This is a genomic window from Synechococcus sp. H70.2, assembly GCF_047462275.1.
Classification (GTDB): Bacteria; Cyanobacteriota; Cyanobacteriia; order Thermostichales; family Thermostichaceae; genus Thermostichus.
Genome location: NZ_JANSIU010000013.1, coordinates 1 through 55,741 on the forward strand (window position 1 = coordinate 1; position 55,741 = coordinate 55,741).

54 protein-coding genes, 1 pseudogene and 1 CRISPR repeat array (1 of these 56 cut by a window edge) are annotated in these 55,741 nt (G+C 60.2%); of the genes and pseudogenes, 35 read left to right on the top strand and 20 right to left on the bottom strand.

Going from position 1 to position 55,741, the window contains the following annotated elements:
• Positions 1-177: 177 nt before the first annotated feature.
• Positions 178-903, bottom strand: coding sequence for a hypothetical protein (locus NW822_RS10635; protein WP_414404413.1), 726 nt, complete (start codon positions 901-903; stop codon positions 178-180).
• Positions 904-953: 50 nt separating this feature from the next.
• On the bottom strand, positions 954-1,490 hold the full coding sequence (locus NW822_RS10640; protein ID WP_414404414.1) for a DUF3110 domain-containing protein: 537 nt from the start codon (positions 1,488-1,490) through the stop codon (positions 954-956).
• An 845-nt stretch (positions 1,491-2,335) separates the two neighbouring features.
• On the opposite strand from NW822_RS10640, the gene NW822_RS10645 reads away from it, so the two are divergent.
• On the top strand, positions 2,336-3,457 hold the full coding sequence (locus tag NW822_RS10645) for a methyl-accepting chemotaxis protein (RefSeq protein ID WP_414404415.1): 1,122 nt from the start codon (positions 2,336-2,338) through the stop codon (positions 3,455-3,457).
• Here the strand turns inward: NW822_RS10645 and NW822_RS10650 are convergent.
• Positions 3,454-3,843, bottom strand: coding sequence for a DUF4359 domain-containing protein (locus tag NW822_RS10650; RefSeq protein WP_414404416.1), 390 nt, complete (start codon positions 3,841-3,843; stop codon positions 3,454-3,456). The genes NW822_RS10645 and NW822_RS10650 overlap by 4 nt on opposite strands.
• A 143-nt stretch (positions 3,844-3,986) precedes the next feature.
• Between NW822_RS10650 and prfB the strand changes: the two genes are divergently transcribed.
• A protein-coding gene (prfB, locus tag NW822_RS10655; RefSeq protein ID WP_414361813.1) for a peptide chain release factor 2 occupies positions 3,987-5,118 on the top strand; the annotation gives its coding sequence in 2 pieces (ribosomal slippage) (positions 3,987-4,058 and positions 4,060-5,118; 1,131 coding nt in all).
• Here the strand turns inward: prfB and NW822_RS10660 are convergent.
• Complete coding sequence (locus tag NW822_RS10660) at positions 5,115-6,122, bottom strand: o-succinylbenzoate synthase (protein ID WP_414404417.1); 1,008 nt, start codon at positions 6,120-6,122, stop codon at positions 5,115-5,117. The two genes, prfB and NW822_RS10660, sit on opposite strands and share 4 nt — an antisense overlap.
• A gap of 107 nt (positions 6,123-6,229) precedes the next feature.
• Between NW822_RS10660 and trmH the strand changes: the two genes are divergently transcribed.
• From trmH to NW822_RS10685, 5 genes are all read left to right on the top strand, one after another.
• On the top strand, positions 6,230-6,814 hold the full coding sequence (gene trmH, locus NW822_RS10665; RefSeq protein WP_414361654.1) for a tRNA (guanosine(18)-2'-O)-methyltransferase TrmH: 585 nt from the start codon (positions 6,230-6,232) through the stop codon (positions 6,812-6,814).
• Between the two features lie 179 nt (positions 6,815-6,993).
• On the top strand, positions 6,994-7,971 hold the full coding sequence (locus NW822_RS10670) for an alpha-ketoacid dehydrogenase subunit beta (protein ID WP_414361652.1): 978 nt from the start codon (positions 6,994-6,996) through the stop codon (positions 7,969-7,971).
• Between the two features lie 53 nt (positions 7,972-8,024).
• Positions 8,025-9,404, top strand: a complete 1,380-nt coding sequence (locus tag NW822_RS10675; protein WP_414404418.1) for a DUF3084 domain-containing protein — start codon at positions 8,025-8,027, stop codon at positions 9,402-9,404.
• 12 nt (positions 9,405-9,416) lie between these two features.
• A complete protein-coding gene (locus NW822_RS10680) occupies positions 9,417-9,842 on the top strand; it encodes a resolvase (RefSeq protein WP_414404419.1) in 426 nt (141 codons plus the stop codon).
• Positions 9,814-10,935 carry an extracellular solute-binding protein gene (locus NW822_RS10685; RefSeq protein ID WP_414404420.1) on the top strand — a complete coding sequence of 374 codons (1,122 nt, stop codon included), beginning with the start codon at positions 9,814-9,816 and terminating at the stop codon, positions 10,933-10,935. Before NW822_RS10680 ends, NW822_RS10685 begins: the two co-directional genes overlap by 29 nt.
• Positions 10,936-10,969: 34 nt before the next feature.
• Here NW822_RS10685 and tig read toward each other — a convergent pair whose 3' ends face one another.
• The 3 genes from tig to ccsB form a co-directional block, all read right to left on the bottom strand.
• The gene (gene tig / locus NW822_RS10690; protein ID WP_414404421.1) at positions 10,970-12,571 is read right to left on the bottom strand and encodes a trigger factor; all 1,602 of its coding nucleotides are present in this window, start codon (positions 12,569-12,571) and stop codon (positions 10,970-10,972) included.
• 51 nt (positions 12,572-12,622) lie between these two features.
• Positions 12,623-13,006 carry a LapA family protein gene (locus NW822_RS10695; RefSeq protein ID WP_414361642.1) on the bottom strand — a complete coding sequence of 128 codons (384 nt, stop codon included), beginning with the start codon at positions 13,004-13,006 and terminating at the stop codon, positions 12,623-12,625.
• 80 nt (positions 13,007-13,086) lie between these two features.
• A complete protein-coding gene (ccsB, locus tag NW822_RS10700; RefSeq protein ID WP_414361812.1) occupies positions 13,087-14,091 on the bottom strand; it encodes a c-type cytochrome biogenesis protein CcsB in 1,005 nt (334 codons plus the stop codon).
• Positions 14,092-14,275: 184 nt separating this feature from the next.
• Here ccsB and NW822_RS10705 point away from each other — a divergent pair, with 184 nt between their 5' ends.
• The gene (locus tag NW822_RS10705; protein ID WP_414404422.1) at positions 14,276-15,472 is read left to right on the top strand and encodes a hypothetical protein; all 1,197 of its coding nucleotides are present in this window, start codon (positions 14,276-14,278) and stop codon (positions 15,470-15,472) included.
• Between the two features lie 594 nt (positions 15,473-16,066).
• Positions 16,067-17,023 (top strand): sigma-70 family RNA polymerase sigma factor, encoded by a 957-nt coding sequence (locus tag NW822_RS10710; RefSeq protein WP_414361638.1) that lies wholly within the window; start codon positions 16,067-16,069, stop codon positions 17,021-17,023.
• Here NW822_RS10710 and gcvT read toward each other — a convergent pair.
• Both gcvT and NW822_RS10720 read right to left on the bottom strand, forming a co-directional pair.
• On the bottom strand, positions 17,020-18,144 hold the full coding sequence (gcvT, locus tag NW822_RS10715) for a glycine cleavage system aminomethyltransferase GcvT (protein WP_414361636.1): 1,125 nt from the start codon (positions 18,142-18,144) through the stop codon (positions 17,020-17,022). The two genes, NW822_RS10710 and gcvT, sit on opposite strands and share 4 nt — an antisense overlap.
• Before the next feature lie 110 nt (positions 18,145-18,254).
• Positions 18,255-19,391 carry an energy transducer TonB gene (locus tag NW822_RS10720; protein WP_414404423.1) on the bottom strand — a complete coding sequence of 379 codons (1,137 nt, stop codon included), beginning with the start codon at positions 19,389-19,391 and terminating at the stop codon, positions 18,255-18,257.
• Between the two features lie 298 nt (positions 19,392-19,689).
• Here NW822_RS10720 and NW822_RS10725 point away from each other — a divergent pair, with 298 nt between their 5' ends.
• The gene (locus NW822_RS10725) at positions 19,690-20,169 is read left to right on the top strand and encodes a VOC family protein (RefSeq protein WP_414404424.1); all 480 of its coding nucleotides are present in this window, start codon (positions 19,690-19,692) and stop codon (positions 20,167-20,169) included.
• 17 nt (positions 20,170-20,186) lie between these two features.
• A complete protein-coding gene (locus NW822_RS10730) occupies positions 20,187-21,044 on the top strand; it encodes a Tab2 family RNA-binding protein (RefSeq protein WP_414361630.1) in 858 nt (285 codons plus the stop codon).
• A 246-nt stretch (positions 21,045-21,290) separates the two neighbouring features.
• A CRISPR array of direct repeats spans positions 21,291-22,308; the repeat unit is 36 nt; unit sequence GTTCCCCCTTCGGGGGGATCCCTAGAAATTGGAAAC.
• A 10-nt stretch (positions 22,309-22,318) separates the two neighbouring features.
• On the opposite strand, the gene NW822_RS10735 is transcribed toward NW822_RS10730, so the two are convergent.
• Positions 22,319-23,671, bottom strand: coding sequence for an FGGY-family carbohydrate kinase (locus NW822_RS10735; RefSeq protein WP_414404425.1), 1,353 nt, complete (start codon positions 23,669-23,671; stop codon positions 22,319-22,321).
• A gap of 48 nt (positions 23,672-23,719) precedes the next feature.
• A complete protein-coding gene (locus tag NW822_RS10740; RefSeq protein ID WP_414404426.1) occupies positions 23,720-24,205 on the bottom strand; it encodes a 2Fe-2S iron-sulfur cluster-binding protein in 486 nt (161 codons plus the stop codon).
• A gap of 191 nt (positions 24,206-24,396) precedes the next feature.
• On the opposite strand from NW822_RS10740, the gene ylqF reads away from it, so the two are divergent.
• The 7 genes from ylqF (at position 24,397) to NW822_RS10775 (ending at position 32,103) form a co-directional block, all read left to right on the top strand.
• Positions 24,397-25,248 (top strand): ribosome biogenesis GTPase YlqF, encoded by an 852-nt coding sequence (gene ylqF, locus NW822_RS10745; protein WP_414404427.1) that lies wholly within the window; start codon positions 24,397-24,399, stop codon positions 25,246-25,248.
• A gap of 267 nt (positions 25,249-25,515) precedes the next feature.
• On the top strand, positions 25,516-27,876 hold the full coding sequence (locus tag NW822_RS10750) for a RelA/SpoT family protein (protein WP_414404428.1): 2,361 nt from the start codon (positions 25,516-25,518) through the stop codon (positions 27,874-27,876).
• A gap of 164 nt (positions 27,877-28,040) precedes the next feature.
• A complete protein-coding gene (gene psbP / locus NW822_RS10755; RefSeq protein WP_414361622.1) occupies positions 28,041-28,625 on the top strand; it encodes a photosystem II reaction center PsbP in 585 nt (194 codons plus the stop codon).
• A 105-nt stretch (positions 28,626-28,730) separates the two neighbouring features.
• Positions 28,731-29,525: a 3',5'-cyclic-AMP phosphodiesterase gene (cpdA, locus tag NW822_RS10760; RefSeq protein WP_414404429.1), complete on the top strand. Its 795-nt coding sequence runs from the start codon at positions 28,731-28,733 to the stop codon at positions 29,523-29,525.
• Between the two features lie 74 nt (positions 29,526-29,599).
• On the top strand, positions 29,600-30,754 hold the full coding sequence (locus tag NW822_RS10765) for a homocysteine biosynthesis protein (RefSeq protein ID WP_414361618.1): 1,155 nt from the start codon (positions 29,600-29,602) through the stop codon (positions 30,752-30,754).
• 101 nt (positions 30,755-30,855) lie between these two features.
• On the top strand, positions 30,856-31,392 hold the full coding sequence (locus NW822_RS10770) for a thermonuclease family protein (RefSeq protein WP_414404430.1): 537 nt from the start codon (positions 30,856-30,858) through the stop codon (positions 31,390-31,392).
• Positions 31,393-31,494: 102 nt separating this feature from the next.
• Positions 31,495-32,103, top strand: coding sequence for a cofactor assembly of complex C subunit B (locus tag NW822_RS10775; RefSeq protein ID WP_414404431.1), 609 nt, complete (start codon positions 31,495-31,497; stop codon positions 32,101-32,103).
• A gap of 41 nt (positions 32,104-32,144) precedes the next feature.
• On the opposite strand, the gene bchI is transcribed toward NW822_RS10775, so the two are convergent.
• A complete protein-coding gene (bchI, locus tag NW822_RS10780; protein WP_414361612.1) occupies positions 32,145-33,203 on the bottom strand; it encodes a magnesium chelatase ATPase subunit I in 1,059 nt (352 codons plus the stop codon).
• Positions 33,204-33,452: 249 nt separating this feature from the next.
• Between bchI and NW822_RS10785 the strand changes: the two genes are divergently transcribed.
• Both NW822_RS10785 and NW822_RS10790 read left to right on the top strand, forming a co-directional pair.
• Positions 33,453-33,854 carry a DUF4168 domain-containing protein gene (locus NW822_RS10785; RefSeq protein ID WP_414361610.1) on the top strand — a complete coding sequence of 134 codons (402 nt, stop codon included), beginning with the start codon at positions 33,453-33,455 and terminating at the stop codon, positions 33,852-33,854.
• Positions 33,855-33,993: 139 nt separating this feature from the next.
• Positions 33,994-34,488: a DUF3611 family protein gene (locus NW822_RS10790; RefSeq protein ID WP_414361609.1), complete on the top strand. Its 495-nt coding sequence runs from the start codon at positions 33,994-33,996 to the stop codon at positions 34,486-34,488.
• A 97-nt stretch (positions 34,489-34,585) separates the two neighbouring features.
• On the opposite strand, the gene NW822_RS10795 is transcribed toward NW822_RS10790, so the two are convergent.
• Complete coding sequence (locus NW822_RS10795) at positions 34,586-34,717, bottom strand: photosystem II reaction center protein K (RefSeq protein ID WP_414404446.1); 132 nt, start codon at positions 34,715-34,717, stop codon at positions 34,586-34,588.
• A gap of 132 nt (positions 34,718-34,849) precedes the next feature.
• Entirely contained in the window at positions 34,850-35,095 is a 246-nt protein-coding gene (gene psaK / locus NW822_RS10800; protein WP_414361607.1) for a photosystem I reaction center subunit PsaK, read from the bottom strand.
• A 329-nt stretch (positions 35,096-35,424) separates the two neighbouring features.
• Here psaK and NW822_RS10805 point away from each other — a divergent pair, with 329 nt between their 5' ends.
• The 4 genes and pseudogenes from NW822_RS10805 (at position 35,425) to NW822_RS10820 (ending at position 38,034) form a co-directional block, all read left to right on the top strand.
• On the top strand, positions 35,425-36,396 hold the full coding sequence (locus NW822_RS10805; protein WP_414404432.1) for a fatty acid desaturase: 972 nt from the start codon (positions 35,425-35,427) through the stop codon (positions 36,394-36,396).
• A gap of 1 nt (position 36,397) precedes the next feature.
• Positions 36,398-37,288 (top strand): hypothetical protein, encoded by an 891-nt coding sequence (locus NW822_RS10810; RefSeq protein ID WP_414404433.1) that lies wholly within the window; start codon positions 36,398-36,400, stop codon positions 37,286-37,288.
• A gap of 111 nt (positions 37,289-37,399) precedes the next feature.
• Positions 37,400-37,545 (top strand): annotated as a pseudogene (locus NW822_RS10815) (SDH family Clp fold serine proteinase); the annotation flags it as partial.
• A gap of 12 nt (positions 37,546-37,557) precedes the next feature.
• Complete coding sequence (locus tag NW822_RS10820) at positions 37,558-38,034, top strand: SDH family Clp fold serine proteinase (protein ID WP_414404447.1); 477 nt, start codon at positions 37,558-37,560, stop codon at positions 38,032-38,034.
• Here the strand turns inward: NW822_RS10820 and NW822_RS10825 are convergent.
• Entirely contained in the window at positions 38,026-38,706 is a 681-nt protein-coding gene (locus tag NW822_RS10825) for a DnaJ domain-containing protein (RefSeq protein ID WP_414404434.1), read from the bottom strand. The two genes, NW822_RS10820 and NW822_RS10825, sit on opposite strands and share 9 nt — an antisense overlap.
• A 74-nt stretch (positions 38,707-38,780) precedes the next feature.
• On the opposite strand from NW822_RS10825, the gene NW822_RS10830 reads away from it, so the two are divergent.
• On the top strand, positions 38,781-39,077 hold the full coding sequence (locus NW822_RS10830; RefSeq protein WP_414404435.1) for a DUF3082 domain-containing protein: 297 nt from the start codon (positions 38,781-38,783) through the stop codon (positions 39,075-39,077).
• A gap of 19 nt (positions 39,078-39,096) precedes the next feature.
• Here the strand turns inward: NW822_RS10830 and NW822_RS10835 are convergent, their stop codons facing one another.
• Both NW822_RS10835 and NW822_RS10840 read right to left on the bottom strand, forming a co-directional pair.
• On the bottom strand, positions 39,097-41,175 hold the full coding sequence (locus tag NW822_RS10835; protein WP_414404436.1) for a transglycosylase SLT domain-containing protein: 2,079 nt from the start codon (positions 41,173-41,175) through the stop codon (positions 39,097-39,099).
• 59 nt (positions 41,176-41,234) lie between these two features.
• Complete coding sequence (locus NW822_RS10840; protein ID WP_414404437.1) at positions 41,235-43,196, bottom strand: S9 family peptidase; 1,962 nt, start codon at positions 43,194-43,196, stop codon at positions 41,235-41,237.
• A gap of 154 nt (positions 43,197-43,350) precedes the next feature.
• Here NW822_RS10840 and mnmH point away from each other — a divergent pair, with 154 nt between their 5' ends.
• The 5 genes from mnmH to NW822_RS10865 all read left to right on the top strand — a co-directional run bounded on the left by mnmH (position 43,351) and on the right by NW822_RS10865 (position 47,796).
• The gene (gene mnmH, locus NW822_RS10845; RefSeq protein ID WP_414361596.1) at positions 43,351-44,418 is read left to right on the top strand and encodes a tRNA 2-selenouridine(34) synthase MnmH; all 1,068 of its coding nucleotides are present in this window, start codon (positions 43,351-43,353) and stop codon (positions 44,416-44,418) included.
• 460 nt (positions 44,419-44,878) lie between these two features.
• Complete coding sequence (locus tag NW822_RS10850) at positions 44,879-45,166, top strand: hypothetical protein (RefSeq protein ID WP_414404438.1); 288 nt, start codon at positions 44,879-44,881, stop codon at positions 45,164-45,166.
• A gap of 25 nt (positions 45,167-45,191) precedes the next feature.
• Positions 45,192-46,028 (top strand): SpoIID/LytB domain-containing protein, encoded by an 837-nt coding sequence (locus tag NW822_RS10855; RefSeq protein WP_414361593.1) that lies wholly within the window; start codon positions 45,192-45,194, stop codon positions 46,026-46,028.
• A 101-nt stretch (positions 46,029-46,129) separates the two neighbouring features.
• Positions 46,130-47,221 (top strand): chlorophyll synthase ChlG, encoded by a 1,092-nt coding sequence (gene chlG, locus NW822_RS10860; RefSeq protein WP_414404439.1) that lies wholly within the window; start codon positions 46,130-46,132, stop codon positions 47,219-47,221.
• A 134-nt stretch (positions 47,222-47,355) separates the two neighbouring features.
• Positions 47,356-47,796 carry a hypothetical protein gene (locus tag NW822_RS10865; RefSeq protein WP_414404440.1) on the top strand — a complete coding sequence of 147 codons (441 nt, stop codon included), beginning with the start codon at positions 47,356-47,358 and terminating at the stop codon, positions 47,794-47,796.
• On the opposite strand, the gene NW822_RS10870 is transcribed toward NW822_RS10865, so the two are convergent.
• The 3 genes from NW822_RS10870 to NW822_RS10880 form a co-directional block, all read right to left on the bottom strand.
• The gene (locus tag NW822_RS10870) at positions 47,789-49,174 is read right to left on the bottom strand and encodes an MFS transporter (RefSeq protein ID WP_414404441.1); all 1,386 of its coding nucleotides are present in this window, start codon (positions 49,172-49,174) and stop codon (positions 47,789-47,791) included. The two genes, NW822_RS10865 and NW822_RS10870, sit on opposite strands and share 8 nt — an antisense overlap.
• Positions 49,175-49,240: 66 nt before the next feature.
• The gene (locus NW822_RS10875; protein WP_414404442.1) at positions 49,241-50,644 is read right to left on the bottom strand and encodes an aspartate ammonia-lyase; all 1,404 of its coding nucleotides are present in this window, start codon (positions 50,642-50,644) and stop codon (positions 49,241-49,243) included.
• A gap of 15 nt (positions 50,645-50,659) precedes the next feature.
• Positions 50,660-50,899, bottom strand: a complete 240-nt coding sequence (locus tag NW822_RS10880; protein ID WP_414396133.1) for a hypothetical protein — start codon at positions 50,897-50,899, stop codon at positions 50,660-50,662.
• A 280-nt stretch (positions 50,900-51,179) separates the two neighbouring features.
• Here NW822_RS10880 and infC point away from each other — a divergent pair, with 280 nt between their 5' ends.
• The 5 genes from infC to NW822_RS10905 form a co-directional block, all read left to right on the top strand.
• Positions 51,180-51,737: a translation initiation factor IF-3 gene (gene infC, locus NW822_RS10885; protein WP_414361583.1), complete on the top strand. Its 558-nt coding sequence runs from the start codon at positions 51,180-51,182 to the stop codon at positions 51,735-51,737.
• A 14-nt stretch (positions 51,738-51,751) separates the two neighbouring features.
• Positions 51,752-52,216 (top strand): thioredoxin-dependent thiol peroxidase, encoded by a 465-nt coding sequence (gene bcp, locus NW822_RS10890; protein ID WP_414361581.1) that lies wholly within the window; start codon positions 51,752-51,754, stop codon positions 52,214-52,216.
• Positions 52,217-52,262: 46 nt separating this feature from the next.
• Positions 52,263-54,155: a serine/threonine-protein kinase gene (locus NW822_RS10895; protein ID WP_414404443.1), complete on the top strand. Its 1,893-nt coding sequence runs from the start codon at positions 52,263-52,265 to the stop codon at positions 54,153-54,155.
• 122 nt (positions 54,156-54,277) lie between these two features.
• Entirely contained in the window at positions 54,278-55,369 is a 1,092-nt protein-coding gene (raf1, locus tag NW822_RS10900) for a RuBisCO accumulation factor 1 (RefSeq protein WP_414404444.1), read from the top strand.
• Positions 55,370-55,644: 275 nt separating this feature from the next.
• On the top strand, positions 55,645-55,741 hold part of the coding region annotated (locus NW822_RS10905) for an RNA-guided endonuclease InsQ/TnpB family protein (protein ID WP_414404445.1) (this coding region is incomplete at its 3' end). 605 nt of the annotated region lie beyond the right edge of the window; 97 of 702 annotated nt are visible.

Genomic DNA, 55,741 nt, shown 5'->3' on the forward strand with positions numbered 1-55,741 from the left:
CCCCCCCCCGCCCCCGCCCGCCGTCCACCCGCCACCGCCCGGGGGCCCCGCCCCCGGAAAGCCTCGGGGGGAGGTTGGGTTAGCGGCACATTGGGATCCCCGCATCCCAGCAGGCCCAGTCCGCTAGCTAGCAGGACGATGAGGGTTCTCTTCACCAAGGGCTTGAGCATAGCCAAACTAGCGGAAGGCCAGGGCACTGATCCGAGTTTGCAGATCTGCTTCCAGCGCCGAGAGTTGGCGGGCTATTGCGGCGTAGCGGTTAGCGGTCAAGTTTTTGGCAATAAATTGCTCGAGTAACTGCTGATCCCGGGAAACCACTTGACGAAAATACTGCTCCACGGAGGCCCCTGGGTTTTCCATCAAGGCTCTGCACATCTGCAAGGCCGTGATCAACTGAGCTCGTACCTGCAAAAGCAGCGACTGGATGTACTGCTTTTCTGCCTCGCTGAGTTGGCGAAAGTCTTGCCAATAACGGCCCTCCTCCAAAGACTGTTGCAGCTCCTGAACCCAGCGGTTGTATTCCTTAACCTTGCAGGCTAGGTCACTGGCAAACTCCATGATCTTGGCAGGGCTATTTAGGAGATGGGCCTCTTTCCAGCGCTGACGAATGCGCTGCAGGTTTTGCCGCAACTCCAGGAGAGCCCAGAGCAACCCCAGGAAAACTACTCCCAGCAACAAGACTGCCACTGCATAGAGCAGCCAATAGCCGGGATCGCGGGTTCCCAAGAGGATCACCAGAGCAATCACCAACAGGCAGAGGGCCAGCATGACCCAGAAACGCAGTTGTTGCTGTTGCAGACGCAAGTACTCCGCCCTCAAGCCAAAGGCCTCACAGCAAGCCTCCAGATCCGCCGCCAGGATCTGGTGAAACTCCTCTGCAGAGATCGGCTCAGCAGTGATCATTGAAGACCCTCCTGACCGAGGTGAGTGGACTCCAGTTCAGCTCCTCAGGATTAGTCTTGCCAATTGCGCGCCGCTTCCGTACTCTCTGGCAGGGGCTCCAGCACCTCGTTGGCCGGAACCACCATCAACCCATAGCCCCCCTCACGGCAAAAATCAACGATCTCCCGCGTGTCAAAGCGCTCGGTCACAGGTTTGGGCAACCCCTGCTGGGCCAACCTCTGGGCGTACTTTTTCGCCCCAAAGATGCTCTCAAAGGCAATGACAATGTCCTTGCCCCCAATTTGGCGGGTGCAGATCCCTTCCTGGCCATTGGCTCGGTACAGCAGCACAATCACCTGTGGGGGCAGGTCTTCTGCACTCGTCCAAGGCGAGACCGTCTCGGTCTGGGATCCGCCGCCCAACAGTACATCCCGGGCCTCATTTAGCCGTGCCAGTTGCGCCTCCAGCAGGGGCCTTTGGCGTTCGTCGTCCAGCTCAAGAAGAGCGCCAGTGAGAGCTTGGTATTCCCGGAACCATTTCCTCCGGATCTCCTGTTCGCTGGCATCTGGCGGCAGATTGAGCACTTGGAGGGCCTCAGTAGTGTCCATTGACCAGCTCTGCTCCCCTCGACTGTTCCCTATCATCGTCTAGACTAACCGCTCTGAGAAGCTGGGGAGAGGAACATGCTTGGCCCGCCCTGGCGCCGACAAAGCCCACCAAGACCGCCAGCCAAGGGTTTTCCAGCTAAAATCCACAGAAGCCCTGCCCTGTAAGCGCCAGCTCCAAAATTGGCTGGGCAGGGGTTGAGCTCAGAAGTGGCCATCCCTCTGCCCTCGGCTCGTAACCTGGCGCACTGACGGGTAGCAGCTGCCGCCAAGGCGGCCAAGCGGAATAACCCCACAGTCAAGCCATTGCTACCTCTGCTGCAAGGACTCCCCTCTGCCCGCCTCTTCTTGCAGACTCCCGCTGTCGGCCGGAAGCGCTTTGCAGGCTGCTTGGTAACCAGGCCCTACCCCCAAGTCCGCAACCCTAGTCAAGCGGCAAGGCGGAAAACGGCAGCAACGGCTGTCCAAGCGGGGGTGAGCCTTTGCATTGCCAAAGCTGTTGGGCGAAGAAACCTCTGGGGGAGGAGGAAGCATCTCCAGCCACACAGTAAGCTTGAAGCGGTGGGCCTTCTCTCAACGGAGGCAGCTTCTCCACTCCCACGGCAAAGATTGGCCACAAATGCCTACCTATCCACCCGGATCCCGGTCGGGTCCCTTGCCTGCCCACCAATCAAGGGCCTCTTTTCGCAAAGTCCCCTGGAGAGTTGTAGCTAGTAGGATCACGAGGCAAACTGAAGATGACTGGCTCGCTCTGCCCCTAGTCCCTTGGAAAGCCGAGTGGAGTCATGTTCCTGCTTATACATACATAGCCACCTGTCTCTGCCCAAGCCGCTCTGAGGATCCCTGGGATGGCCATTCTGACCAATCCGCCCACTCCCACCCTCTCGATCAACACCAAGCTGCGCGATCTGGCCCTGGTGGACTTTCAGGTGAACGAGTCCACCCCCTGCGAGAATGTGGTGCGCCGCCTGGAAGATGACCCCAGCCTTTCGGGGGTAGTCGTGTTGGATGAGCAATCGCAGGTAAGGGGGATGTTGACCCGCCGCGCCATTTTGGAGTGGATGCTGAGCAAGCCCTATGGCCTAGACGTGTTTTTGAAGCGGCCCATCAGCTCCTTGGTGGAGTTCCACGGGCAGGGCTTTTTGCTGCTCCCCGGCGACTGCGATGTCCTCGCGGCGGCCAGCCAGGCTTTCCAGCGGCCCCAGGAGACCATCTACGACCCGGTGGTGGTACAAGTTGGTCCCCAGGACTACCGCCTTTTGGACGTGCCGGTGCTGTTGGTGGCCCAGTCGCAGGTGCATCTGGCCACGCAGCAGAAGCTGCGGGAACAGCAGGAGGAGATGAAGCGGATCCTGGCCGAGCTGGAGCAAGAGAAAAACCGCAGCCTTCAGTATGCCCGCGATCTGGAGCGGCAGAAAGCCGAGATTCTCCGCCAAAACCTGGCTTTGGATCAGGAACGTCGGCAAGCGCAACAGCGCTCCGAGGAGCTGGCCCGCCTCAACGCCCGCATCATCGAGATCAGCTCGGTGCTCTCGGAGAAGGGCAAATCCACCTTTGCCGCCACCTTTGCCGGAGTAGAGGCCGTGCGCCGCCTATTTCAGGAAATTGCCGACAGCAACCAGGAGCTCTCCCGCGAGCTCAAAGAAATCAACACCATCGTTGACTTGATCGTAGAGGTGGCGGGCTATATTCGCCTGCTCTCCTTTAACGCGGCTGTGGAGGCCAACCGCAGGGGTGGGGGCGGCGGTTTTGGTGCCATTGCCCAGGAGATTCGCAAATTAGCGGGGCGCACCACCGAAGCCAGCAACCGCATTCGCAGCTTGGCAGAGCGCATCCAACGCCAGAGTCAATCCACCCTGCAATCAGCCCAGGCCAGCGCCGAGATGGTGCAATCCCTTTACCAGCAGGCCCAGTCGGCCCAGGCGGCTCTGGAGGAGTTGCAAGCCCTCTTGGAGCGGGCCCAGGTTTAGTCCTTTTTGGGAGTGGTCTGGCCCTCGCGGATCTCGTAGGTGTAAAACTGCCCTGCTACCGTCAGAGTTTGGAAGTGGTAGGTGGGCAAGGAGATCCCCAGCGGGCCAAAGTTAAGCAACGACAAATCGGTGCTGTAGAGGCTGAAGAGGATGAAGTTTTGCCGGCGGGTCTGGCGCAGGAACAGCTCTGCCAACTCCGGTTGCAGCTCTTGGACAAGGGCGTGACATTCCTCAATGAGGGTGGGCAAAAAAGCCGCGAGCTGGGCGCAGTACTCCCGTGTAGCATAGGCAGCCAATTGTTCCCCTGCGTAGGCCCCGTACGCTTCCGGGGTGGGATTGGAGATGGCCAGAGCCAGTCCGGACAGCAAGCCCAGAACCTTCGCCATGGCAGCCTCCAAAACAAGATCCCGATCTTCCTCTGGGCTCAGATCCCTCCAGCCATTTCCCCAATCTAGATGCGCCCGTCAGCGGGCTAGGAAGTTAAGATGGGATCCCAGACCCGATGACTTCAGATAGCCTCTACAAACCCATGGAACTGGCCGATCTAAGACGCAGCCTAGAATCGCTCACCGCGCGCCTGAGCAGTGCTCAGGACTATCTTTGACCTGCCCCGCCTAGAGCAACAGATCGCCATTTTGGAGCAAGAGGCGGCGCAGCCGCAGTTTTGGAACGATACCGAGGCAGCCCGCCGCCATCTGCGGCAGCTCAACAGGCTCAAGGCCTCCTGGGATCAAGTTCACCGCTGGAAGGATTGCCTGGAAGATGCCGCCAGCGCCCTGGAGCTGCTGCAAGAGGATCCCGACCCGGAGCTGTTGGCGGAAGTGTCCGGATCCCTGGCGGCGGTGGAGCGGGAGCTCAGCCAATGGGAGCTGCAGCAACTGCTTTCCGGCCCCTACGACAAAAACGGGGCCATCCTCACCATCACCGCCGGCGCCGGAGGAACCGATGCCCAGGATTGGGCGGCAATGCTTCTAAGAATGTATACCCGCTGGGCGGAGAACCAGGGCTACAAGGTTACCCTTTCGGAGTACTCGGAAGGGGCAGAGGCTGGCATCAAGTCAGCCACTTTGCTGATTGAAGGGCCCTATGCCTACGGGTATCTTTCCGCTGAGAAGGGCAACCATCGCATGGAACGCATTAGCCCTTTCAACGCCAATGGCAAGCGCCAGACCAGCTTTGCTGGCGTGGAGGTCATGCCCATCCTGGAGGAAGAGAACGAGTTTGAGCTGCGGATGGAGGATCTGGAGTTCGAGACCTGCCGTTCGGGCGGGGCAGGGGGCCAGAACGTGAACAAGGTGGAAACGGCAGTGCGGGTTATCCACAAGCCCACTGGTATTGCCGTGCGCTGCAGCGAAGAGCGCTCCCAACTGCAAAACAAGGAGCGGGCCATCCAGATCCTGAAGGCGAAGCTAATTGAATTGGAAGAGGAGAAGCGCCGGCAAAAGCTAGCCGAGATCCGCGGCGAGATAGTGACCCAGGGCTTTGGGGGCCGGATTCGCACCTACACTTTTGATCCCTACAAATTAATCAAAGACCACCGCACCAACGCCGAAACCTACAATGTCGAGGCGTTTATGAATGGCGAGCCGGAGGAGCTGATGCGCTTTATCCAGGCCTACTTGCGGCAAGAGCATGCTAAACAGCAGCTTGCTGCCGTCTAGGACTGGCTGTAGCGCTCCCACACTGCCTGCATTAGAGCGGCCCGCTCCTGGGCGGAGAGCTTGACCAGGGCAAGGGGATCCCCTTCCTGGAAAAGCTCCCCCACTCCCCATCCTACGGCCCTAGGGTAGGCGCTTTTGGCTTGCAGGGATCCCGCCCAGGCTAGCCCATGCCAAGCGCCGATGGGGGTTTCCAGGGCCGAGGAGAACACTAGATCCAGCCCCGGGTGTTGGCTGAGGTAGTCCCTGAGGGCAAGACCCGACCCAATTAAAGAGGGTTTGACCACCAGGATCCCTTGCCAGCCGGAGCGGTGGACAGCTTGCAACTGCTCTAGGCTGGCCACCGACTCATCTAGGGCAATGGGGGTTTGAAACTCGCGGCTCAGTTGGATTAAGTCAGCGTACTGCTCTGGCGGCAAAGGCTGCTCGAAAAACTCAATCTTGCCCGGGTACTCCCGATTGAGCCGGTCGCAGGCAGCCAGCCACTGCCGCGCCTCTGCTAGGGTCAAGCCGCCATTGGCATCCAGACGCAGCCGGGCTCCCGCCGGCAACTGCTCCAGCCAGCTTTCCAGCTTTTTCCACTCCGTTGCGAAGGGATCCACTCCTACCTTGCCCTTGTAGACTGGGTAGGAACCTGGGGGGGGAGCCTTCCCCAAAAAACCACAAAAGGAAAGGCCGGAGAGATCCCTAGCCAGCCAGCTGGGATCCCGACAGGCCAACCAGGCGCATTCCAGCCCAAAGCGAGTGGCGGCCAGCGTTGCCGGGATCTCCTTAATCTGCGCCTCTGAGAGCTTGGCCGGCAACTGGCGACAGAAGGCCAGAGCCTGCTCAAAGGTCTCACTGCCAAACCAAGGAATAGGGGCTATCTCCCCGTAGCCCTGCTGACCTGTCTCCAGATCCGTCAGGCGGACGAGGATTCCTTTGCGCACTGACCACCAGCCATAACGGGTGCGCAAGGGCTGCTGGAAAGGTCGCCAATAGCAGCAAACTTCAAGGCGGGCCAGCAAGCGATCCTCCCCCAAAGGTAACCGAGAGCCAGCTTACGGGTAGCAGAGCTGGGGTAGTTCACCGCCAGGCCTTTAAGCTAAAGCGAAGGTTTCTCCAGGTACCACCCATGAAGGAGCGCACTCCAGAGAGGCGAAGACGCTTGGAGGAGGTTCTAAGGCGCAGGCAGCCGGACCTCACGGTGCTTTTAGAAAACGTCCACAAACCCCATAATCTTTCTGCCATCCTGCGCACCTGCGATGCTGTAGGGGTGCTAGGGGTCCACGCCGTGAACCCCACGGAGGGGGTGCCCACTTTCAACGAGACCAGCAGCGGCAGCCACAAGTGGGTCTATTTAAAGATTCACCCCTCCACGGAGGAGGCCTTCCAGCACCTTCGAGAAAAAGGCTTCCAAATCTACGCCACTGCCCTAAAGGAGGGGGCCCGCAACTACCGCGAGGTGGACTACACCAACCCCACCGCCATCGTCTTTGGAGCCGAGAAGTGGGGGGTTTCCGAGCGGGCCTTGGCCCTAGCTGATGCGCTTATCCATATCCCCATGCTGGGCATGGTGCAGAGCCTAAACGTCTCGGTGGCAGCAGCAGTGATTCTCTTTGAGGCTCAAAGACAAAGGCTCCAAGCAGGGCTTTACGATACACCGCGCCTGGATCCCGAACTGTACCAGCAGATTTTGGAGGACTGGCTTATGAAGTAGTTTTCTAGAGCGAAACCCAAGCAGGGCAAGGCAGGCCAGACCCATCTGCAGCAGGTCAGGCGAGAGAGGCGCTGACCAAGGGTGTGGCTACCGCTTTGGCGGGCAAACACGGTCAGGATGGGGAGGTTGGTGGTTTAATGTTAAAGACTAGCCCCATTTTCCAGCAACAGTTGCCCCCTATGCCTGAGACCTTCCTCTACAACGCTTTGCGTGCCGCCCTTGACGAAGAAATGGCCCGGGATCCCAACGTCTTTGTTTTGGGAGAGGATGTGGGCCACTATGGCGGCTCCTACAAAGTCACCAAAGACCTATACCGCAAGTACGGGGAGATGCGCCTGCTGGACACCCCCATTTGTGAAAACAGCTTCACCGGCCTAGCCATTGGGGCGGCAATGACCGGCTTGCGCCCCGTGGTGGAAGGGATGAACATGGGCTTTCTGCTGCTGGCTTTTAACCAAATTGCCAACAATGCCGGCATGCTGCGCTACACTTCCGGCGGTAACTTCAAGATTCCAATTGTCATCCGCGGGCCGGGCGGCGTGGGCCGGCAGTTGGGGGCTGAGCACTCGCAGCGGCTGGAGGCCTACTTTCAGGCGGTGCCGGGGCTAAAGATCGTTGCCTGTTCCACTCCCTACAACGCCAAGGGTCTGCTCAAGTCGGCCATCCGCGACGACAATCCCGTTCTCTTTTTTGAGCATGTTCTTCTCTACAACGTGAAGGGGGAGGTGCCAGAGGAGGAGTACCTTTTGCCCCTGGATAAAGCAGAAGTTGTCCGTCCTGGATCCGACGTTACCCTCCTTACCTACTCGCGCATGCGCTACCACGTGCTCAAAGCCGTGGAGACCTTGGTGGAGCAGGAGATCGATCCTGAGGTGATTGATTTGATCTCCCTCAAGCCGTTGGATATGGAGACCATTGCAGCTTCGGTGCGCAAAACGCACCGAGTGGTCATTGTGGAGGAAGATGTGAAAACTGGTGGCATCGGAGCAGAGGTAACTGCTCGCATTATGGAAGAACTCTTTGACGAGTTGGATGCGCCGGTGGTGCGCCTGGCTTCCCAAGACATTCCCACTCCCTACAACGGCACTTTGGAAGCAGCCACCATTGTGCAGCCAGAAGACATTGTGGCAGCCGTGGAGCGGCTGCTCTACGCTTAAAACCCTGGCCAAATAGCGCCTTGCTAAGATTTCCATGGCAGGGATCCCGGTCTATGCAAGGCGTACTACTGATCCTCTACATGCTGTTTATCAGCGGCCTGATTGCCGTAGTTGGGGATCGGGTAGGGCATCGCATTGGCAAAAAGCGCCTCACCTGGTTTAACCTGCGCCCTCGCCACACGGCCGTCTTGGTAGCTGTGATTACGGGGGTAAGCATCTCAGCCCTAACCTTGGGCACGCTGCTGCTTTTCAACCGCTCCCTTTCCGAAGCCCTTTTTAGCTATACCAACCAAATTGCTCGGGCTAGGCAGGAGCTGCAGGCCCTCAATCGCCAAAAAGCTTGGCTGGAGACCGAGAATGCTGCCCTTAGAGCCGAGCGGGATCGCCTCAGGCTAGATCTTGAGCAATTTCGCAGCCAGCAGTCGGCAGCCCAAACCCGCCTGAGTGCAGTTCGGGAGCAACTGGCTGCAGCGCTGCAAGCGCGCCAAGAGGCCGAGGCCAAGTTGGCGGCAGCCCAAGAGCAACTGGCCCAGGTGCAGCCCAGGCTGGAGCGGGCCCAGGCAGAGCTGGCGGCAGTCAAGAAAGAGGTGGAACTGGCGCGGCAAACCATCGCCACCCTGGAGTCGCAAAAGCGGACTTTGCAACTGGATCGGGATCAACTGGAGCGCTCCCTGGAGGCGGCCCAGGCAGCCCTAAACCAACTGGAGACCCAGAAAAACCAGCTTGAGCGCGAAATTGCCCAGCTCAACCAGTTGGCAGTGCGACTGCGGCGGGGGGAGCTAGCCATCTTGGCTGGCGAAGTCTTAGCTACAGGGGTAGTCCAGACTCCTGTAGGGGCAAAGCCAGAGGCCATCCGGCAGCAGTTTGAGCAACTGTTGGCCCAGGCGGAACAGCGGGCCCTGGCGCTGGGATCCCAGCCGGTGCCCCCTCTGGAAAACGCCATCCTCCTCCGCCGCGAGGATGCAGAGCGAGCTTTGGAAAAGCTGCAAGAACCCGGCAGCTGGGCAGTGCGCATCCTCTCTCTTACCAACCGGCTCAAGGGTGAGCCTGTGCCCGTGCTGGTGCAGATTTACCCCAACCAGCGCCTTTTTGCCAAGGGATCCGTGCTGGCCCAAGGAGTGATCCAGCCGGGCTTGAGCGAAAATGAAATCCAGCAGCGGCTGCTGGAGCTGCTAAACGAGGCCAATCAGCGCTCCCAAGAAAAAGGTCTCCTTGCTGATCCCATCACCGGCACCGTTGGGGAGTTCTCCCAGGTCAGGTTCTTGGAGGTGGTGCAGCAGCTGCGCCAAAGCACCACCCCTTTGGATGTAAAGCTAGTGGCCGACGCCGACATCTACACGGCAGGACCGCTGCGGGTGAGTTTTCTCATGGCGCAGGCCTCCAGCCAACACGGCCCCGCTCCAGCTCAGCTAAGAGGGCGCAGGGAGGGATAGGGGATCAAGGCTATGGAGCGGGTGCTAGTGGGTTTTGACCCAGGGCGGGACAAATGCGGCCTTGCGGTTGTGCAAACCCAGCCAGCCTGGCAAGTTTTGCATCGGGAGGTGGTTCCTGCCGGGGAGGCCCTGCCCAGGTTGGGGGCTCTTTGGCAGCAGTTTGGAGCCGAGCGGCTGATCCTCGGCAATCAGACAACGGCGCGGCAGTGGAAGGCTCAACTGGAGTCGCTCCTCCTACCGCAGCAGATCGTTGTTGTGGACGAACGCCACAGCTCAGAAGAAGCCCGGCGGCGCTACTGGGAGGTTTACCAGCCGCGGGGGTGGCAGCGCCTGCTGCCCAAGGGGCTGCGGGTGCCGGACAAGGCCTACGATGATCTAGTGGCCTTGATTCTGGTGGAGCGGTACTGGCGTGGGCAAGCAGCAGCTAAGCCGACGTGAATTCCTCTACCTGGCTGCTCTGGCAGTGGCCGGCTGTGGCGGGCCTGGCGTCCCTTTGCCCCTCATCCTCGCCCTCAAGCAGGGGATCCCTCTCAGCTTAGTCAACGAATTCCGCCGCCGCACCCAGGTCCGCTTTCGCTTGCAGCTGGTGGATGAGCGAAGCCAGTTGTTGGCTTACCTGCGCCAAAGCCTCCAGGCGTCCCAGCCGTCCTGGTGGCGGCTCGGCCAACGACTGCCAGTACCAGCTCTTAGCCTGCTGGGGGCCGACGCTTTGGATTGGGCTCTGGCTGCCGGCTGGCTGGATCCCTTGCCGCCCAGCCTCTTGGGGGGGCGCTGGCAGCAGTTGGATCCCCGTTGGCAGGCGGCAGCCCTGCGGGAGGGGCAGGTCTGGGGTGTGCCCTGGCGCTGGGGGGTGACGGCCATCGCCTACCGCCGCGACCGCGTCAGCAAGCCCATTGAGGATTGGGCTGACCTATGGCGGCCTGACTTAGCTGGCAAGATTACGCTGCCGGATCACCCGCGGGAGGTGATTGGGCTGACCCTGAAAAAGATGGGCCGCTCCTACAACGATCCCCTTGACCCGGAAGAGGCGGAGCTGCGACGGGAGCTGGGCTCCTTGCACCGCCAAGTTTTGGCCTATACCTCCGCTGACTACTTGCCCATGTTGCGCCTGGCCGATAGCTGGGTAGCGGTGGGCTGGTCGCAAGATCTCTACGCTACCCAGGCCAGCTACCCCGAGTTGGAGGTGGTGATCCCGGCTTCGGGATCCGCCGTCTGGTGGGATGTCTGGGTGCAGCCCCGCGCTGCCGAGCCCCTCCTCCTGCCCCTAGAGAAGCAGAGGGAGCTGGAATCCCTGCGGGCCAAGTGGATTGACTTTGTCCTCAATCCCGAGTTCGCCCCTCGCCTTGTCAATTTGAGCGGGATCCCTTCGGTTTTGCCTCTGGATTGGGATCAACTTTCCTGGCGGCTGCGCCGCCGGCCTGACTTTCACCCCTCCACCTGGGAACAGGCCGAGATCTGGCGGCCCCTAAGCTTAGCTGAAGCCGAGTCCTACCTCCGCCTTTGGGATCAGATGCGGCGCGGTCTCCTGTAGGAATTGGGAGAGCTTCCCCGAGGGAGGAAGGAGTCTACTTGCCCTTTTTGCTCTTTTTGTCCGACTTGGGCTTGGCCTGGTCTGGCTGTTTCAGCTGCAAGCTGGCAGATTCAGCTTCCAGATCCAACCTCTCCTCGGCAGTAGAGGCCGCCTCTGGCGCGGTTTTGGCTTCAGCTGCCCTAGAAGAGGGCGCTGCCGTTTCTCCAGAGGCCTCCAGGAGCCCAGAGCCCTTTGCTGTCTCCAGCTCGGCCTCTGCCACCGACCCAGATCCAGCCCTGAGGGGTAGAGCGGGTGCCTCGGTGGGATGGCCCTCGCTATCGACCCAGTTAACGGTGGTGTGCGACTTCAACCAGGCCATCACCTTGCGGGTGAGCAGATTTTCGTAGACGACTTGGCGTACCCCCTCCCGATCCAACTTTTGGCCCTGCTGGGCATAGGCCTTCATTACCTCTTCTACTTCTACTTCCAATTCGGTGGGGCCGACGGCAATTTGCTCTTGCCGAGCAATAGCGCTGAGGGCAAGGGCACGGCGCAGTCGGTCGATGGCCGCGGGCCGGTGGCGTTCCCTCAGTTGGTTGAGAGTTTCAGGCGGCAGTTGGGCCAGGAACTTGCGCATTTCTCCCGGTTTAGCCCCTGCCTGCTGCTGTAGGGACTGCAGGTCTTGGGCTAGCAGTTGCGTGGTTTCTTGCTCAACAAGGCTCTCGGGCAGATCCACCTCGGTAGCTGCCAAAATGGCCTTGAGGATGGCCGCCTCGAGGTTTTCTTCAGATTGTCTTAGGGCATCTTGCTCAAGGCGCTTTTGCAGGTGTTCCCGCAGCTCGGCTACTGTCTGGAAATTGCTGACCTCCTGTACAAAAGCATCGTCTAACTCTGGCAGCTCTTTGGTTTTAATCTCCTTGAGGCAGACAGTAAAGGTAACCGTTTTCCCAGCCAGCTCTGCTCTAAAGTAATCCTCGGGCAGGGTGGCAGTGATCTCCTTAGTCTCGTCGAGCTGCATGCCAACAACGCCTGCCACAAAACCAGGAATGAAGTTTTCCTCCTGCAGCTCCAGCTGCAAGTCTTGAGCGGCAATTTCCTTGAGGGGATTGCCCTCAGCGTCACGGGCTTGGAAATCAATCACCACCACATCTCCCAACTGGGCAGGCCGATCCTCCACAGGCAAGAGAGTAGCCCGTTGATCCCGCAACTGGTCGATAAGCCGGTCAACTTCCTCAGGCTTGATGTCAACCCGGGTTGCCGTGACGGTTAGCCCTTTGTACTGCCCAAGACGAACCTCAGGGTACACTTCCACATACCCCGAGAAGCTGAAGTCGGCTTCTGGGTTGAAGCGATCCAGAAGTTGCTTCACCTCTTCATCCAGCTCAAACTGGCCGATGGGGTTGACTTGAGCCTCCTGGAGGGCCTCCTGGATAGCTTCGTGGATGAGGTTATCGATAGCACTGGCAATAATCCGCTCGCGGCCCACCTGGCGCACTACCAGGTTGCGCGGAGCCTTGCCCTTGCGAAACCCTGGAATTTGAATGTTCCGCTCCAGCTGGCGCAGAGTTTTTTCGTAGGAGCGCTTAACCCGGTCAGCTTCCACCACAATCTTGAAGCCAACCCGGCTACCAGGGCGTTTTTCTTGGGTAACCTGCATAGGTGCTAGTGAGAAAGGCAAGCAGAAGCTTAATTGTACCGCATGGGCGGCCTAGGCAGGGGATCCCTCGGTGGTAACTTCCTTAACGTCCTGCAGGTCTTCCTGGGGCTCAGCCCGCTTACTGGGGGGCAGTTGCTTAACTTTGGCTTCCAGCTCCACCACCATTTCCTTGAGCTCGCTAATGGTGACTTCCTTCTCTTGCAGTTGCCGATTTTTCTCGCGGGCTTCGAGGCTAAATTGCAGCCGCATCCAAAGGCTATAGACCCAGGCCAAAGCAGCCCCGATCCCGGCAGAAGCCAAAAGCTCAATCACCAACGGGCTCTCGATGCTAACGCCGGGGGCAAAGGTAATCACTACCGGGCTAGCGTTTTGCATGGCAAAGAAGGCAACACCCAGGAGGGCCAAGAAGAAGACGATGTAGTTAAACAGACGCATCCTTTTCTCCTCGGGAGGTATCCACAACGGCTTGCCAGCATCAGAATACCCGTAAAGGGGGGTGCCAGAGGTGACCTACTTCAAAAGAACCAACCGTAGCTGTGTAAGCCTTTGCCCAAAAAGTTCACTCCTAGGTAACACACCCAAACCACCCCAAAGCCCAAGCTGGCCAGGAGGGCGGGACGCTTGCCCTGCCAGCCCTTGCTGATGCGGGCGTGCAAGTAGGCAGCAAAAACCAACCAGGTAATCAAGGCCCAGGTTTCTTTGGGATCCCAGCTCCAGTAGGTGCCCCAGGCCTCGTTGGCCCAAACAGCGCCGGCAATGATGCCAATGGTAAGTAGCGGAAACCCCAATCCAATGAAGCGGTAGCTAGTGTTGTCCAAGATCTCAGCCAGACTCAATTGTTGGGGAGGGATCCCTTCGGGGGTCGGCGAGGGAGGAAGTTTAGCGGCGGACAGAGAAGAGCGGCTCCCGGCAAGTTCCCAGCTGGAGGAAGAAACAGCGGCTTCCGTGAGCTCTGGCTGACTTGCAGGTCGGGGCGGTCGAAATTGTAGGCCGAGGGAGTTGCCCTTGAGCTGCACCTCCTGTCCACGCGTGAGGATGAGAAAAGCCATGGCCAACAGGGATCCCACCAAGAGGGCTGCGTAGGCCAGGAGCATGACGGTAACATGCATCATCAGCCAGTTGGACTGCAGAGCCGGCACTAGCGGCTGAGCTGCCTGCATATCCTCCGGCAGGGCCAAGGCGGCAAAGGCGACAATACCCGTTGCTAGTGGGGCAGTCATCACCCCCACCCAGCGGCGGCGGGTCCAATGGAGAGCCAGCAAGTGCAAGGCAGTGATCCCCCAGGCCAAGAAAAACAAAGACTCGTACAAATTGCTCAAAGGGAAGTAGCCGGCGTCGATCCAGCGAGCCGTTAGCAGAGCGGCTATTGTCAAGTTGGTCCCCACCATCCCTGCTAAGCCCAGTTCGGCCAAAAGTGGCACTTGGGGAAATGCCGCTCCACCCCAGTAAAAGAGCATGGCTCCCAAACAAATGGCAAAGGCGAGGTTGTTGAGGAGAGCTTGCCACTGAGTGAGATCCAGGCCCGCGAGGGCTATTGTCGCTGCCACTGGCGTCATAGATGACCTCAAAGCTTTTCCTGACAGGAGCAAACCTGCCGATCCCATTCTAGGGCGGCGGGGGAGGGGATCCTCCCCAAAGGACACATCCTGGTAATGTTGTGAGGATGGCTTGTCTGCGGCTTGGCAAGTGTGGGATGTGAAGCTCATGCAAGGACGCGCGGGAAATGCCAGCTTGAAAGCACGGGGAGTGGGATGGTGGATGGCGCTGTTGACAGCTTTGCTGCTGGTTGCCTGTGGGAGATCTGCGCCTAAACAACCCCAGGAACCCCAGCTACCTCAGGTTGAGCAAGTGCCGGCGCCACCAGAAATTGCCAAGCTGGATGCCTACTTGCAGCACTATCGTCCGCAGGTGCAGATCCTTAGCCCCCAACCTGGCGAGATCTTGCCGGAGCGCCAGGTTACGGTTCGCTTGGCGGTACGGGGGTACCCAATTTTCAAAGATCCGCAGCTGGGTCTTGGTCCCCACTTGCATGTGGTTCTGGACAATCGCCCCTACATTTCCCACTACGATGCGGAGGCTCCCCTTGTTTTCAAGGACTTGGAGCCGGGATCCCATACTCTGCGAGTGTTTGCCGTCAAGCCCTGGCACGAGAGCTTTAAAAACTCCGAGGCCTACGCCCAAGTCAGCTTCCATGTGCTAGCGCCTACGCCGGAGTACGTGCCGCAGCCGCAGTTGCCACTACTCACCTACAGCTCTCCCAGCGGCAGCTACGGAGCTGAGCCGATTCTGGTCGATTTTTGGCTGGCCAATGCCCCGGTGCGGGAGAGCTTGCTGGCCGACCTCCCCCGTGACTGGCGCATCCGCTACACCCTCAACGGTCAGTCCGGCCTGCTGGATCGCTGGGAGGCTTTTTACCTGAAGGGTTGGAAGCCTGGCCGCAACGTGATAGTAGTTGAGCTGGTCGATAGCAAAGGGGATCCCATCCGCAATGTGTTTAACAGTGCCGCCCGCGAAATCACCTACAGCCCCGGCGGCCAAGATACCCTCTCCCAGCTGGTTCGGGGAGAGTTGAAAGCAGAAGAAGCCCTAGCTATCCTGCAGCCTCAGCCCACCCCTACGCCGACTCCAACGCCTACGCCTACACCCACGCCAACGCCTACACCCACCCCTGCACCGACTCCTACGCCAACGCCTACACCGACTCCTACACCCACCCCTACGTCGACTCCTACGCCGACCCCAACGCCTAGTCCCCCCGAGGCCACTCCTTTGCCGCGGCTTACACCCATTCCTTGGCCGGAGCGGCGGGTGCGTCCACAGGGACTGCGACTTTTCCCACCTGGGCTGCGCAGCCCCTACTCAGGCAACGAGTTGCTGCAGGAGCTCAGCTCTAGGATTTGACCCCATATATAGGGTCAAATGTCCTGGTATACTCTAAACTTGGGATAGCCGCCGTTATGGCTTTTCCTAGGGTTGGCCTTGGCTGGTTTTGGGCTAAGGCAAGTTGAAAGCTCAAAGCAACTGCTCACCGTTTTCAAGATCTTGCTGAGCAAGCCTCTGAGGCTGGCTAACCGCGGGGCGAGGGGGTGGGTTTCTGCAATCAAACCACCTATCCTTAAGTATTTCTCCAGGCTTTTTGTCTCAATTCAAGAGGTTATGTACCTCGAAAAAATATCGATAGAGGCAATTTTTTCTCTGTTTGTTTCTATTAGTTTTCATTTTGGGCAGCAAAGCTGTTTATTTTTCGCAACATCCACAGGTAGCGTAAAAGGCTCAAGGTAATGGTTAAAAAACACTGTGGGCGGAGTCAGGCAGGACAGCCTCAGTAGATCCGGCGAGCCAAGTGTTTACCAAGAGCCAAGGTTCTAGGGCGACAAAACCTTTACAAAATGGTTTTCCCTCTGGTATGAATGAGGTGCTGTTAACCTCTGGTGTTAGAGGCAACAGGAGGAGCGAAAACTCAGACAGGGCGTGGCTTAGGGTGTGAGGTGGGATATGTCGGAAAGTCTTGACCTGCAAGATGCAGTAGGCCGTTTCTTGAAAACAATTGGGCGCTACTCGTTGCTCACCCCCGAAGAGGAACTTCGCCTGGCCCACCAGGTGCAGCGGATGATGGCCCTCCTGCAACAGCGGCGGCAGCACGAGTCCCTGGAGGACTGGAGCCGACGGGTAGGGATCCCCTTAGAGGAGCTGCAGCAAATCCTGAGACAGGGGGAAGCAGCCAAAAAGCGCATGGTGGAGTGCAACCTGCGCCTGGTGGTATCGATTGCCAAGCGCTACCGCAACCGCGGCTTGCCGTTCCTGGATCTCATCCAAGAAGGCACCATCGGCCTCACGCGGGCTGTGGAAAAGTTTGATCCAACCCTGGGGTACAAGTTCTCCACCTACGCCACCTGGTGGATCCGGCAGAGCGTGAACCGGGGCATCCAAAACAAGGGACGCCTCATCCGGCTGCCCGCTCATATGTACGAGAAGGTCTCCCAAGTGAAGCGGCGCTACCGCGAGCTATCCGTTGAGCGGGGATCCCGGCCTGCTGCAGAAGAAGTTTTCGATTCGCTAGATATCAGCAACAACTACCGCGAGCTAATCACCCGCCACATGGCCGAGATCTGTTCTCTCAACGTGAGCGTGGGCGATGAGGACGGCACTGAGCTGCAGCACTTTATCCCCGACGAGGACAACGATCCGGTCGAGCATCTCAATCGGGTTGCTCATTGGGAGGAAGTCCGCGCTCTTGTGAAGCAACTGAGCGAACGCGAGCAGCAGGTAATCGTAGCCCGTTATGGCCTGGATGGATCAAAGGGGATGACGCTGCGGGAGATTGGGGAACACATTGGCCTTTCACGGGAGCGGGTGCGGCAAATTGAGCGGCGGGCCCTACGGAAATTGCGGCGGCTGCAGCAGGAATATGCTACCCCCAAGATGGGCAAACGGCTCGACCCCTCTAGCTAAGCCAGGGCCTGCGAGCGATAGAAGGGCCTTTTCACCACCTCGGCCAGCCGGCGCTGGCCCCGAATCTCAATCTCCAGCCGGGATCCCACCTCGGCCCAGGTTGAATCCACATACCCCAGGCCAATGCCGTAGCCCAGGGTAGGAGAATGGCTGCCGCTGGTTACCCGCCCGATCGGCTCAGGGGAGTTGGGAGCGTAGATGGCACAGCCGCTGCGGGGAATGGCTCGCTCCAACAGGCGAAACCCCACCAGCCGACGCGGGATCCCTTGCTCGCGTTGACGTTCGAGGGCCAGCTTGCCAATGTAGTCCCCTGGATTGTTCACCAGCCAGCCCAAGCCGGCTTCCAGGGGGGTGGTGCTCTCGTCCATGTCCTGGCCGTAGAGGCAAAAAGCAGCTTCTAGGCGCAGGGTATCGCGGCAGCCGAAGCCACAGGGCTGTACTCCTGCCTGCACCAGTTGCTCCCAGAGCCAGCAGCCCTCTGGGGGGCTAAGCAAGATCTCAAAGCCGTCTTCTCCGGTGTAGCCGGTGCGGGCCACAAAGACCCTTGCCCCTGAGGATCCCCCTTTTTGAGGAGCAAACTGTCCGTGTTGAAAGCGGCGCAAAGCCTTCAGGGATCCCGCCAAAAAAGGCTGAAGAACCTCTTCTGCTGCCGGCCCCTGCACCGCCAGCAACACTTGCGACTCAGTGTGATCCTGCAGTTCCAGTCCAGGGATCCCCTGCTGCTGCAGCCACTCCCTATCTTTGTGGCGGGTGGCCGCGTTGACGATCAGGCTCCAGTGCTCCAGCTCTCCTTCCGGTGGATGCCGGTAGAAGATGACATCGTCCACAATGCCCCCCAGCGGATTGAGCAAAACCGTGTAGCGAGCGGATCCTACTGGCAAAGCGGCCAGATCGCTGGGCACCAGCCGGCTAAGGTGGGATCCCAGCTCCGGCCCCCAGAGCTCGAACTTGCCCATGTGGGAGATGTCGAATACCCCCACCCGCTCCCGCACTGCCCGATGCTCGGCCACCACGCCCCGATACTGCAGGGGCATTTCCCAGCCAGCAAAGGAGACAAACCGCGCCCCCAGGGCTTGATGGAAGGGAAACAGGGGGGTGCGCTGCAGGGAAGTTGTGCCCATCAACGGATCTCTGAAGGTTAAGGACTAGGATAAACGCACCGTCGCCGATTCCCAGAGCTTGTCCAGGGTCTTCTGTCCCCGTTTTGGGAGGCAGCACCGTGAAGCCGTTGTCAGTTAGCCGACCCACCTACAGTTAATTGTCCCAACACATTGATGTCGAAGGTGAAGTTAATCGTCACCGAGTTGCCCTCGTAGGCCTCAGGCAGGGGCAAAAACGGAGCTGCTCTCTGGATGGCTGTCAGTGCCGCGTCGTCGGTTTGCTGACTGCCGGAAGTGCGGGCCAGGCGGATGCTCTGCAGCTCTCCCCCCCGCCCCACCGTGAAGATCACCACCGTGCGGCGGGAAGTGCCAGTCTGCCCTGGGATCCAATTTTGTTCCACCTTGCGCTGCAAAGCCGCCAGCCAAGGGCCCCAGTCCACATTGGCCCGCGCCGCCACATTGGGGGGGTTGGGAGCCGACTGGGTGGGGTTGGCCAAGCCGCTGGCTCCCTGGCCCTGGATCCCGGCCCCTTCACTGGCAGCAGAAGCGCTCAGGGGCGGCCCCAACTGGGAAGCATCGGAGGGCCGCTCGGCGAGGAGAACCTCCGGTTGGGGAGCCGGCGCAGCCGGCTGCAGTTGGCTGAGATCTGAGGCCCGCTCGCTAGGCCGCATAGCTAGAGGCTCGGCAGTGGGGGGAGGCGTAGGAGCTGGCGGAGCAGGGGAAGCAGCCGCCACAGGCGGCGGGGTCTGGGTGGGAGTGGATCTGGGGGCTGGGGTGGGCGGAGGTGGGGCTGCAGTTGGCGTTGCCGCAGGCCGAGGAGGAGCCGGAGGCGCAGTTGGCGTAGGGGGTGGAGTAGGTCTAGGAGTGGCCAGGGCAACTTCCGCCGGGGCAGGGGGTGGCACAGGGGCAGGCGGCTGCGGCCGTGGCGGCTGGGGTTGGGGCGGAGGCGGTGGGGGAGCTTTCTGTTGGGGGGCAGCCTGGGATTGGGGTGGGCTGCCCTGGGAAGGGGGTGCTTCTACCCGCTTGCCCCCATCGCGGGAATCCACTTCTGAAACCAGCTCTGCTTCTTCCGGCGGCTCGAGATCTTCTGGCTCCAGCAAGATAAACTCAATGGCTTCCTGTTCCTGCTGGCGAAGCAGCCAAAGCCGACTCCAGGAGAGCAAGGCCAGCAGCGCCAGCCCATGCAGTAGCAAGGACAGCGCCACCATCCAAAAAAAATGGCGCGCTTCCTCCTCACGGCGGCGCTGCTCAACCCAGATGCTGCTCATGGCCAAGATTGACCCACCCAGCGAGTTCTCTTGCTGCAAACTCAGCCAAAGGGATCTGCCCCACTGACGCGAGCAGACTACATGCTAGGTTATAGCATCCGAGCGGTTGGGCTTCCTGCGCAAAGGCGTACCTTCGGCTGGGGAAGGGATCCCAGCTTGCAGCAGTTCTGAAATTCGTGCCATACCCCCGCACTCATCCTGTTCGCTAACTTGGATAAAGAGCAGGGATCCTGAGCGGGGGGGCGGTGCCGTTTTCGGCCAGGCCAGGCTGCTTTCTACTTTGCTTTTAGGAGAACTCATGGAACCCATCCGCTTTCATCTGGCCTTTCCCGTTGCCGATATTGCCTTGGCCAAGACCTACTACGGCGAGGGCTTGGGTTGCCAAATTGGTCGGGAAACCCCTGTTTCAGTTATTTTGAACCTCTATGGCCATCAACTGGTGGCCCACCTCACCCAGGAAGAGCTGACGCCGCAGCGGGGTATCTACCCCCGCCACTTTGGCCTGATCTTCCCTACCCAAGCAGATTGGCAGGCGCTGGCGGAGCGGGCCCAGGCACGGGAATTGCTCTTCTATCAGGAGCCGCGCTGGCGCTTTGTCGGCACCCCGCTGGAGCACGGCACGTTCTTTTTGCAGGATCCCTTCTACAACCTGCTGGAGTTTAAGTACTACCGCTACCCTGCCGCCATTTTTGGGGAGCGGGAATGGGCCCTGGTCGGGGATACTGCTTCCTACGGCCCAGGCCAACAGTTGCCGAACCCCTCTCCCAGGAGCGCGTAGCAAACGGGAGGAACACCTTGGCCACTCAACCCCCTCGTTCTGGCCCTAGGCGCGGCCCCATCTGGCAGATGGATTTCAACGCCGTCCCGCTGCGGGATGCCCAGGAGCGGCGGGTTTGGGAGCTGCTGGTGTGCGATCCCACGGGTCAGTTTCGCCAGGCCAAGTACTGCAGCAACCAAGAGGTCAATAGCACCTGGGTGGCCCAACAGCTGCGCAGCTATTTGGAAATGGCCCCCCAGCCCCCTTCGGCCATTCGCGTCTTCCGCGCCCGCATGAGCTCCATTTTGCAACGGGCCTGTAATGCCGTTGGGATCCCGATGCTGCCCAGCCGCCGGGTCTATGCCCTCCGGGCCTGGATGCGGGAACGGGCAGAGCAGGTTTACCCTCAGGAAACCCAATTTACCTATAGCCCCGAGCCGCCATTGGAGCCGGATCCGCCGGATCCCATTCCCCTGCCGGACAAGTTGCAGGGAGAGCGCTGGGCGTTCGTTACCCTGCGGGCCAGGGATCTGCGGGATGCCGAGACCTGGCCAATGGAATTTGGTGAGCTGTTCCCGCTAAACTGGGAAACCTTGGCGCCCGACACCATCATTCCTGGCTTGGTGATTGCCTCGCGGCGGGCGCTGCCCATAGCAGCTTGGCTAAGCGGTATGGAGCCTGCCTACTTGACGGTGGCGGAGGGACGGCTGCTGTTCGAGGCTGGCCTCAGCGATTGCTACCTGTTTGCGCAACTAAAAGATGAAAAGCTGCAAGCGGAGGCAGAAGGCTTTGCCCAACGCCAACGCCAAGCCCAAGGGATCCACTTCCTCGCCATCCAAAGCGATTTCCGGGCCCAGTCCTTCGCCGGCTTTTGGCTAATGCAGCATCCTTTTTAAAACCGTTGTCGGCCCCTTACGTAGCTGTGTTCGTAAAGCAACACAAAAACGGTAGCAGCAGCTCTGCGAGCGCCTCGCCAAATCCCGCAAAGGCCGATTCTTTCGTTGACCCGCTCGATGCCTTGCCCCACAAGGCTTTCAGGCCTCTTGCCCCCCCTCTTTCAGGCCCTTTTTTGCCGTCTTCGACCGACCCCCTCGCAAATGGGTCTTGCATTCCTTGCCCCGCTTGGGTTTAATAAGGGTAGAGTTCCCCCTTCGGGGGGATCCCTAGAAATTGGAAACCTCCAAGGGCTCGTCAGTGCCCTCGAACAACTCGTGGTTCCCCTTCGGGGGGATCCCTAGAAATTGGAAACAATGTAACCCCCTAGCGTCGGGCCGCATTCTTCGACTGTGATTGTTCCCCCTTCGGGGGGAGCCCTAGAAATTGGAAACAGGGGCACAAGTTTCGGGTCCAGCAGGGCCACGTTGGTGGCGGTTCCCCTTCGGGGGGATCCCTAGAAATTGGAAACTGCAGAAATCTGCACTTTTTAGCAGAGAAAAGATCTCCGGGTTCCCCTTCGGGGGGATCCCTAGAAATTGGAAATACAGTTAGACACAATTACTGCTAGCCTTTTGGCGGCGGGTTCCCCCTTCGGGGGGATCCCTAGAAATTGGAAACCACGGGGAAGGACCGGGTTGCCCTCAAGTAGCCGTTTTGTTCCCCCTTCGGGGGGATCCCTAGAAATTGGAAACACTTCAATGGAGACCTCGTCCAAGGCCTCCAAAGGCACAAGTTCCCCCTTCGGGGGGATTCCTAGAAATTGGAAACACCACCCGGGAGATTATCCCCGAGGGTGGGAGAAATAGGGTTCCCCTTCGGGGGGATCCCTAGAAATTGGAAACGGTGACAGGAATCGGCTCACCATACATCCAGTCCTCCTCAGGGTTCCCCTTCGGGGGGATCCCTAGAAATTGGAAACACTATGAAAGTCCCCTCGATGCAGGGGCTTTGGAATTCAAGTTCCCCCTTCGGGGGGATCCCTAGAAATTGGAAACGATAATGGTGATAAGCTCAACGCTGCAATCCAACACTTGTTCCCCCTTCGGGGGGATCCCTAGAAATTGGAAACGGATTTAGCCTCTCTACCGTGTCATATCCTATGGCCTTGCAGGTTCCCCCTTCGGGGGGATCCCTAGAAATTGGAAACTGATGCCCGGACAAATTTAGACGGACAATCGTCATTTTCTCGTTCCCCCTTCGGGGGGATCCCTAGAAATTGGAAACAGGGGGATCCCTAGAAAGAAGAAAAGCGGCTACGGAACTCCGAGTAGATCTCGGCATAAGCCTTGACCCACTCGGAATCCGGCTGGATGAGGCGTTCCACCTGTACCAAGCGATCGGCAGCCTGCTGCACCAAACAGCACCAATAGGCTGAGGCGGCCAGGATGGCTGCCCCTACCGCCGGCTCCGGGTGCCTGACCACTGCCAGGGGGCGGGCGAGGATGCTGGCGCGCAGGCGCAGCCAGAGGGGGCTTTTGCAGCCGCCGCCAGTGGTTAACAGCGGCTCTTGCACCGGGATCCCGTGGGCCGCCAAGGTCTCCAGCCCTAGCCGCTCCACCATCGCCACCCCTTCCAAAAGAGCTGCATAAAAGCGAAGGGATCCCACTTCCGCCTGGGGCAAGAAGCCGGCAAATTCGCTATCCAGGATGGGAAAACGCTCGCCGGGCCGGCAGAGAGGATAGCTGACTAGGCCCGTGGGCAGATGGGCCTCCGCCTGCTGATCCAAGGCAGCAAAGTCGCCGCCGGGAAAGAAGTGGGGCAGGACGCCGCCGCCGCAGAAGGAGGCTGCCCCCGGCCACCAACCGCTTCGGTCGGGGTGCAGATGAGAATAGATACTCGGCGTCTGCACAGGGTCAGAGCTGTTGGCCTTGAAGATAAGAGTTGTGCCCAGGCTGGTGGAAACCTGCCCCAAGCGAGTAGCCCCTGCAGCCAATTGCCCAGCACAGCCATCGGTGATCCCGGCAGCAATCAGCACCTCTGATCCCAGCTCCCACTCAGGCCGCACCGTTCCCAGAACTGTTCCTGGCGCCACCACCTCAGGAAAGCGCTTGGGATCAAGGCCCTGTTGGGAGAGCCACTCCCGCGGCCAGGTGTAGGTTTCTAGGTCAAAGCCACTTTTCAGGGCATGGGTGTGATCAGTTACCCGCTGGCGGCCCCCCAGTTGGCTTAGGAGAAAGTCCGCCGGATGGGCCAGGTAGCTTTCTCGGTATTGGTCGGGATGGGCTTCTGCCCACCACAGCCAGCGGCTAAGCCCCCAACTGGCAGGGATCCCCAAGCGCTGAGCCTGGGCCTGGCCCCGCCGGTCGGAATAGAGCCAGGCCTGATCCAGCGGCATGCCCCGTCCGTCCACCGGCAGCACTGTACCCGAGGTGCTGCAGGCACTGAGGGCAACAATGGCGTAGCGATCCCCCAGTTGAGCTTTGAGGTGGCCCAGCAGCGCCTTCAGGGTGCGCAGCCAGCGGCCTGGATTGGTTTCTGGGGGATCCCAGGAGCGCTCGCTTTTGCCCACTATCTCCCCTGCTTCTGAGAGAGCTACCAGCCGCATCCCCGAAGTGCCCAGGTCGATCCCAAGAAACACAGGGGCCATAGAGCCTTCCTCGAAATTGGCTAAGCTGGCCTTAAACGCGGTAAAACCCTAAAAATCTCGGCTGCTGCGGGCCAAAGCCTCTTGGATATTGAGATCCAAATCCTTCACCGACTCCAGCACCGAGCGCGTAATCAGCTTGCCCGCTTGCACCAAAACGGCGCCAGTTATCGGGTGCAAAAGGGGCTGCTCCGCCCGCCGCCCAATCAACACCTCGATATCCTTAAAGGCATTGATGTACATCCCCACCGGCAATTCCACCACCACCCCTTCCCCCAGAACTCGCGCCTGGCAGGCTAGGCGAGAATTGGGCTGGCGGCTGGTGATCACCTCCAGGGTACGCTGCTCCCGCTTGGTCATTGGCGAGAGGGATTCCATCCCCTCTTTCACATACACATGGCAGGTGGCGCAGAGACCGCGCCCGCCGCACTCTTTCAACACATTCAGCTCTTCCTGCAGCAGCACCGAGAGCAAGTTGCTGTTGGTGGCCACTTCCGACACTTGGGCAATGGGATCCAACCGCACGCGCTTAACCATAGTCCCTCCTCCGTTACATCCCTTAACGCTAGCTTGCCTACAAGTAGGAAGGGGCTGCCATCTGCCTCTTGCCTGTATCCTTTTCTACTTCTGTTGGCCAGTCGAGCCGAGGAGGAGCAAGCTGGACAGGCTAGAGTGGATCCTGCCCCTGGCTTAGAGTCTTCTGGGGTTCGATCCCAGGTTCTGCTGGCATGAGTTCTCCAATCATCCAGTGGTATCCCGGCCACGTGGCCAAGGCCATTGGCCAATTGCGGGAACAACTGCAGCGGGTGGATGTGGTCATTGAGGTTTTGGACGCGCGGATCCCGCTGGCCAGTCGCCATCCCGATCTAGACAAGTGGCTGGGGCACAAGCCGCGCCTTTTGGCGCTTAACCGAGCCGATGCCATCGAGGCCAGGGATCTCAGAGCTTGGCAGGAGTATTTTTCCCAGCAAGGGATCCCTGTCTATCCCACCAATGGCCAATCGGGAGAGGGGGTGCCTCGCCTCAAGCAAGCCATCTTACAGCTGGGGCAGTCGGTGAATGAGCGGCGCCAGCAGCGGGGCATGCGGCCGCGGGCCATCCGGGCAGTGGTGGTGGGCTTTCCCAATGTGGGCAAGTCTGCCCTCCTGAATCGACTGTTGGGACGGCGAGTTGTTGAGAGCGCTGCCCGCCCTGGGGTAACCCGGCAACTGCAGTGGGTGCGGCTGGGAGGGGAGCTGGATTTGCTGGACTCACCGGGCATCCTCCCGCCTTCGCTGCCAGATCAACAGGCAGCCACGCTGCTGGCCATCTGCGATGACATCGGCGCAGCCGCCTACGACCCTGAGGGCGTGGCGGCCTACTTCGTGGAACAACTGCTGCAGGTGCAGCCCCAGGCCCAAGTCCTCCTGCAACGGCGCTACGGCTGGCCCGACCCGATCCCTCCTGGCAGCGTAGCCATCCAGGAGCTGGCCCAACGGCGCTACCGAGGCGATACCGAGCGAGCAGCAAGGCAAATTCTCAACGACTATCGCAAGGGTTGGCTAGGGCCTCTGGCTTTGCAACTCCCTCCCACCTCCTAGCACTCTGGCAGGAGGCTAGCTCCACCAGATGTATATCTTGCTACGGAATGCTGTAGGGTAAGTGATAGGATGGGTGTAGAACGTTAACTCCAATTAGCTTTTTCCCCACACTTAGGGGCGGGCTTAGCATCAACGGCCCGTCTTTGCTGCATTTTTTCGCAGCTTTTTCCCTTAACCTGCCTGCAGCCAGGTCGAGGATAAGCTGTAAGGAACTTCGGTGATCGATACTATAGGTAGCAGTTAAACCATCCTTCTTGTCAGGTTCCCATGGGTCAGCCTGCTGTGGCCACCAGTTTAGAAGGAGGCTTTGACCTAAGTAGCCTTGATTTTGAGGTGCCGGGATGGCTGCGGGCTTTGCTTTCTGGCGCTGAAGATCTCGGCGATGGGCTGCGATCCTACACGGCCGAAGAGGCAGATTTGCTGCGCCGGGCCTTCGAGTTTGCCTACTGCTTGCACAAGGGCCAAAAGCGGAAATCGGGGGATCCCTACATCACCCACCCAGTGGCCGTGGCCAGCCTGCTGCGGGAGCTGGGGGGCGATGCCGTTACTGTAGCTGCTGGCCTTCTGCACGATGTTGTGGAAGATACAGGCGTTACCCTGGAGGCCCTAGAGGCCGAATTTGGCCCTGAGGTTCGCCTGCTGGTGGAGGGGGTAACCAAGCTTTCTAAGTTTAATTTCTCCAGCAAAACCGAGCAGCAAGCGGAAAACTTCCGCCGCATGTTTGTGGCCATGGCCAAAGACATTCGGGTCATCGTAGTCAAGCTGGCGGACCGCTTGCACAACATGCGCACGCTGCAATATCTGCCCCCCCACAAGCAAAAGCAGATTGCAGCTGAAACCATGGAGATCTTTGCGCCTCTAGCCAACCGGCTGGGGATCTGGCACTTTAAGTGGGAACTGGAAGACCTGGCCTTTAAGTATCTAGACTACGAAGCCTATCGCCATATCCAAGAATTGGTTAACGCCAAGCGCAGCGAGCGGGAAGCAGAGATCCAAGCGTTTATTGAAGAGCTGCGCAAGCACCTCATTCAAGCGGGGCTAGAGCACTTTGAGATTAGTGGGCGGCCCAAGCATCTGTATGGCATCTATCGCAAGATGCAGCAGCAGCGCAAGGAATTCCACGAAATCTACGATCTCCTGGCGGTGCGGGTCATTGTGCAGACTGTAAGCGAGTGCTACCGGGTGCTGGCGGTTGTCCACAACTGCTTCCGTCCCATTCCCGGCCGCTTTAAGGACTATATCGGCCTGCCCAAACCCAACCGCTATCAATCTTTGCACACGACCGTGATTGGTCTGCAAGGGCGACCGGTGGAGGTGCAGATCCGTACTGAAGAAATGCACCGCGTGGCCGAGTACGGCATTGCCGCCCACTGGAAGTACAAGGAAGCTGGCAGCACCCCCGTAAAGCCTGAGGAGGAGCGCTTTACCTGGCTGCGGCAACTCTTGGAGTGGCAAAACGACCTCAAAGATGACAAAGAATACCTGGAGACTATTCGCGAGAACCTGTTTGAGAGCGAGGTTTACGTCTTCACTCCTAAGGGGGATTTGCTGGCCTTACCCCAGGGATCCTGCCCGATAGATTTTGCCTATCGCATTCACTCCGAAATTGGGGATCACTGCGCCGGAGCGCGGGTAAACAACAAGATCGTGCCGCTGGATACCCGCCTGCGCAATGGCGACATCGTGCAGATTATCACCCACAAGAATGCCCACCCTAGCCTAGACTGGATTAATTTTGTAGCTACCAGCTCGGCTCGCAATCGCATTCGCCAATGGTTTAAGCGCTCCAATCGCGAGCAGAATATTGCCCGCGGTCGACAGTTGCTGGAGCGGGAGCTGGGCAAAACAGGGTTCGAGGCCCTGCTTAAATCGGAGCGGATGCAAAAGGTTGCCGAGAAGCTCAACTACAGCAGCGTGGAGGATTTGCTGGCGGCGCTGGGCTATGGAGAGGTAACCCCCACGCAGGTAATCCATCGGCTGCAGGAGGCAAGCAAGCCAGCTACTTCCCCCCCACCCGAGGAGGGATCTTTGGCAGACGCCAAGCTGCTGCTGCCGCGGGGCAATGGAGCTGGAGCTTCCCGCCGATCCCAATCCCTTATCCTAGGGGTAGAGGGCCTGAAACATCAATTAGCCAAATGCTGCAACCCGCTCCCAGGGGATCCCATCCTGGGCGTGGTTACCCGCTTCAAGGGCATCACCATTCATCATCGCGATTGCCCGCGGGTGGCTCAGGTTCCGGGTGAGCGGCTGGTGCCGGTGCGCTGGAACGAGGAGCGATTGCGGCAGAGTACCCAGACTTACCCTGTAGAGCTGCGCCTGGAGGTCATCGACCGGGTTGGCGTACTGCGGGATATTCTCTCCCGCCTTTCCGATCAAGGCATCAATGTGCGCAATGCCAAGGTGCAAACCTTTGCCAATCGCACTGCCTCCATTGACCTCTGCATTGATGTCCGCGACGCCCAGCAGCTTGCCCAGGTTCAAAATCAGCTGCGCCAGCTTTCCGATGTGCTGGTACTGCGCTCCCGCCACTACCAAAACGGATCCCGCCAAATGGCTGCTGCTTTCCCAGATAACGGTAGGGAAGGGGGTCAGGATCGGGATGCAGACACCCCCACAAAGATGGGGTAGAGTGGTCTTGACTGTATAGGACCCGTGGGGCATGCTGTGGCGGCTTGGGGAGGGACTATTCCCAGAGCGTGGCGTAAGCCATTGCAGCCTGCACCCTATGCGCTAGCAGGTGCAACAGCATGTCACGATGATGGAGGTGGCTAACACAAGCGGAGGATCTCGGCATGGCAGCAGCGAAAGAGGGGCATTTGACCCTAGTGGGCCGGCAGCTTTCCAAGGTGGTGTTGCTGCTGGGGCTTTGCCTTAGCTTGATAATGGGTGCCTGCTCAGCAAGCCCCAACCTGCGAGTCTACCGGGATCCCAGCGGAGCTTTTGCCTTTGCCTACCCCAATGGCATGGTGAGCGTGAAGCTCAGCCCTGGGAAAGGGCTGGCAGTGCTCCTGCGCGACCTGGTATACGAGACCGAAAACATCAGCCTAATGATTGCTCCCTTTGACAAGGGAGAGACGATTGCGGAGCTGGGGGGCCCAGAGGAGGTGGGGCAGTTGGTGGCGGAGAAGATCATTGCCCCTGAGGGATCGGGTCGCTCAACCCAGCTCTTGGCAGCCGAGGCCTTTGAGCGGCAAGGGCAGCCCTACTACCTGTTTGAGTACCAAACCAATATCGGATCCCAGCTTCGCCACGAGGTAGTGACGGTAACTGTGCGCCACCACCGCCTCTACACGCTAACGGCCTCCACCCAAGAATCCCGCTGGCCGCAGGTGCAAGCTGCCTTTAGGAAGGTGGGCCATTCTCTGACTGTTTCCTAAAGTTGAACAGAGGGGCTTTGGGTAGGCTAGAGCTAGATTTTTAGCCCGCCAAGAATCTGGTGCTAGAACGGTCAAAGGGGATCCCGACTCTCTTCAGCTGCTCCCATGACGGTTTACGTGGTTCAGATTAGCGACCTACATCTATTTGCCAAACCACATCGGCAGCTGCTGGGGGTGGACACAGAGAGCTCTTTTCTAGAGGTGCAGAAGGCAATTGCCGCCTTGGATCCCTTGCCCGATCTGCTGCTGCTTACCGGGGATCTTGCCCAAGATGGCAGCGCCGCCGCCTACGCCCGTTTGCGAGAGCATCTCCAGGCTCTTCCCATTGATACCTACTGGCTGGCGGGGAACCACGATCGCCTACACACCATGAACCTAGAGCTCCAGGGCGGGCGGCTCCACGCCGAGAAAAGCTTCAGTCGCGAGAACTGGAGCTTCATTTTACTGAACTCGCTGGTGCCAGGCAAAGATAGCGGCTACCTGACAGATCGCACCTTGCTTTGGCTCCGACAAGAGCTACAGCGCAGCCGCGCCAATCACTACCATGTGCTCCTAGCCCTGCACCACCCCCCTTTTTCGGTAGGTTCCGATTGGCTGGATCAGAGTGCGCTCCAGCAGCCGGAGCGGTTGTTTGAGGTCTTGGACGAGTTCGACCACATCCGCCTGGTGATCTTTGGCCACATTCATCAAGAGCTGCACTGCCGCCGCCAGGGGGTTGATTACTTTGCCTGCCCCTCCACCTGTGTGCAATTTCTCCCCAAGAGCGCTCAGTTTGCTCTGGAGGTGATCCCTCCAGCCCTGCGACAGATATGGCTGGAGCCGGATGGCAGCTTCAAAACCCAGGTGCAGCGAGTAGAAGCCGCCTTGCAAACGCCCAACCTAGCCCTGAAGGGGTACTGAGGGGTCCAAGCTACCCTAGCTTCTCAGCTGGCAGGAGTCTACCCGGACTATTGGTCGCCATTTTTTGGGAGGCAATGGAGAGAACGCTGGCGGAAATTAATCGGCGCATTGTCCAAGGGCAGGTGCGGGTGTGGACGGCTCTGGAAGCGAAAGCCAAGCTGACCACCCTTAGCCTTGAGGAGGCCTTTGAGCAGGTGGATGTGGTAACCACCGGTACCTTTGAGCCAATGGAGTCGTCGGGGGCAATCCTCAACCTGGGCCATACGGATCCGCCCATTAAGATTCGCCAGGCCTGGTTAAACGGGGTGCCAGCCTATGCCGGCTTTGGGGCTGTCGATCTCTACATTGGGGCGGCCCAGCCCAGTGAGCAAGCCGAGCACCCCTATGGGGGCGGCCACGTCATCGCCGATCTGGTGGCCGGCAAGCGGGTGCACCTGCGGGCCATCGGCCAGGTAACCGACTGCTATCCCCGCGCCGACTACGAGACCACTCTGACACGGGATCAGCTCAACCAGTTCTACCTGTTCAACCCCCGCAACGCCTACCAAAACTTCATTGTTGGCGTCAACGGTGGCGATCGGCCCCTGTACACCTATTTGGGCCTGTTGGAACCCAACCTGGGCAATGCCGTCTATTCCAATCCTGGTGAGCTTTGCCCCCTGCTCAATGATCCCCTCTTGCGCCGGGTGGGGATTGGCAGCCGCATCTTCCTAGGAGGGGGCATCGGCTATGTAGCTTGGGAAGGCACCCAACACTTCCCGCTGCAAAAACGGCTGCCCAACCAAACCCCCATCGGCCCTGCAGCCACCTTGGCCCTCATTGGCGACGCCAAACAGATGCAAGCCGAGTGGGTGCGGGGCTGCTACTTCCGCAACTACGGCCCCAGCTTGATGTTAGGGGTGGGGATCCCCATCCCCATCCTTTCCCCCCGCGATCTGGAGCCCATTGCTATCCGGGATGAGGAACTAGTAGCGCCGGTGATTGACTTTTCTATCCCCCGGCGAGTGCGGCCTACCTTTGGCCTGGTGAGCTATGCCCAGCTTAAATCTGGCTACATTGTCCTCAATGGCCGCAAGGTGCGCACTGCTCCCCTGGCCAGCCTGCGCCGCTCAATGCAAGTTGCCGAGATCCTTAAACAGTGGATTGTCAGCGGCCAGTTTACTCTCACCCAGCCGGTTGCCCCTCTGCCCTTGGATCGGGAGTTGCTCGCCCAGAACCCTCGTTCATAATCTCCAAAACTGGCCCTTGGAGCCCTTGCAAGGGGTTGTCTTCCAGGGAGTTGCCGCTACCATTACGCCCTAGGGGAGAAGGGGATCCCTAGGGGGAGAAGATGAGGTTCCGGCGTATTGCTTTTGGCTCGGCGGTGTTGGGATGGCTCCTGGCCCTGCCCATCCTTCCTGGCCACGGATTGGGGGAGCGGCGAGTGGTGCCTGATACCCCCTTCTACTTCGACAACCACTATTTCGATCGCTACCCCGCGGCAGTGGTGGTGAGGGTGGTGAATGGCCACACGCTGGTGGTGCAAATCGAGGGGGAGCAAAAACTGCGCCTGGTCCGCTTGGCCGGGATCCAGGGCCTCAGCCCGGAGGAGGATCCCTTTTACCAGCAGGCTATTGAGCTGATGCGCGAGCGCATCCTCCGCCGCACGGTCAAGCTGGAGGGGGATAAGCTGCTGCGCAACGTCGATGCCACCGGCCCGGTGGAGGCCTACGTCTGGCTGGAGGGCCAGCAGATGAACGCTCTACTCGTACGCAATGGCCTAGCCCGCATCCTCCCCTACAGTCCCAACATCAAATATGACAGCTACTTCCGCGGCTTGGAAAAGAAAGCTCGCCAAGAGCGCCTTGGCATCTGGAGCCGCCTCTAATGCCTTGGGTTGCTCTAGACTGGAGTTAGCGCTCAAATACCCCTGCCTGCTTTGAGGGTTAAATCGAGGCAAGATCCCAACCGCTGGCTGAGGCGGCTGCCGTTGCTAGCAGGCCTTTTGGGCAGCACCCTTCTGGTCATTAACCGGCTGGCGTTTACACCGGAGCTCCTGGCCAGCCAGGCTCGCTCCGATGCCTTGGGGATCCTCCTCAGCGCTATTTTGATCCTAACTGGCCTTTTGTGGCAGCAGATCCAGCCCCGTCCTCCGCAAGCAGCCCCCCTGCAGGGAAGTCCAGGCTGCGACTGGGATCCGGCTCTTTCCGAGAGGGAAAAACTGGAGCTGGCCTGGGCCTCCCACACCCTCCTTAGCACCACGGCTGCCCGCACAGTAGTGATCTGGGTGGGGGGGCGCACCCTATTGCAGCGGGGGATTCTGGCTAACCCTGGCCAGTTGCCTGCCATCCGCCCCCAAGGCACCCTGCAGCAGGTATTGGAGACGGGGCAGCCGGTCTATTTGGGGGATCTGAGATTTTTCCCAGCCCGGGCCGAGTTCGAAGGCCTGTTGCCTCCCGGCTCCCAGGCAGTTCTCTGCCAGCCCATTGGCCAAAAGGGATGTCTCCTCTTGGGCAGCGACACCCCTCGCAGCTTTAGCCGCCAGGAGCGGGCCTGGGTTGCCGCCATTGCCGACAAACTAGAAACTCTGTTTGCCTAACTTCCCTCTCCCTCAGGGAGAGGGGCTGGGAGTGGTTTCAGCTAGGCGGCGCTTTCCAGGCTTACCTGAAACACCTCGCTAAAGGCCTTCTCAACCTTGTAGCCGGAGTCGATGGTTTCCAGAGGATCCTTACGCAGGCGGTGGCGCAGACACAAGGTGATGACCCGGCGAATATCGGCAACAGTCACTTCAGTACGCCCTTCCAGAGCTGCCAGAGCCTTGGCCGCCCGGTTGGTAACGATATCTCCCCGCAGCCCGTCTATTTCCAGCGCCGCACACACCCCGGAAATCTTCAGGCGCAATTCAGGATCAAGCACCACCTGCGGCAAGAGGTGTTGGGCATTTTCAAGGCGCTGCCGCAGGCGCTGCTGGGCGTCGGCGTATTTGGCTAGGAAGGCCTGGGGATCGGCGTCGAACTGGCTGCGCTCTTCGACAATCTGTACCCGCAGGGCCGGATCCCGCACCGTCTCGATGCGGACAAACATGCCGAAGCGATCCAAAAGTTGGGGGCGCAGCTCCCCTTCCTCGGGGTTGCCGGATCCCACCAGCACAAAGCGGGCCGGGTGGCGAATGGAAATGCCTTCCCGCTCAACTGTGTTCCAGCCAGAGGCCGCTGCATCCAGCAGCACGTCCACCAGGTGGTCGTCTAAGAGATTCACCTCGTCCACGTAGAGGATGCCCCGGTTGGCCTTAGCCAACAGCCCCGGCTCAAAGGCCTTCACCCCCTGGGAGAGGGCTCGCTCGATATCTAGCGTGCCGCAGACCCGGTCTTCCGTGGCCCCCAAGGGCAGATCCACCATCGGCACCTGGATCCAGGTGGTTTCTAGGGTTTCTCCCGCCTGCAGGCGCTCCCACACCTGATCACTCATGAGGTCCCGCTGCCGCGGGTGGCTGTTGAAGGGATCCCCCTTGACGACCTCAATCTGGGGCAGGAGATCGGCCAAGGCGCGGATGGTGGTGGATTTGCCCGTGCCCCGATCCCCCATGATCAGCACGCCGCCGATGCGGGGATCGATGACATTGAGGAGCAGGGCCAGCTTCATTTCTTCCTGACCAACGATGGCCGTGAAAGGGAAAACCGGGCGACGTTCCAAGTTCATAAAGGCAACCACCAGCAATCTACCCCCATTATCCCAGAGGCCAACCCTTTCTGGGCTGTTCAAGGCTGGAGCAGGAACCTCAAGGCCACTTTTGGGTCAAAGGGAGTAGGTGCCGGGGTGGCTTGAAGCAGGGCGCAAGCAAAAGCTACATAGGAGAAGGTCCCAGAGACACCGGCAACAGGGGAATTGGGTGGGGAGTCAGTAGCAGTGGTTGATCCAGCAGGTCGGAGAGAGTGGACGGCGTTCTCGATGTCAAGCGTGGCTCAAAAAGGGCTGGTGGGCTTGATCTGGGCTTGTACCTGGATCCCGCTGGTGGGGGTTTCCCTTGCTCTAGCCCAAACCCCTGCCCCCTCCCTAGCTCTGACCGATGACCAGGTTACCAAGTATGCCCGCATTGTCCTAGAGATGGAGCCCCACCGGCAGGAGGCCCAGCAGCGCTCTCGGGTTACCGACGATCCAGCCACCAAGGATCAAATCCGGCGGGAGTTCATTCGCACCGCCACCGAGATCATCACCCGCCATGGCATGAGCGTGTCGGAGTACAACCGCATCACCTTGTGGATTCGCTCTGAGGAAGGAAAAGAGCTCAAACAGCGCATCGAGGCGGAAATTCTGCGTCTGCAAAGTGAGGATCCCAGCCCCAAGCCCTAGCCTTGGAGCCCTGCAGATGTGACGGCGGACAGAGGATGGGGGTAGGCTGGAAGCGAAGATCGGTGTTTGGCCTTAGAGAGCGGAGTTAAAAGGAATGAACGAGCCCAGGTCGCCGCTAGGAGGGGCAACAGTTGAGCGCATGCGGTCTCGCTTGCGCTTGACGCGCCGCTTTGGGTTTTGGTTTCAGGCCATTTTGGGAGCGACAGCCCTGCTGCTGTGGCTAGGTTTTTTAATCGGCCAAAATACCGTCTATCGAGATGACTCGCTGGGGGCCATTATTGCCTTCTGGTTTACTCTGCTTACCCTGCTTACCTTAGCGGCCGGTCTCTTCTTTAACTGGCGCTACTTACTGCACGCAGAGCGCCGTTCGGCTTCTGCTGATGCCCTGGGCCAATTGAATCTGCCCCAGCAATTGCAGTTGGTTACCTACATCAGCCTAATTGGCGCTTTCCTAGCTTTGATTGGCATGGAGGCCCAGGTAGGCGAGCTGTTGGCACGCATTTTTTCCCGCACCCAGGCCAACCAGGTAACGGGTGTACTACTGCTAGCTGCCAATATCAACGTTACTTTTGCCCACTTCGTCTGCTTAGCAGGAGTGCTCTGGATTACCGGTGTCCTTGACCGCGATCTCTAGCCCCCTTGAAGGCCCATTAAGCCCCCCTGCCAGCGCAAGAGGGGCAAGCAACAGCATTGGAGCAGCCGAGAATTACCGATCCCAGATAACCAGGGCTTTACTTAAAGCCCACCGCCGCCTGCCAGACAAAGGCCAGCAGGAAAAACAAAACTGGGATAATCGGCAAAATATCAATCAGTGGGTCGAACAACTCATATCCTTCTGGCAAAGCAGCCAGGAGGAGCACCATCGCAGGCATGACACCAACCCTCAGCAAGTAAGGAAGTGGGGCGAGAGAAACTAAGTTTGCTCAGAATGTCTGAGTTGACAGAGAGTTTAACACTTCTGGCTCCGGATCTTGGCCAAGGTCAAGAAATGTAACTTAGAGAACTCCCATGTTGGAGAGGCCCAAGATTACCCCCACGCCTAGCAGATGACCAAAGCTGGCCACCCCCAGTACTTCTGGCCAAGTCATCCCCAGCACCGGTCCAGTTTCTGAAGCAACTCCCGAAGAGGACTTGAAGCTTAGGTAAGCCAAGCCTGTGCAGAGCAGAATGATCACCGCACTCAGGGGCGACCAGGGGCTAGTGTGAGCAGTCATGGCCAACGGGGCAACAACGGGTAGCATGGTTTTCCTCCTCGGCTCAGCTTAACCGACCCCTAGATTATCCTCACTCTGCAGTGCTTAAGGGGATCCCCCCCGATCTGCACATGAATTGCAACAGAAGCTGCAACAAAACCTCACAGCAGCCCTCACCTCCTGGGCAGGGGGATCCCTGTCGGCTGCAGCTAGAGTTGGCAAGGAAATCCGACCTGGGGGGACAAGCCGGGCAGATCTGTGCCGTATACTAACGAAAGTTAACAAAGCTTATCGCTCCCGTTTGGTGTGATGACTTCGAGGGGTTGTCTTCAACCATCCCCGTCGTCTGCGCTGTGCACACCTAAGGATGGCTGCCGATGACTGCTGCTGCGACTTCGCAACTGAACTCCGGGCCTTTCACCTTACCCCGTGAGCTGCTGGGGCCGCCGTCGGAATTTTGGAATCCCACCCTGCTGATGTTTTTGGGCTCGGTGGCGCTCTCAGCTGCCTGCTTTTGCGGGTATGCCTTTTGGCATTGGCCCCACTGGCTGGTGTTCTGGCTTAACTTTGTTGCCCTCTACGTGCTGGGCACAGTAATCCACGATGCCTCCCACGGCTCCGCCCACCGCAACCGCTGGCTGAACGAGGCTATGGGACATGGCTCTGCTCTGTTGCAGGGCTTTGTCTACCCTGTCTTTAAGCGGGTGCACATGCAGCACCATGCCCACGTCAACCATCCTGAAAACGATCCGGATCACTACGTCTCCACGGGGGGGCCACTGTGGCTAATTGCGCCGCGCTTCTTCTACCACGAGGTGTTTTTCTTCAAGCGGCAGCTCTGGCGCAAAGGCCGCTGGGATCTGCTGGAGTGGGCTCTCAGTCGACTGGTGGTGGTCTTAACGTTTGCGCTGGCCTTCCACTTTGGCTACACCGACTACATCATGAACTACTGGCTGCCCCCCGCCTTTCTCATGGGGTTTCTGTTGGGCTTGTTTTTCGACTACCTGCCCCATCGCCCCTTTCAATCTCAAGAGCGGTGGTACAACGCTAGGGTCTACCCTAGCCGGCTAGCCAACATTCTCCTGTTGGGACAGAACTACCATCTCATTCACCACCTCTGGCCCTCGGTTCCTTGGTACAAGTATCAGGCGGCCTACTGGGTGGCTAAGCCGGAGTTGGATGCGCGCAACTGCCAGCAAACGCTGGGCATCTGGCGAAAGGGTGAGTTTTGGAGCTTTGTCTACGACGCACTGATTGGCCTCCACTGGCACAAGCCCGCCCCTGCAGTTGCCCCGCGCGAGTCAGCCGCGGCGCCATCTCTTCCCCAGCTTGGCGAAGAGGCCGATTGAGATGGTCTTGCCCACGCTGCGGATCCCTCAGTTGCTGCTGTTTGTTGAGGCAGCCAGCTTGCTGCAGGACTCCAGCCAAGCCTGGGTAGAGGCTGGGCAGGCCCCAGCAGATCTGCCAGAACTGGTTGCCGAGGCGCGAGCGCAAGCCGAAGCCCAACTGCAAGCCCTTGGGATCCCGGCTGAGTTGCAAGCCCAGGTGCGAGGGATCTTGAGATTGACCCCGCTGCCGCAGGTGCTGGCCTACCTGCAGGACTTGCTGGACAGGGGGTCTGGCCCCGACGTGGAGGCTTTCCTGGACCAGGTGGGATCTGCCTCTACCCTGCTGCGCTTCCCGCCGCTGTTGGTGGCAGCTGTGGCTTTGCAGGTGTTGCTGGAGCGGCTGGATTTTTCTCCGGAAGAGAAAGCGGCGTTGCAAGCCCAACGGGAGCAATGGGAACAGGCCCTGGCCGAACTAGCCACCAGCCATGGGGTTTCCCTAGAGCCGCTGCGGACGGCTGCTGAGACGGCGCTGCAGGCTGTCTCGACGGAGGAGCTGCTGCAACTGGGCCAGGATCTGGCTCAAGATCTCGAAGATTGGGGGGCTCTGGCCGCCACCGAGGTTGAGGGGGAAACCGAGCCTCAGGTGGAAGTGGCGGGACCTTTGCTATTGATGATGGTGGCCGACCACCTGTTAGCCCAGACAGAGTATCCCCTCACCCCCGACCAACGGCTGGATCTACAAATCAACCGTGCCGAGGCAGAGAGTCGCCTCGCCGCCATGCAAAAGCTGGGCTGCCTTGAGAACTTGGCGGAGCAACGGGCCTACATCCAGGCTTGGATCGCGCAGACTGCGGTTCCCGATCTGCTACAGGCTCTGGATCGCTGGTTTGCTCCCTCTGAGGCTGATCCCTGAGGTTCGTCAGAGGTAAGGGCCGAGGCTCGCTATGCTCTTGATAATGCTAGCAGGAGGAGGTGGAAAGGGGACTGGGGCAGCCTCTTTTGGATTTTTTTAATCTTCAGCTCTTTGCAACCTCTGCCGAACCGTCATGTCCAAGAGTTGCGGCGCTTTCTGGCCATTCGGGAGTTGGAGCAAAAGCGAGGCAGCCGAGTGATTCTGCTTATCCACCGGCAGGAGTCGATCACCCAGTTTCCCGCTACATCAGCATCGAGGACTCAGAGCAGGTGCTGCGGGCAATCCGCCTCACCCCGCCCAACACCCCGATTGAATTCTGCACACCCCTGGCGGCCTGGTGCTGGCTACTGAGCAAACCGCAGATAGGGGGCTACGCTGCCGCCAGCATTTTGCAGGTGGTGGCGGAAAAACCCATTGCCGAGATCGACGACCAGACGCTGATCCTGGCAGATCTGGCCCGCAAAGCGAGGCAACAGGTACAGAACTTTGTGCGGGAGCTGCTCAAGGACGAGGTGCCCAAGCGCAAAATTGCCCCCGAACGCCTCGAGCCCCTCATCCAGGCTCTGACCAGCGGGCGGGTAACCCACGACTACCCGATTACGGCTGAAGAAGCGCGGGAGCTGGGCCTGCTCATCTCCACCGAGTTGCCGCCCCAGATCTACGCCCTGATGGATCTCTACCCACAAGCCAACATAGGTCGCCCTTCCGTCCCCCTAGAAGACCAGCGGCGGATCCCGCTAGGGTGAGCTCTTGGCATAGGCGTCCATGGCTTCTCGACGCAACCCTTCCGCCCGTCGAAACAGCTCTTGCCCGGTGTGCAGGTGGCGATCGTCGAAGTTTAGGGGGAAGTAGCTCAGTTCCTCCAGGGCATCTTCCAAGTGGTTGAGGGCATAGTAGAGGCGGGAAGCCACCCCCCCCAAGCTGCTAGGGTTGGGAAGACGGCGAAAGATCTGCTGCGCCTGGGCCAGTTTCTGGGCGCACTTCTCCAGGTATAGGCCAAAGGCCGCCAGCAAGTCTGGATCGAAGGGATCAGCGGACAAAGCATTAAGCTGGGGTTTGAGGGAAGCCAACAGAGGTCCCAAAACCCGGTTGAGCGGCGTGTAAACCTGTCGAACCCAGGCTTCGCGGAGGACGGCCTCCTGGCTAACCGTCTGCGGCGGGGAAGGGCGGGGCAAGACCTGTCGGGAGCCCAGTTGCCGGTCGTATTCGCGACGGGCTTGGGGATCCCTGAGGACGGCATAGGCGGCGTTGATCTGGCGAATGCGCTCAGCACTGGCCCCATCTTTTCTAGCCAGAGGGCTGTCGGGATGGTGGTACTTGACCAGGCGGCGGTAGGCCTGCTTAATCTCGGCTGTCGTTGCCAGCCTCGAAACCCCCAAAATCTCGTAGTAAGATAGCCCCTCTAGCCCCCTTTCCATTGCGGTTACTGGTTACAAGCTCTCCTAATTGTACCCGCAGCCTACAATAGGGGTGAGTTGTCCGGTGTTGCCCCATGTCTTCCTCCTCACCCCGATCCCCCCATCCCCTCAGCGCTCTCTGGGGGGCTGCCCTTGCCGCCGGCCTAGGCTACGGCTTCCTGCAGTTGCTGCTTTCGATGCTGGCCAAGTTGCCGCCTGTAGATCTAGAAAGTGGATCCCTGGCACGGGGGATCAGCCTTTGGGTGCGCTACTTGTTGGTGGGATCCGTTACTCTAGTGGCCTTCATGTTCGTCATGGTGGGCTTGGGGCTAGCAGCCTACTCGCTGCAATTACTGGGAGAACGGCTGACCTCTTCTCGGCACCGGTCCTAGCCGCAGTCGAGGGAGTTGGTTAGCCAGGACGCTGACGGAGGCGCTGGCTGACCAAGGTGCGCCCCTGTGGGGTGTAGAGCTGCCAGTAGTTCCAGTAGTTGCCAAAGACAGACTTGACATAGCCACGGGTTTCGGCAAAGGGGATTTGCTCCACAAACTCATCGGGATCCTCAAAGCCGAAGCGGCTTAGCCATCTGGCCACATTGCCAGGCCCGCCGTTGTAGCTGGCCAGGGCCAGCAGGGTGTTGTCTTGATAGGAGCGGTGGGTGTAGTCAAAGTACCAGCATCCCAGGCGCAGGTTGTCGGCAGGGTTGGTGAGGCGGTACTGGGCTAGGCCAAGCTTCTGGGCAATCCAGCGGCCGGTGGCAGGCATCACCTGCATCAAGCCCAGCGCTCCCGAGGCGGAGACAATCTCCGGCTCAAAGCGGGATTCCTGGCGGATCAAGGCCGCCACCATCAAGGGATTGAGGTTAAATTGCCGCGACCAGTAGGCCAGCCCAGGCCGGGCATAGGGATCCCCCTCCCACGTGTTCTCTGGGCTGGCGTAGTAGTGCAGCGGGTAGACAGCCTGCCAGAAATCCTGGCGCTGCCTCAAGCTCGGCAGCAGCGGGTCAGGCTCGGCGCTGAAGCGCAAAGCAGCCACCTGGTTGATCCCCTGGAGGTGTTCGCCAGCGTTGTTGCGCAAAATGCCGCTGGCAAAGCGCTCGGCCACGCTCATCTGGCGCGGATCCCGGTGCCGCAGAGCCATTTCCCCCTGCCAGCGCTCCCAGGCCAGTTGGCTGGCGCCGATGAGATGCAAAGTTTGCGTGGCCTCAGAGAGCGCCGGCAACGGTTGGCGCACCGGCTGAAAGTCCACCTCAACCCTTTGGCGGCCGCTGGAGAAATCTCCTACTGGCCAGCCCAGTTGCACCGCCGCCCGCCAGGCGTAGTAGGTGTGAGGGAATCGCTGCAGCACCTGCTGATAGATTTGCCGTGCCGCCGCCCTATCCCCCAGCCGTTCCCGCCATTTGCCCGCCCAGTAGAGCAGCTGCGCCCCCATTTCCGTATCCTGCTGGGCCAAGCCAATCTGCTGGGCCAGAGCAATAGCTGCCCTGAGATTGCCCGCTTGCGCCTGGCGCCAAGCCACCGTCCAGGCGGCGTTGGCTGCTGCTTCGCTGGCCGGGAAACGCTCCCAAAGGGCCTGCCGCACCGCCTGGGCCGACTGCGGGCTGCCGTTGCGGTCATAAAGCTGGCTGAGGCTGAGCAGGGCCTCTGGGGCCTCTGGATCCGAGCCGGATCCTACCTGTCGGAGCAACTGAATGGCTGTCGGCAGGTCGCTCAGCTCGGCCAGGCGACGCCGGGTGAGGGAGGCCTCGGCAGCCTCGGGAAATTGCGCCAGCAGCGCTTGGTAGGCGGCCCTGGCCTGGGGAAACTCCCGCGAGATTTGGTGGCTGCGGCCCTGGCGGTAGAGGTTTTGGGGGGTGGCAGGGGCGTGTTTGTAGGCGCGGGCGGCTTTGCCGTACTCCCGCTGCTCCCAGTAGGCATCGGCCAGGATCTGCCAGTCGGAGGCTGTGAGGGATCCCTCCTGGGCTTGGCGCCAGCGATCCAAGAGGGGCGTTAACCCAGGGATTTGCGGGTGATGTTGGGCCAGATCCCGCAGCAGGTCGTAGCGGTCGGGATGCTGCTGCAGCAAGTGCTGGAGGGCGCGAGCAGTCAAGGGGTGAGTGGGAAATTGCCGTCGCAGTTGCTCCACCTGGCCCATTCCCCACAGGGCATAGGCGGCTACAGGACTGTGGGGGTACTCCCGCAAGATCTTGGGCCACCAGATCTGGCGGGCAGTTTCTCGATCCCCCAGCTTTTCGTAGGCCTGGGCCCTGAGCTTCCAAATTTCATCGGTGAGAACTGGCAGCTTCTCTTCCAAGCCTTGCAAGGACTCCAGGGCCGCTTGGGCTTGGCCGGCCTGGAGGGCTCTGTAGGCGCGCAAAAAGGCAGCGCCAGAAGTCGCGCTTAGGGATGCCGGCGGCACCGCCGCCATCTCAACGGGTTCTGCCCAGGAAGAAGTGTAGAAGCCCCAGAGGGCGCCGCCCAGGACTCCGCCTGCTGCTAAGGCCGCGGCCACCCATCGCCTCCAGAGGTTCCTGGTTAGGCTCCCCATGCCTCCCTCCCCCAGCTCCTTGACTACGATACCCAATGGGGAGGCGCTGAGCCAGGGCAGGGAGAACTCCAGTTGGCGATGGGAACTGGCTCGAGGGGCTCTGGCAGGGGAAACCCCAGGATCTGGGCGTAGAAGTAAAGCTCTGCCTCCAGAGCCCGCTTGAGGTTGGCCGCCTGGCGGAAGCCGTGCTGCTCTCCCTCAAAGGGCACGTAGGCCACCGGGATCCCTTTGGCCTTCAGGGCAGCTACCATCTTCTCTGCTTGGTTGGGAGGAACGATGGCGTCCTCCAGGCCTTGAAAGAAAATGATCGGGCAGTTGAGACCCTCTAGGTGGTGGAGGGGAGAGCGCTCTCGGTAGAGATCCTGCCGTTGGGGGTAGGGGCCAATTAAGCTCTCCAAGTAGTGGGACTCAAACTTGTGAGTTTCCCGGGCCAGCGCTTCTAGGTCACTGATGCCGTAGTAGCTGGTGCCGGCGCGGAAAACCCTGTGAAACGTCAAAGCTGCCAGGGTCGTGTAGCCGCCGGCACTGCTGCCGCGAATGAGCAATCGCTCGCCGTCAACCCGGCCCTGTTGGGCCAGGAATTGGGCTCCAGCAATGCAATCTTCCACGTCCACAAGGCCCCATTGGCCCTTGAGGGCCTCCCGGTAGGCCCGTCCATAGCCGCTGCTGCCGCGGTAGTTGACATCCAAAACGGCAATCCCCCGGCTGGTCCAGTACTGGATCCCCAAGTCGAGCACGGCTGCTGTCGCCCCCGTGGGCCCGCCGTGACTTTTGACCAAAAGGGGCGGCTTTTCGCCGGCAGGGGCCACGAAGTCGCGGTTCTTGGGAGGATAGAAGAAGCCGTAGGCCACTGTCCCGCCAGAAGTGGGAAAGGTGATGGGCTCAGGGATCGACAAGTACCCAGGATCCACCGCCGCGCTGCTAGAACGGGCCACCACCTCCAATTGGCCAGAAGGTAAGTCCAGACCGACCAGGGCCATGGCTTCGCTGGGGGATCCGGCCAGGAAGGCAGCTTTTTCGCCGCTAACTTGAAGGTTGTGGAGCTCGGTGTAGGGCAGGGGGAGCTCCTGCCGCTGTCCTGAACGCGGATCCAAAAGGGCCAGGTGGCAGAGCCCCTCCTGCCGATAGATGGCCAGGATTTGCCCATCCCCACAAAAGCCGTAGGTGCTCAGGCCAAACACCCACTGGGGCTCCCCAAACTCTGCTTCCATAGGACAGAGGGGAATTGGCCCCGAGGGATCCCAGCGGTAGAGGTTCCACCAGCCGCTGCGGTCGGAAACAAAGTAAAGCTCCCCCTGCGGCGACCACTGGGGTTGGAAAATGGACTCAGCCGGGCCGCCAACGAGTTTCTGGGGTTCTCCCAAGCTGCCGTCAGGAGCCACTTCCGCCCGCCACAGCTCCGTGCCGTCCCAGGGCATCTGGGGGTGATCCCAGGCAAGCCACACCAGGGTCTGACCGTCTGGGCTGAGTTGCGGGCTGGCGTAGAAATCGTGGCCCCTAGCCAAAACTTGCTGGGATCCGCTTTCTAGATCGATGGCCACCAGCGTATTTTCTGGCTCTCCCTGCTGGCTGTGATCCTCGCGCACGCAGAGGATGCGCCGGCGCCTCCTGTCCACCACCCCGTCGGCATAGCGGTAGGGGCCGGGCTCGGTGAGGGGCTGGGGAGCCAACCCCGGCAGCAGGCAGTACAGCCGTTGATCGGCAAAGTTGCAAAAGTACACCACCCCCTCAGAGACCCAGTAGGCGCCACCCCCGTACTCGTGGACACGGGTGCGCACGTTGAAGGGTGCTGGCGTCAGTTCCTGCACCGTCCCATCGGCAGCTCGCCGCATCAGCACGTTGCGTCCCTTCTCCTGCGGGCGGCCCTCTATCCAGTAGAGATCGCTCCCCTCCCAAGCCGGTTGCCCTAGGCGCAGGGACCCGGCCACCACTAGGTCAGCGGTAATTGGGGATCGCCAAGATCCATAGCTAGCCTGTTGCACCATTTCCCAATCCTTGCCAGCCCAGGACTCCCATTATGGCGGAGGGAAGGGATCCCTGCCCCGACGGAAGAAAAGCAACCTTTGGCTGCTCCCTCGCCCAGAGATCTGCCAGGATCAAGCAGGAGAGAACCTAGTTAACTCCCTCCTCCCTGCGTCTGTGGCTGCTCCCATTCACGTCACCGCCGAGCCCTGGCTGCACACCTACAGCGAAATCATCGATGTGCGCTCGCCGGCAGAGTTTGCCGAGGACCACTGGCCGGGGGCCATCAACCTGCCTGTACTTGACGATGCAGAACGGGCAGAGGTGGGCACCCTCTACAAGCAGGTGGATCCCTTCACGGCCCGCAAGCGGGGAGCTAGCCTGGTGGCCCAGAACATCGCCCGCCACCTGCAGACCCACTTTGCCGACAAGGACCGGGACTACCACCCCCTCATCTACTGCTGGCGGGGAGGACAGCGCTCGGCCAGCCTGGCGCTGGTATTGTCCCAGGTGGGCTGGCAGGTTACAGTTTTGCAAGGTGGCTACAAAACTTACCGCGCCTGGGTACGCCGACAACTGCAGAGCTTGCCCCAGGAGTTCACCTACCGCGTCCTCTGTGGGCCGACGGGGAGCGGCAAAACCCAGTTGCTCCACTACCTGCAGCGCCAGGGATCCCAAGTCCTCGATCTGGAAAAGCTGGCCTGCCACCGGGGATCGGTGCTGGGGGGCGAGTGGGGGGTGCCCCAGCCGAGCCAGAAGTTCTTTGAGAGCCAGTTGGTTCAAGCCTTCCTCAAGTGGGATCCCGCCAAGCCGGTCTGGGTGGAAGCTGAGAGTGCCAAGGTGGGCCAGCTCCACCTGCCCCCTGCCCTTTGGCAGGCCCTCACCCAAGCCGACTGCATAGAGGTGCAGCTGCCCCTGGAAGAGCGGGTGAAGGGGTTGATTGCCCACTATCCCCACTGGATTGCCCACCCCCAGGCGCTAAAGGAAAAATTGCAGTCTCTCAAGTCCCGCCACGGCCAGGCCCGCCTGCAGCGCTGGTTTGAGCTCATCGATGCCCAAGACTGGCCGCAGTTTGTCCGGGAGCTACTGGAGCAGCACTACGATCCCACCTATCGGCACAGCCTGCAGCGGAACTTTCATCGTATTCGGGCCCGGCTTGAGCTGCCTGACCTCTCCGAGTCCAGCCTCAGGGAAGCTGCCACCCGCCTCCTTGAGATGTCGTCTGCAGCTCGACCAATGCGGTAGGCCTTGGGGCCCCCACCCGAAGCAACTGTCTGAGTTTGAGCTCCAAGGGAGACTTGAGAGGAAGTGCAGGTGAGGAAAGGGGGCAGCTCCAGCCAGCGCAGCGACGCAACTTGGGCATCTTGTTCGTAGCCGGCCGGCTTTTCTGGGCCAGTTTGTCCTCCCTGCTACCCACCCTGCCCCTCTGCCTCAAGGATGCCAGCAGCACTAGCCAACAGGTGGGCCTGGTGAGGGGGCCTTCCCGGTTGGGCTGCTGGCTTTTCCAGCTTGGCTGGGACGCCTGTCAGATGGCCACAGCTGTCGGTAGGAGCAGCAGCAGTGGCTCCCTTGCCAGCTGGATTCCGTGGGTAGCGCTGGTGTGGGCCTTCCACGGGATCAGCATTGTGGCTTTTGCCACTGCCTACGTGGCTCGGGTAGCGAATCTGGCCCCTGAGGGAAGACGCGGCGAAGTTGGGTCAATCCCGTGGGGGTTGCTATTGGCCCCGTGTTGGGCGGCTTTTTGCAGGAACTCACCGGCTATGGGCCTCGGTTTTTCTCCGCTGCCCTGCTAAGAGGGGTGGGCTTTCTCTGTACCCCAGCACTTCAAGAACGGCAGCAGGAACAGAGGGGATCCCCAGCCCGCGACCCAAAGGTGCGCTTCCTCACGGGGGTAATGCTGCTGGGGGGGTTGGCCTTCGGCATTGACACTCCCCCGACTAAAGTTGGGAGATTCTGCGGACCTGCCTCTTCGCCGTCTGTTGTCCTATCCTAAGCTGAGGTTGCTGGAGAAACTCGAGATGGCAGCGCGGCGTTGGCTTGCCTTCATCGGATCCCTGCTTCTAAGCGCCTTGGGGAGAGGGGGGGAAGAGGCTTGGGCGGTAACAGTGCGGGTACAGCTGGCCGATACCGCCACTCCTTTGGTGGTGGGAGTTTCTCTGCCTGCCCAACTAACTGATGGCCGCGGAAAGGTGTTGGCAGAGCTGCCGCCCCTAAGGGGGTTTTGGGCCCGCCCCAGCCCCCGGGGGGTGCAGCTGCACAAGGCCGTTAGTCCAGTACTGTTCATCGAGCCGCCGGAGGGCGGCCTAGTGGCAGTCAATGGCCGCTGGTATTCCGGCAAGGTGCTCTTGATGGGCTACAACCGCTTGCTGGCCATCAACTACGTTCACCTCGAGGAGTATGTGGCCAGTGTGGTGGAAGCCGAAATGGGATCCCGCTTCTTACCCGAGGCCCTGAAGGCCCAGGCAGTGGCTGCTCGCACCTATGTTCTTTACCACCGCAATTCCCGGCGCTGGTTTGATGTGTATAGCGACACCCGCTCCCAGGTGTATCGGGGTCTCTCGCAGCGCTCGGCAGCTGCCCTGGAGGCAACACGGGCCACCCGCGGCGTAGTCCTGGTGTACGGGGGAAAGTTTGTTAATGCCATGTACAGCGCCAGTGCCGGGAGCCAGACCGTTGGAGTGGACGGGATCCCTTATTTGCGGAGCCTGCCGGACTTCAGTCCCTATCCCAAGCTTGGCCATGGCATTGGCATGAGCCAGTGGGGTGCTCAGGAGTTGGCCCGCCAGGGCTGGAGCTACCGCCAAATTTTGGCCTACTATTACCCAGGCGTTAGACTTGCCCGCTTGCCAGAGTAAGACACCTCTCGAGGTTGCTGGAGCCCTTTGAGGGAAGGGGAGAAAATGCCGCAGAATAGGGATGGCTCTCCCCGTATTGAAGTTTGCCTGCGCACCCCACCATGAGCAACCTGAACGAAACGACTTCCTCTGGTCCAGCCGCTGTACCGCCAACAGGCGGAACAGGCTCTGCTGAAGATCCCGCCGCAGGAGAAAGCAGAGCTGCCGCTCCCAAGACCGCCCCAGGATCGGACAAGGGATCCGCCAGCCGGCGTGTTCGTCAACTCCTGGGTATGAAAGGGGCGGAGGTGGAGTCTCGCTCCGTTTGGCAAGTTCACTTACAGCTAATGAAGCCTGTAACCTGGATCCCCTTGATGTGGGGTCTGATTCCGGGGGCAGCCTCCTCTGGCCACTTTACCTGGACTTGGGAGAACGTGGCCCTCATCCTGGTGGCCATGATCCTGGCCGGCCCCCTAATGACCGGCTACACCCAGACCCTAAACGAGTACTACGACCGCGAGATTGACGCCATCAACGAGCCCTACCGCCCCATTCCTTCCGGAGCCATCTCCCTCCGGCGGGTGGTTATCCAGATCTGGGTGTTGCTGATTTTGGGGCTGGCGCTGGCCTATGCCCTGGATTGGTACACCGGCCACGACTTCCCGGTCATCACCTGCATTGCCCTGGCGGGAGCCCTAATTGCCTACATCTACTCGGCGCCGCCCCTGAAACTAAAGCGCAATGGCTGGCTGGGCAACTACGCCCTGGGCGCCAGCTACATTGCTTTGCCCTGGTGGACGGGGCACGCTCTGTTTGGCCAGCTCAACTGGACAGTCTGCATCCTAACTCTAATCTACAGCTTGGCCGGCTTGGGGATTGCCGTGGTCAACGATTTCAAGAGCATGGAGGGGGATCGGCAGTTTGGCCTGGCCTCGCTGCCGGTGATGTTTGGCGCTGTGGGGGCGGCCTGGATCGCGGCGCTGATGATTGATCTATTTCAGTTCGGCATGGCCTCGTTTTTGCTGGGAGCCGGCCTAAAACTCTATGCGGCGATTTTGGTGCTGCTCATTATCCCCCAGATCACCTTCCAAGACATGTACCTGCTGCGGGATCCGCTGAAGAATGATGTGAAGTACCAGGCCAGCGCTCAGCCTTTTCTGGTGTTGGGCATGTTGGTGGTGGGTCTGGCGCTGGGACGTTCCGGGCTGTGGTAGTCGAGCCGAAGGCCAAGTGCCCATCCTGGCAAGCGAGGTGACGGCTTCCGCCCTGGCTCATCCTCTCTACCGGGGCCAAGATCAAGCTAGGGATCCCAAAGAGTGGAATGGCCCTGGGCCAAAGGAGAGGTCCGATGAAACTGTTTTTTCCCCGCCCACTGGGGCTAAGCCTGGCTTTGCTCTTGGGGGCTGTCGCTCCTGCCCAAGCCCAGCGGATCGTCATTGATGGCCGCGGGATCGTTGTCGAACCCAGCACCGGTGGCTCGGTTATCCTCAACCCCGGCCAGCCGCTCTTGGCTCCGTTCCCGCCCAGGGGAGTTCCTTTTTCCATTGATGCCGAGGGCCAAGTGGTCTCTGCCCCTGGCTACCGCTGCAGCGCCGCCACTGCTGCCGACAACTCCCCCATCATCTGCCGCTCCCAGTTCAATCCCAACGACGTGGTGGTCTACGAGCGGGATGGCCGCTCCAACACTTTCAACACCGGGATCCGGCCCAGCGGCAGCGGCCTGCGGATTCTGCCCAACTCCGAGCCGGTGCAGCCTTCCGGCAGCGGCCTGCGCATCCTTCTCAACTAACAGAGGGGAAGCGACCCCCTCCCGCCCGTCTTGCTTCTAGTTCCTGCAGGATCTGCCGGTGGCGCTGCCGGGTGATGGGGTAGAGCCACACCAGCAGGATGCCGCCGATTAAAACCACCGCCGGCAAGGGGCCAATGGCAAGGCGGATGGCCAACAGGGCCGATTCCGGCTGGGTGGGCGGCGGCTCCCCGGCCACCGAAGGGATAAAGCCAGACCACTCCAGAACTTGCCCTAGGAAAAACAGCCCCAGTCCTAGGCCTACCTTTTGCAGGAACACCATCAAGGCGTAGAAGATCCCTTCCCGCCGCTCCCCAGTTTGCAGCTCATCCAGGTCGATGACATCCGGCAACATCGACCAGGGGCCGAGATAGGCCGTGGCCGAAACCCCCACCCCCGCCAACAGCGCCAGGGCAATCATGAGCCGCTCCTGGCCGGGCTGTAGGAAAAACAGGCCGGCTTGGGAGATCAGCCAAAACCCCGCCCCGATCAGGTACATGGCGCGCTTGCCCAGGTGGGCGCTCAGTCGCGTCCAGGCAAACAGGGTCAGCACCGCAACGCTCTGAACCGCCAACACCACTAGCGAGATCCACACTTCCGGCAACTGCATCCAGAAAACGATGAAATAGGGGATGATCGTGGCCGTAAACTGAAACGCCAGCCAAGAACACAGGTAGATGCCGCTGACAAATAGATAGGGGCGGTTGCTGAAGGCCACCCGCAGTTGCTGCAGTAGGGGCAGCGGATCCCGCCAGGATTGATACTGTTCTCGCACCCCCCAAAAGCAGAGCAGCAGGGGCAGAGCCGAGATTACCCCAAAACAAGCTCCCGCCAGCAGATGGCCAGCAGCCCGATCCGGCAGCAGGTTAACCAAAAGCGGAAAGGTGACTACTGCAACCATGCTGCCCCCCACCGAGAAGGCAAAGCGGAACTGGTTGAGCTGGGTGCGCTCGTCGTAGTCTTGGGTTAGCTCCGCTGTCAGAGAGGCATAGGGAATGTTGGCGGCAGAGTAGAAGGTGTTAAACAGCAGCGACACCGCCAGGTAATAGGCAAACAAAAGCCCAGTTCGACCGGGAAAAGGGATCCACCACTGCGCCGCAAAGGTCAGGGCAAAGGGAAGAGCCGAAAACAGCAACCAGGGGCGGCGACGACCCCAACGGCTGCGGGTGCGGTCGCTGAGGATGCCGATGAGGGGATCGTTGAGGGCATCCCAAAAGCGGGTGATGGCGTAGATGCTGCCGGCCAGGCCCGCCGCCAGGCCGACAGTATTGGTGAGAAAGGGCAGCAGGAAAAAGATGAGGATATTGGCCGTCATGCCCGTGCCCAGATCCCCCACCCCATAGGCCAGCTTGGTCCACCAGCTTAGTCGTCTGTCGGCCATGGCTTGCTCGGCAAAGGGGTGTTGACGGGGAAGGGGCGGAGGCCAATGGCCTTTGTGGCAGAGGGGCTAGACGCGCATCTGGCTCATTGCCTCTAGATCTAGCACCCTGGCCACCTCTTCTGGGCTCATCAAGTTGCGCTCTAGGACAATCTGGCGGATGGGCTTCCCCGTTTCCAGGGAGATCTTGGCCACTTCTGCCGCCTGCAGGTAGCCAATGTAGGGGTTGAGGGCAGTCACCAAAGCCAGTGTCCCCTCTGCATAGCTGCGACAGCGATCCGCCTGGGCGGTGATGCCGCTGACGCAACGTTCAGTAAAGACCCGCAGGCTGTTGTTGAGGATCTGCAGGCTATGCAGGAGGTTATAGGCAATCAGGGGCATCATCACGTTGAGTTCAAACTGCCCTGCCTGGGCCGCAAGGACAATGGCAGTGTCGAGGCCGATGACCTGAAAGCAGACCATGTTCAGCATCTCAGCCATCACCGGGTTGTACTTGCCGGGCATGATGGAGGAGCCGGGCTGCACCGGCGGCAGTTGGATCTCTTTAAGGCCGGTCTTAGGGCCGGAATCCATCAGCCGCAGGTCATTGGCCAATTTGATGCCGTCTTGGGCCAGGTTGCGCAGGGATCCCGATAGGTGCACAAAGGGGGCCATGCTCTGCATCGCCGCCATGGGATGGGGAGCCGGCGTGAGGGGCAACTGGGTGTACTCTGCCAGCCGCTGCACCACCTTTTGCCGGTATAGGGGATGGGTGTTGAGGCCGGTGCCAACGGCGCTTCCCCCCAGCCCCAGGCTGCACAGGGCTTGGCTGGCCTCCTCAATCCAGCGGCGGTGCTGGGCAAAGATGGCTGCGTAGGCGCCGAAGCTGTCCCCTAGGCGCACCGGCACTGCATCCTGCAAATGGGTGCGGCCCGCCTTGAGGATGGCGCGAAACTCCTGCGCCTTTTGCTCCAGCGCCGCCACCAGGTTGTCCAGCGTGCCCAGGAGATCCCGCTGCACCCGCAGTAGGGCGGCCAGACGAATGGCGGTGGGGATGACATCGTTGGTGGACTGGCCATAGTTGACATGGTCGTTGGGGCTAACCCGCTCGTAGCGCCCCTTAGGCTCCCCGAGAATCTCCAGGGCGCGGTTGGCCAGCACCTCGTTGACGTTCATGTGGTGGGAGGTGCCTGCCCCGGCCTGGTAGACATCCACCACAAACTGATCCCGCAGGGATCCCTGGAGGATCTCGTCCGCTGCTTGGACGATGGCCTTGGCCACCTCAGGGGGAATGCAGCCCAGCTCGCCGTTGACTTCAGCCGCCGCCTTTTTAATGAGCACACAGGCCTCCACGTACTCCGGTAGCGGCTTGAGGCCGCTGATGGGAAAATTTTCAAGAGCCCGGGCGGTTTGGATGCCGTAGTAGACCGACTGGGGCAATTGCCGCTCCCCCATCGAGTCCCGCTCGCTGCGCACTGGTGGCTCTGAAGGCATGGCCGTTTGGCTTGCTTAGCTGGCAGGGTTTGATCCCTTTTCCTGCAAGGCAGCCAACTGCTGGCTGAGGCGCTCGTTGTTTTCCGCCAAAACTAGCACCATGGCTGCACAGGCTAGGTGAACTGCAGCCCGAAACTCTGCTGAGGTCTTGTACTGGGCCAACGCCTCACTGTCGCCCTCGCGGGGGCTGAGGATCAGTTGGACTGACTTTTGGGCCAGCTCTTTCAGTTCCCGTTCCGTTAAACCCAGTTGCACCGCTTTTGCTCTCCCTGTAAACTAGGAAACCAACTTTGCCCTGCCCTCGTTGCCAGCAGGGCTGCCATCTGGTTATCCTACCGCGGTTGTTACCCCAATCCAGCAATATTTTTCCCCTGGGCAAGTCCAAAGCTCCTAGAAAAAAACAAAAAATGCCAGCTAGTATAGGTTGCAGGAGCTCTTGCCCTTCCGGCCAAGGGAGCAGGGTTTTTCCCCATTGGCCAGCAACGGTGCAGAGCAGACTACCATCTTTTCGTTGTCCGTTTAGAGAGAGGAAAACTTGTCCGTCGAACGTCCCCTTGACCGCTTTCCCCCTAAGCAGCGCGGAGAGCTGCCTGCTATCAACGAGCGGATTCGCTTCCCCAAAATCCGTCTCATCGATACCGATGGCACCCAGCTGGGGATCATGAGCCCCCAAGAAGCCCTGCGCATAGCCGAGGAAAAGGATCTGGACTTGGTCTTGGTGAGTGACAAGGCGGATCCTCCTGTCTGCCGCATTATGGACTACGGTAAGTTCAAGTTTGAGAAGGAGAAAAAGGAACGGGAGGCCCGCAAAAAGCAACATACCGCCGAGATCAAGGAAGTGAAGTTTCGTTACAACATCGGCGAGCACGACTACCACGTCCGCCTGCGGAGTGCCCAGCAGTTCTTGGGGGAGGGAGACAAGGTGAAAGCCACGGTAATGTTCCGCGGCCGCGAGGCGCAGCATGCCGAGCTGGGGGAAGAATTGCTGCACCGCTTGTTCAGAGACTTACAAGAGGTGGCGGAAATGCAGCAGCCTCCGCAGAAGGAGGGTCGGAACATTACGATGATCCTCGCTCCCAAAAAATCCAGCTAAGAGGGATCCCGCCCATGCCCCTTGCCGTTGGAGATCCAGCCCCGGAGTTTACCCTGCCCGATGCCGAGGGCAGGCTGATTAGCCTAGGCCAGTTGCGGGGCCGGCGGGTGGTCCTCTACTTCTACCCTCGCGACAACACCCCTGGCTGCACGCAAGAGGCCTGTGGCTTTCGCGATGCCTACGCGGATTATCAGGCGCAGGGGATCCAGATCTTGGGGGTGAGTGCCGACGACGCCCGTTCCCACCAAAAGTTTGCCCAAAAGCTGCAACTGCCCTTTCCCCTGCTGGTGGATGAGGGGGCCAAGGTGGCCAGGGCCTATGGGGTCTATGGCCCGAAAAAGTTCATGGGCAAGGTCTATAACGGCATCCACCGCACCACCTTTGTCATCGACCCGGAGGGGAAGATTGAGGCCGTTATCACCCAGGTCAAGGTAGGAACCCACGCCGCAGATCTGCTCAGGCAATTAACCGGCTCCTAGAGTTTCCAGAGGGACAAAAAGGGCTGCCATTGGTTTCCCTAGAACTGTGTCCCGACGCACCCGTACCACCAAGTCCATCCACGACAGCTACCAGATCTTGGGGTTGGCTGGCCAAGGGCAGTATGGGCGTGTCTTCTGCGCCCGGCCCCGCCAAGGGGGGGATCTGGTGGCCCTCAAGGAGCTGCCGGTGGAGCGCTTTCCCACCCCCAACCTGCTGCGGGAGCTGCGTTATCTGCTGACGTTGAACCACCCCAACATCACCCGCTGCTACGCTCTGGAACATGCCCGTGAGGGGCGGTATTTGGTGCTGGAGTACTGCGAGGGAGGCACGCTGCGGGAGCTGATTGACCAGGTGGAGCGGGGGTTGTGGCTGCCGGTCAAGCAGGTTTTGGGCTTTGTGGATCAGATCTTGGCCGGCTTGGATCATGCCCATCGACAGGGGGTAATTCACTGCGATGTGAAGCCCGAAAATATCCTGCTTAAACCCACGCCGCAGGGCTGGCAACTGAAACTGACGGACTTTGGCATCGCCCGTCACCCCCAGCCTGCCCCGGGCGAGATCACGGCCACCGGCTCACCGGCCTACATGGCCCCGGAGCGGTTCTACGGCCAGTTTAGCCCTGCCTCAGATCTCTACGCGGTGGGGATCATCCTGCTGGAGCTGCTGACAGGGCGGCGGCCTTTTTCCGGCTCCCCCAGCCAGTTGATGCACGCCCACCTCAACCAGTGCTTTGTCTGCCCGGAGGGGATTCCGGCACCTTTGCAAGCGTTGCTTGAGGTGGCTCTGCGCAAGCTGCCCCTGCGGCGGTTCCGCACAGCAGCGCAGATGCGTTCGGCCTTGGCCGCGTTTGCCCAGGAGTGGCAGGAGCCAGCTGCCTGTTGGGTTGGCCCGCGGGTGCTGCGCCAGTTACCCCCCGGGGTGCAGGTCTGGGATCTGCCCGCTGCCGGCTCTGGCGGCGACAGCAGATTGCAGAAGTTTTATGTCTGTGAGGATCCCAGCGGCTGCCGCTCCCCCCTGCTGCTGCGAGTGACCTCCCAGAGCTTAGAGTGGCTAGAGCTGCAGACCCCTGCCGCAGGGGCGCCACCTCTGGCCCGTTTCCCCCTGGCCGAACCGCTGCAGGAGGTAGTGTTTCTGGGGACTTTTCCGGAAGCCCTGGCCGTTGGCAAAAGTAGCCTTCTCCACCTCAGTCCTGCCCGCATCCGCCCCCTGCTGAGTTTTGAAGAGGAGTGGCAAGCCACCTGGCTGGAGGAGCGGCAGGAGCTCATTTGGGCTACTGCCAAGGAAATGGGGGCAGTGCAATGGCTGCCGAGGGGGCCAAGCGTAGCTCGGCTCTTCTCGGAGTTCCACTGCTATTTCCGCTGGCCTTGGCAGGTGCCGGTGGGATCCCTACCTCGCTTACTAGCCCTCTCGCAGCAGCTGGTACTGCTAGGAGGGGGGGGACAGCAGTGGGTGAACCTATGCGTGTTGCCCTACCCACAAACTGGGCAGACGGGAGCGCAGCCGCTCTGCTATCGCCTTCCGTTAGATCCCAAGGGGGAGGTGCTTAGCTTGGGGGAACGGCTGCTATTTGCCCCCAGCGATGGGGGGAGAGAGGGCTGCTGCCCCCATCTGAGTGTAGTGCAGCTCAACCCCCTGCGGCTGCGCCGCTGGTTCTTAAAAGGGTGGCCAGTTCAGATGGCCAAGGCCCCCTGGGGTGTGCTGCTGCTGTGTCAGGAGGGGGAGGGGTTCTCGTCCCTCTGGCTGTATAGCAAGGGGGGGGATCCCCTAGCCCAGGTAGCTGTGCCCGCCACCTCAAGGGTACTGCAGGTGGGACAAAAGGGACGGGTCTGGCTGCAGGTGCCCACGGGAGACAAGCTGCAGCGCTTCCAGCTGTGGCAGTTGGATTTCAACCAGTTGCCAGCGGGTAACTATGCTGCTGAGGTAATTCCCCTGGCCTAAGGAGAGGACGGCCAACTTAGCCCAGGGGAAGTCCGTAAAAAAATCGTACTGACCGGTTGCACTTTTAACCTCCTGTGGGTTTTGCGCTATTTTTCAATGGTTGTTGCGGAGGAAGCCTTGCCATGAGTCAGCATTTGCCTGAACCCTCTGCCCCAAAGGCAGATCCCAGTGGGTTGCTGGAGCAGCTGCGACGGCGAGAGGGGGGGTGGTTGGATTGGGCCAAGGCCTGCCAAAGCCTGCAGCAACAGAAAATGACTCCCCAGGCCATCTTTGAGGCAACTGGGCTTGAGCCTGCCAAGCAAAACCAGATTGTTGTCGCCGCCCAGGTTTACGAGGGGATGGCCAAAGCAGGCGCCAGCTCAGCCCTCTTGGAGCACTTTGCCCAGCGAGGTAGCGACATCCTCTACGAGCTGCGCATCCTTTCACCCCAGGATCGCATCCGGGTGGCGGAGCTGGTGGCGAGCCGCAACCTAGGTGCTAAGGAGACCCACGAGATAGCTCGGGCTGTGAAAAGCTATGCCCAACTGCAGCAGCTCCCCGAAGGGTTTACCGATCACCCTGGGGATGCAGTAGCCTATCAAGCCTGGAAGACTGCCCAGCAAACCCGCGATTTGCAGGAGCGGACACGAGCCATTGGCCGGGCTTTCCAGTATGTCCACAGCGAGACGGCCCGCCGTCAGATTGAGCAGCTTCTGTCGATGCTGGCTCCCGGCTCTCGGCGCAAGCCCTTGCCAAGGCTGGCGGTATTCCGCCCAGAGGAGGAGCTGCCCCGCTTGTTGCCGGTGGCTGGAGCTCTGCCTTTGGCCACCGCCACTTGGGAAGCGATCCCGGCTGCCGCGCCCCAAGGACCTTTTGGCTGGGTCAGCAGCGCCGCGGGACAGATGTGGATAGCCCTGCCCGCTTGGCCAGCCCTTCAAAGGGCCGCCGACCCTGTGGCCCTACAGGTGGAAAATCGGCTTCTGGGATCCCTCTTGGACTGGCCGGTGGCCTCTGAAGAAGAGCAGGATCCTGTCTTGCTGGTGGTGGATCGGGCCGTGCGCACCTGGGAAGAAAGGGCGGGGGCTTTTCTGGTGGATCGGGAGGGATGGCTGTCCCTGGAGTGGATTGAGGATTTGCCCTCCTCTCCCCTCCTCGGCCAGGTGCTCCTGGCCATGCGCCCACCCCGCCTCTTCGATGAGGAAGTAGCCCAGGATCCCTGGCAGCTGGAGGAGTAAGCAGCGGCCATTTCCAGGAAAAGGAAGGGGGGGCTACCGACAAGTGCTCTTCAACGTAAGGCGCGGGATTCCCCACCGTCTATACGGTGGGGAGGGATAGCGCCTCCTGACTGATTCTGGATATATCGCTTCACAATTTCTAGAGGTGCACCGCCCAATGCACTTAGAATCATGCCAAAGCTTAGCCTTTCCCCAGTACACTTTCTTCGTAGTTCAACCATAAAACTCGCCAATCTTTATGCTACAGTTATTGTAGCTTCGACTGAACTATAAAGGTGACAGAAACTGCACTGGTAGTCAGGCGACAGACCTTTCGGCTGTACCCCAACAAAACCCAAGAGCGGGCTTTGTTGTCGGCCCGCCGTTTGCACT

Excerpts from the sequence above, each read along its gene's own strand:
- NW822_RS10680 (WP_414404419.1), top strand. The coding sequence starts at position 9,417 with ATGGAGCGGGTGCTAGTGGGTTTTGACCCAGGGCGGGACAAATGCGGC.
- gcvT (WP_414361636.1), bottom strand. The coding sequence starts at position 18,144 with ATGGGCACAACTTCCCTGCAGCGCACCCCCCTGTTTCCCTTCCATCAA.
- NW822_RS10840 (WP_414404437.1), bottom strand. The coding sequence starts at position 43,196 with ATGGTGCAACAGGCTAGCTATGGATCTTGGCGATCCCCAATTACCGCT.
- ylqF (WP_414404427.1), top strand. The coding sequence starts at position 24,397 with ATGAGTTCTCCAATCATCCAGTGGTATCCCGGCCACGTGGCCAAGGCC.
- bchI (WP_414361612.1), bottom strand. The coding sequence starts at position 33,203 with ATGAACTTGGAACGTCGCCCGGTTTTCCCTTTCACGGCCATCGTTGGT.
- NW822_RS10705 (WP_414404422.1), top strand. The coding sequence starts at position 14,276 with ATGCAAGGACGCGCGGGAAATGCCAGCTTGAAAGCACGGGGAGTGGGA.
- NW822_RS10710 (WP_414361638.1), top strand. The coding sequence starts at position 16,067 with ATGTCGGAAAGTCTTGACCTGCAAGATGCAGTAGGCCGTTTCTTGAAA.
- NW822_RS10645 (WP_414404415.1), top strand. The coding sequence starts at position 2,336 with ATGGCCATTCTGACCAATCCGCCCACTCCCACCCTCTCGATCAACACC.
- NW822_RS10790 (WP_414361609.1), top strand. The coding sequence starts at position 33,994 with ATGCGGTCTCGCTTGCGCTTGACGCGCCGCTTTGGGTTTTGGTTTCAG.
- NW822_RS10870 (WP_414404441.1), bottom strand. The coding sequence starts at position 49,174 with ATGGCCGACAGACGACTAAGCTGGTGGACCAAGCTGGCCTATGGGGTG.
- NW822_RS10650 (WP_414404416.1), bottom strand. The coding sequence starts at position 3,843 with ATGGCGAAGGTTCTGGGCTTGCTGTCCGGACTGGCTCTGGCCATCTCC.
- trmH (WP_414361654.1), top strand. The coding sequence starts at position 6,230 with ATGAAGGAGCGCACTCCAGAGAGGCGAAGACGCTTGGAGGAGGTTCTA.
- NW822_RS10875 (WP_414404442.1), bottom strand. The coding sequence starts at position 50,644 with ATGCCTTCAGAGCCACCAGTGCGCAGCGAGCGGGACTCGATGGGGGAG.
- NW822_RS10640 (WP_414404414.1), bottom strand. The coding sequence starts at position 1,490 with ATGGACACTACTGAGGCCCTCCAAGTGCTCAATCTGCCGCCAGATGCC.
- NW822_RS10785 (WP_414361610.1), top strand. The coding sequence starts at position 33,453 with ATGTCAAGCGTGGCTCAAAAAGGGCTGGTGGGCTTGATCTGGGCTTGT.
- NW822_RS10810 (WP_414404433.1), top strand. The coding sequence starts at position 36,398 with ATGGTCTTGCCCACGCTGCGGATCCCTCAGTTGCTGCTGTTTGTTGAG.
- cpdA (WP_414404429.1), top strand. The coding sequence starts at position 28,731 with ATGACGGTTTACGTGGTTCAGATTAGCGACCTACATCTATTTGCCAAA.
- psaK (WP_414361607.1), bottom strand. The coding sequence starts at position 35,095 with ATGCTACCCGTTGTTGCCCCGTTGGCCATGACTGCTCACACTAGCCCC.
- NW822_RS10695 (WP_414361642.1), bottom strand. The coding sequence starts at position 13,006 with ATGCGTCTGTTTAACTACATCGTCTTCTTCTTGGCCCTCCTGGGTGTT.
- NW822_RS10830 (WP_414404435.1), top strand. The coding sequence starts at position 38,781 with ATGTCTTCCTCCTCACCCCGATCCCCCCATCCCCTCAGCGCTCTCTGG.
- NW822_RS10795 (WP_414404446.1), bottom strand. The coding sequence starts at position 34,717 with ATGGTGCTCCTCCTGGCTGCTTTGCCAGAAGGATATGAGTTGTTCGAC.
- NW822_RS10735 (WP_414404425.1), bottom strand. The coding sequence starts at position 23,671 with ATGGCCCCTGTGTTTCTTGGGATCGACCTGGGCACTTCGGGGATGCGG.
- NW822_RS10740 (WP_414404426.1), bottom strand. The coding sequence starts at position 24,205 with ATGGTTAAGCGCGTGCGGTTGGATCCCATTGCCCAAGTGTCGGAAGTG.
- NW822_RS10720 (WP_414404423.1), bottom strand. The coding sequence starts at position 19,391 with ATGAGCAGCATCTGGGTTGAGCAGCGCCGCCGTGAGGAGGAAGCGCGC.
- psbP (WP_414361622.1), top strand. The coding sequence starts at position 28,041 with ATGGCAGCAGCGAAAGAGGGGCATTTGACCCTAGTGGGCCGGCAGCTT.
- NW822_RS10865 (WP_414404440.1), top strand. The coding sequence starts at position 47,356 with ATGAAACTGTTTTTTCCCCGCCCACTGGGGCTAAGCCTGGCTTTGCTC.
- tig (WP_414404421.1), bottom strand. The coding sequence starts at position 12,571 with ATGCAGGTTACCCAAGAAAAACGCCCTGGTAGCCGGGTTGGCTTCAAG.
- NW822_RS10670 (WP_414361652.1), top strand. The coding sequence starts at position 6,994 with ATGCCTGAGACCTTCCTCTACAACGCTTTGCGTGCCGCCCTTGACGAA.
- NW822_RS10725 (WP_414404424.1), top strand. The coding sequence starts at position 19,690 with ATGGAACCCATCCGCTTTCATCTGGCCTTTCCCGTTGCCGATATTGCC.
- NW822_RS10825 (WP_414404434.1), bottom strand. The coding sequence starts at position 38,706 with ATGGAAAGGGGGCTAGAGGGGCTATCTTACTACGAGATTTTGGGGGTT.
- NW822_RS10805 (WP_414404432.1), top strand. The coding sequence starts at position 35,425 with ATGACTGCTGCTGCGACTTCGCAACTGAACTCCGGGCCTTTCACCTTA.
- NW822_RS10770 (WP_414404430.1), top strand. The coding sequence starts at position 30,856 with ATGAGGTTCCGGCGTATTGCTTTTGGCTCGGCGGTGTTGGGATGGCTC.
- chlG (WP_414404439.1), top strand. The coding sequence starts at position 46,130 with ATGAGCAACCTGAACGAAACGACTTCCTCTGGTCCAGCCGCTGTACCG.
- NW822_RS10750 (WP_414404428.1), top strand. The coding sequence starts at position 25,516 with ATGGGTCAGCCTGCTGTGGCCACCAGTTTAGAAGGAGGCTTTGACCTA.
- bcp (WP_414361581.1), top strand. The coding sequence starts at position 51,752 with ATGCCCCTTGCCGTTGGAGATCCAGCCCCGGAGTTTACCCTGCCCGAT.
- NW822_RS10635 (WP_414404413.1), bottom strand. The coding sequence starts at position 903 with ATGATCACTGCTGAGCCGATCTCTGCAGAGGAGTTTCACCAGATCCTG.
- NW822_RS10765 (WP_414361618.1), top strand. The coding sequence starts at position 29,600 with ATGGAGAGAACGCTGGCGGAAATTAATCGGCGCATTGTCCAAGGGCAG.
- NW822_RS10855 (WP_414361593.1), top strand. The coding sequence starts at position 45,192 with ATGGCAGCGCGGCGTTGGCTTGCCTTCATCGGATCCCTGCTTCTAAGC.
- NW822_RS10675 (WP_414404418.1), top strand. The coding sequence starts at position 8,025 with ATGCAAGGCGTACTACTGATCCTCTACATGCTGTTTATCAGCGGCCTG.
- raf1 (WP_414404444.1), top strand. The coding sequence starts at position 54,278 with ATGAGTCAGCATTTGCCTGAACCCTCTGCCCCAAAGGCAGATCCCAGT.